Source organism: Caballeronia temeraria, assembly GCF_001544795.2.
GTDB classification, from domain to species: Bacteria; Pseudomonadota; Gammaproteobacteria; order Burkholderiales; family Burkholderiaceae; genus Caballeronia; species Caballeronia temeraria.
Map to the genome: position 1 here is coordinate 1 of NZ_FCOI02000043.1, position 52798 is coordinate 52798.

The 52798-nt window shown below is 56.0% G+C and carries 48 protein-coding genes and 2 pseudogenes; 43 read left to right on the forward strand and 7 right to left on the reverse strand.

All coding sequences use genetic code 11. From position 1 onward, the window contains the following. Positions 1–55 precede the first annotated feature (55 nt). From AWB76_RS34440 to tnpC, 4 genes are all read left to right on the forward strand, one after another. Entirely contained in the window at positions 56–715 is a 660-nt protein-coding gene (locus tag AWB76_RS34440; protein ID WP_157696273.1) for an SDR family oxidoreductase, read from the forward strand. Positions 716–1191: 476 nt separating this feature from the next. Further along, positions 1192–1617 carry an IS66-like element accessory protein TnpA gene (tnpA, locus tag AWB76_RS34445; protein WP_244173581.1) on the forward strand — a complete coding sequence of 142 codons (426 nt, stop codon included), beginning with the start codon at positions 1192–1194 and terminating at the stop codon, positions 1615–1617. Then, positions 1614–1958 (forward strand): IS66 family insertion sequence element accessory protein TnpB, encoded by a 345-nt coding sequence (tnpB, locus tag AWB76_RS34450; protein ID WP_061164571.1) that lies wholly within the window; start codon positions 1614–1616, stop codon positions 1956–1958. The genes tnpA and tnpB overlap by 4 nt, the downstream gene beginning before the upstream one ends. A gap of 30 nt (positions 1959–1988) precedes the next feature. Then, positions 1989–3575, forward strand: a complete 1587-nt coding sequence (tnpC, locus tag AWB76_RS34455) for an IS66 family transposase (protein ID WP_061164572.1) — start codon at positions 1989–1991, stop codon at positions 3573–3575. A gap of 126 nt (positions 3576–3701) precedes the next feature. Here tnpC and AWB76_RS34460 read toward each other — a convergent pair whose 3' ends face one another. Together AWB76_RS34460 and AWB76_RS34465 are read right to left on the reverse strand one after the other, a co-directional pair. Beyond that, positions 3702–4628, reverse strand: a complete 927-nt coding sequence (locus tag AWB76_RS34460; protein ID WP_063936420.1) for an MBL fold metallo-hydrolase — start codon at positions 4626–4628, stop codon at positions 3702–3704. A 338-nt stretch (positions 4629–4966) separates the two neighbouring features. Next, positions 4967–6010: a YncE family protein gene (locus AWB76_RS34465; RefSeq protein ID WP_157696274.1), complete on the reverse strand. Its 1044-nt coding sequence runs from the start codon at positions 6008–6010 to the stop codon at positions 4967–4969. A gap of 465 nt (positions 6011–6475) precedes the next feature. On the opposite strand from AWB76_RS34465, the gene AWB76_RS34470 reads away from it, so the two are divergent. Further along, a complete protein-coding gene (locus tag AWB76_RS34470; RefSeq protein ID WP_061164575.1) occupies positions 6476–7663 on the forward strand; it encodes an ABC transporter substrate-binding protein in 1188 nt (395 codons plus the stop codon). Positions 7664–7814: 151 nt separating this feature from the next. Here the strand turns inward: AWB76_RS34470 and AWB76_RS39745 are convergent, their stop codons facing one another. Next, positions 7815–8393, reverse strand: coding sequence for a DUF2889 domain-containing protein (locus AWB76_RS39745; RefSeq protein ID WP_074171473.1), 579 nt, complete (start codon positions 8391–8393; stop codon positions 7815–7817). An 813-nt stretch (positions 8394–9206) separates the two neighbouring features. Here AWB76_RS39745 and AWB76_RS34475 point away from each other — a divergent pair. The 36 genes from AWB76_RS34475 (at position 9207) to AWB76_RS34655 (ending at position 49509) form a co-directional block, all read left to right on the forward strand. Continuing rightward, positions 9207–10082 carry a branched-chain amino acid ABC transporter permease gene (locus AWB76_RS34475; RefSeq protein ID WP_061164576.1) on the forward strand — a complete coding sequence of 292 codons (876 nt, stop codon included), beginning with the start codon at positions 9207–9209 and terminating at the stop codon, positions 10080–10082. Further along, positions 10075–11055, forward strand: a complete 981-nt coding sequence (locus AWB76_RS34480) for a branched-chain amino acid ABC transporter permease (protein WP_061164577.1) — start codon at positions 10075–10077, stop codon at positions 11053–11055. Before AWB76_RS34475 ends, AWB76_RS34480 begins: the two co-directional genes overlap by 8 nt. Before the next feature lies 1 nt (position 11056). After that, positions 11057–11803 carry an ABC transporter ATP-binding protein gene (locus tag AWB76_RS34485; protein ID WP_061164578.1) on the forward strand — a complete coding sequence of 249 codons (747 nt, stop codon included), beginning with the start codon at positions 11057–11059 and terminating at the stop codon, positions 11801–11803. Next, positions 11793–12515: an ABC transporter ATP-binding protein gene (locus AWB76_RS34490; RefSeq protein WP_061164579.1), complete on the forward strand. Its 723-nt coding sequence runs from the start codon at positions 11793–11795 to the stop codon at positions 12513–12515. The genes AWB76_RS34485 and AWB76_RS34490 overlap by 11 nt, the downstream gene beginning before the upstream one ends. 18 nt (positions 12516–12533) lie before the next feature. Continuing rightward, entirely contained in the window at positions 12534–13283 is a 750-nt protein-coding gene (locus AWB76_RS34495; protein WP_061164580.1) for an SDR family NAD(P)-dependent oxidoreductase, read from the forward strand. A 6-nt stretch (positions 13284–13289) separates the two neighbouring features. After that, entirely contained in the window at positions 13290–14381 is a 1092-nt protein-coding gene (locus tag AWB76_RS34500; protein ID WP_208606648.1) for an alcohol dehydrogenase, read from the forward strand. Positions 14382–14429: 48 nt separating this feature from the next. Next, entirely contained in the window at positions 14430–15917 is a 1488-nt protein-coding gene (locus AWB76_RS34505) for an aldehyde dehydrogenase family protein (protein ID WP_061164582.1), read from the forward strand. Positions 15918–16007: 90 nt separating this feature from the next. Next, entirely contained in the window at positions 16008–17216 is a 1209-nt protein-coding gene (locus AWB76_RS34510) for an acyl-CoA dehydrogenase family protein (protein WP_244173583.1), read from the forward strand. Positions 17217–17250: 34 nt separating this feature from the next. Next, the gene (locus tag AWB76_RS34515) at positions 17251–18024 is read left to right on the forward strand and encodes an enoyl-CoA hydratase/isomerase family protein (RefSeq protein WP_061164584.1); all 774 of its coding nucleotides are present in this window, start codon (positions 17251–17253) and stop codon (positions 18022–18024) included. 1 nt (position 18025) lies between these two features. After that, positions 18026–19222 carry a CaiB/BaiF CoA transferase family protein gene (locus AWB76_RS34520; RefSeq protein WP_061164585.1) on the forward strand — a complete coding sequence of 399 codons (1197 nt, stop codon included), beginning with the start codon at positions 18026–18028 and terminating at the stop codon, positions 19220–19222. A gap of 39 nt (positions 19223–19261) precedes the next feature. Further along, entirely contained in the window at positions 19262–20194 is a 933-nt protein-coding gene (gene kce, locus AWB76_RS34525; protein ID WP_061164586.1) for a 3,5-dioxohexanoate:acetyl-CoA acetone transferase, read from the forward strand. Between the two features lie 97 nt (positions 20195–20291). Continuing rightward, positions 20292–21062, forward strand: coding sequence for an enoyl-CoA hydratase (locus AWB76_RS34530; protein ID WP_061164587.1), 771 nt, complete (start codon positions 20292–20294; stop codon positions 21060–21062). A gap of 10 nt (positions 21063–21072) precedes the next feature. Next, complete coding sequence (locus tag AWB76_RS34535) at positions 21073–21825, forward strand: electron transfer flavoprotein subunit beta/FixA family protein (protein WP_061164608.1); 753 nt, start codon at positions 21073–21075, stop codon at positions 21823–21825. Positions 21826–21835: 10 nt separating this feature from the next. Beyond that, on the forward strand, positions 21836–22768 hold the full coding sequence (locus tag AWB76_RS34540; RefSeq protein WP_061164588.1) for an electron transfer flavoprotein subunit alpha/FixB family protein: 933 nt from the start codon (positions 21836–21838) through the stop codon (positions 22766–22768). Positions 22769–22854: 86 nt separating this feature from the next. Continuing rightward, positions 22855–23595 (forward strand): FadR/GntR family transcriptional regulator, encoded by a 741-nt coding sequence (locus AWB76_RS34545; RefSeq protein ID WP_061164589.1) that lies wholly within the window; start codon positions 22855–22857, stop codon positions 23593–23595. 6 nt (positions 23596–23601) lie between these two features. After that, entirely contained in the window at positions 23602–24276 is a 675-nt protein-coding gene (gene acuR / locus AWB76_RS34550; RefSeq protein WP_082864599.1) for an acrylate utilization transcriptional regulator AcuR, read from the forward strand. A 43-nt stretch (positions 24277–24319) separates the two neighbouring features. Next, entirely contained in the window at positions 24320–25687 is a 1368-nt protein-coding gene (locus AWB76_RS34555; protein ID WP_061164590.1) for an MmgE/PrpD family protein, read from the forward strand. Positions 25688–25766: 79 nt separating this feature from the next. Further along, positions 25767–26765 (forward strand): oxidoreductase, encoded by a 999-nt coding sequence (locus AWB76_RS34560; protein WP_061164591.1) that lies wholly within the window; start codon positions 25767–25769, stop codon positions 26763–26765. A 54-nt stretch (positions 26766–26819) separates the two neighbouring features. After that, the gene (locus AWB76_RS34565) at positions 26820–28028 is read left to right on the forward strand and encodes an acetyl-CoA C-acyltransferase (RefSeq protein ID WP_061164592.1); all 1209 of its coding nucleotides are present in this window, start codon (positions 26820–26822) and stop codon (positions 28026–28028) included. Positions 28029–28049: 21 nt separating this feature from the next. Further along, positions 28050–28808 (forward strand): 3-hydroxyacyl-CoA dehydrogenase, encoded by a 759-nt coding sequence (locus AWB76_RS34570; RefSeq protein ID WP_061164593.1) that lies wholly within the window; start codon positions 28050–28052, stop codon positions 28806–28808. Positions 28809–28829: 21 nt separating this feature from the next. Continuing rightward, positions 28830–29690 (forward strand): MaoC family dehydratase, encoded by an 861-nt coding sequence (locus tag AWB76_RS34575; protein ID WP_061164594.1) that lies wholly within the window; start codon positions 28830–28832, stop codon positions 29688–29690. Between the two features lie 95 nt (positions 29691–29785). Next, the gene (locus tag AWB76_RS34580; protein ID WP_061164595.1) at positions 29786–30658 is read left to right on the forward strand and encodes an HpcH/HpaI aldolase/citrate lyase family protein; all 873 of its coding nucleotides are present in this window, start codon (positions 29786–29788) and stop codon (positions 30656–30658) included. Positions 30659–31018: 360 nt separating this feature from the next. Continuing rightward, complete coding sequence (locus tag AWB76_RS34585) at positions 31019–32206, forward strand: ABC transporter substrate-binding protein (protein WP_061164596.1); 1188 nt, start codon at positions 31019–31021, stop codon at positions 32204–32206. Positions 32207–33115: 909 nt separating this feature from the next. Further along, complete coding sequence (locus AWB76_RS34590) at positions 33116–33952, forward strand: SDR family NAD(P)-dependent oxidoreductase (protein ID WP_061164597.1); 837 nt, start codon at positions 33116–33118, stop codon at positions 33950–33952. Between the two features lie 115 nt (positions 33953–34067). After that, entirely contained in the window at positions 34068–35225 is a 1158-nt protein-coding gene (locus AWB76_RS34595; RefSeq protein ID WP_063936423.1) for an ABC transporter substrate-binding protein, read from the forward strand. A gap of 59 nt (positions 35226–35284) precedes the next feature. Beyond that, positions 35285–36196, forward strand: coding sequence for an NAD(P)-dependent oxidoreductase (locus AWB76_RS34600; protein ID WP_061164598.1), 912 nt, complete (start codon positions 35285–35287; stop codon positions 36194–36196). A gap of 361 nt (positions 36197–36557) precedes the next feature. Further along, the gene (locus AWB76_RS34605; RefSeq protein ID WP_061164599.1) at positions 36558–37703 is read left to right on the forward strand and encodes a Re/Si-specific NAD(P)(+) transhydrogenase subunit alpha; all 1146 of its coding nucleotides are present in this window, start codon (positions 36558–36560) and stop codon (positions 37701–37703) included. A 19-nt stretch (positions 37704–37722) separates the two neighbouring features. After that, positions 37723–38043, forward strand: a complete 321-nt coding sequence (locus AWB76_RS34610; RefSeq protein WP_061164611.1) for an NAD(P) transhydrogenase subunit alpha part 2 — start codon at positions 37723–37725, stop codon at positions 38041–38043. Next, a complete protein-coding gene (locus tag AWB76_RS34615) occupies positions 38043–39485 on the forward strand; it encodes an NAD(P)(+) transhydrogenase (Re/Si-specific) subunit beta (RefSeq protein WP_061164600.1) in 1443 nt (480 codons plus the stop codon). The genes AWB76_RS34610 and AWB76_RS34615 overlap by 1 nt, the downstream gene beginning before the upstream one ends. A gap of 902 nt (positions 39486–40387) precedes the next feature. After that, positions 40388–41488 carry an amidohydrolase family protein gene (locus AWB76_RS34625; RefSeq protein WP_061164602.1) on the forward strand — a complete coding sequence of 367 codons (1101 nt, stop codon included), beginning with the start codon at positions 40388–40390 and terminating at the stop codon, positions 41486–41488. Positions 41489–41810: 322 nt separating this feature from the next. Beyond that, complete coding sequence (locus AWB76_RS34630) at positions 41811–42611, forward strand: SDR family NAD(P)-dependent oxidoreductase (RefSeq protein ID WP_063936421.1); 801 nt, start codon at positions 41811–41813, stop codon at positions 42609–42611. 224 nt (positions 42612–42835) lie between these two features. Continuing rightward, entirely contained in the window at positions 42836–43183 is a 348-nt protein-coding gene (locus AWB76_RS34635) for a HopJ type III effector protein (RefSeq protein WP_061164604.1), read from the forward strand. Between the two features lie 395 nt (positions 43184–43578). Continuing rightward, positions 43579–44517: an NAD(P)-dependent oxidoreductase gene (locus AWB76_RS34640; protein WP_061164605.1), complete on the forward strand. Its 939-nt coding sequence runs from the start codon at positions 43579–43581 to the stop codon at positions 44515–44517. 752 nt (positions 44518–45269) lie between these two features. Then, positions 45270–46841, forward strand: coding sequence for an MFS transporter (locus AWB76_RS34645; RefSeq protein WP_244173587.1), 1572 nt, complete (start codon positions 45270–45272; stop codon positions 46839–46841). A gap of 776 nt (positions 46842–47617) precedes the next feature. Then, entirely contained in the window at positions 47618–48787 is a 1170-nt protein-coding gene (locus AWB76_RS34650; protein WP_374729972.1) for a porin, read from the forward strand. Positions 48788–49152: 365 nt separating this feature from the next. Next, positions 49153–49509: a BON domain-containing protein gene (locus tag AWB76_RS34655; RefSeq protein ID WP_061164606.1), complete on the forward strand. Its 357-nt coding sequence runs from the start codon at positions 49153–49155 to the stop codon at positions 49507–49509. 72 nt (positions 49510–49581) lie between these two features. Here the strand turns inward: AWB76_RS34655 and AWB76_RS43140 are convergent. Both AWB76_RS43140 and AWB76_RS34660 read right to left on the reverse strand, forming a co-directional pair. After that, positions 49582–49886 (reverse strand): annotated as a pseudogene (locus tag AWB76_RS43140) (transposase); the annotation flags it as partial. 98 nt (positions 49887–49984) lie between these two features. Further along, positions 49985–50638: pseudogene (locus AWB76_RS34660) on the reverse strand (reverse transcriptase domain-containing protein); the annotation flags it as partial. A gap of 352 nt (positions 50639–50990) precedes the next feature. On the opposite strand from AWB76_RS34660, the gene AWB76_RS42440 reads away from it, so the two are divergent. Together AWB76_RS42440 and AWB76_RS42785 are read left to right on the forward strand one after the other, a co-directional pair. Beyond that, positions 50991–51362 (forward strand): recombinase family protein, encoded by a 372-nt coding sequence (locus AWB76_RS42440; RefSeq protein WP_279616468.1) that lies wholly within the window; start codon positions 50991–50993, stop codon positions 51360–51362. Continuing rightward, positions 51359–51883: a recombinase family protein gene (locus AWB76_RS42785; protein WP_279616469.1), complete on the forward strand. Its 525-nt coding sequence runs from the start codon at positions 51359–51361 to the stop codon at positions 51881–51883. The genes AWB76_RS42440 and AWB76_RS42785 overlap by 4 nt, the downstream gene beginning before the upstream one ends. Here the strand turns inward: AWB76_RS42785 and AWB76_RS43145 are convergent. Together AWB76_RS43145 and AWB76_RS43150 are read right to left on the reverse strand one after the other, a co-directional pair. After that, entirely contained in the window at positions 51826–52155 is a 330-nt protein-coding gene (locus AWB76_RS43145; protein ID WP_374729973.1) for a type 2 periplasmic-binding domain-containing protein, read from the reverse strand. The two genes, AWB76_RS42785 and AWB76_RS43145, sit on opposite strands and share 58 nt — an antisense overlap. Continuing rightward, the gene (locus AWB76_RS43150) at positions 52049–52654 is read right to left on the reverse strand and encodes a LysR family transcriptional regulator (RefSeq protein ID WP_374729971.1); all 606 of its coding nucleotides are present in this window, start codon (positions 52652–52654) and stop codon (positions 52049–52051) included. Before AWB76_RS43150 ends, AWB76_RS43145 begins: the two co-directional genes overlap by 107 nt. Positions 52655–52798 lie beyond the last annotated feature (144 nt).

The window sequence follows — 52798 nt, forward strand, 5'->3', positions numbered from 1 at the left end:
CGAAAATGAAACCAGAAATTCGGCTCAAACCGCTCAAAAAGGACGTTGAATTGCATTGGGCTTGCACAATGCGAAAATCTTGCGGCGAAAGCCTTGTGATTGGAGCGAGGCCGCTTCAGCTCGAGTGTATTTCAGCGGCCTGCTAGGTCTGGGCGGAGCCACGCGCCTGGTAGAGGCCGGCGCCTTCGTGTACATCGTCGGACGGCGCCTGAGCATCCTGAAAGATGCCGCTTGTAACCTGGGCGCGAATGTACGCGCCGTCGCTGAAGACGTGTCAAAGAAGGAGGACATGATGCGTGTAGCATCGGTCATCCACGACGAACAAGGCAGTGTGGATATCGTGTTCCCGAACGCACGATATTACAAGGGATGCCCACTTGAGGAAGTCAGTGAGGAATTCCTCGACGCCATGCTCAACGTTAATCTCAAGGGGCAACTGTTCATGGTTCAAGCGATGCGGCTGATCATGAACAAAGGCGGCTCGATCATCTTGACCTCTTCCATGACTGCTTTCATCGGGTTGCCGCGCCATTGTCTGCACCACAGAACTGAAGTCTCGCAACATCCGGGTGGACGTGATCAGCCCCGATGCAATTTCGACCGAAGGCTGAAAGGTATGACCCCGGAGGAGGCGCATCTCGAATCCGGGCATGTCTACTATGTCGGCCCAGGAGGGGGCAGCAAACCGATGGTTTTCGCCGGCGCGATTGCCTGACAGTCAGAATGTCTATGTTGCCGAGTTTGGGGGTAAGCGACTCGTGAGGACCTGTCTTGACGGTCGAATTCGGTGGCGTGTAGTCTATGTTCGATCCACCCGACGCGGCGAAAATTCGACATCGACGAGACATCTAGTCGTATGTACCACGTCTCTCAGGGGCTTCACTTAAAGGTGAGAGTCCTCTACACACCCCGCAAGGGGAAGTGTTAGCCAGAGGCAAGGGTTTCAAGGCTGACTGCGAGTCTGAAGGAAGCCCGAGGCAAAACGCTGGCCTGACAAACAGGAAGCGGATATCGGCCTCGTTACTGTAGCGCTCGCCAAGCACATACCGGGCAGTTCCTGCGAGTCGACGCGCCCAACGCATCAAGTTGGAGGCCAGCGCGTAGGGCGTAAGCGTCTAGCCCCGGCCGTTCTGGCGTGCTGATTGAGGTTTTGGGTAGTTTGGTATCCACCAAATTATGGTGGATACCAAAGTGGACAAGACGTGGGGCAATCGCGCCGCAGATAGCGCATATAAGCGGCCGAACTTTCCGACCGAGTTCAAACGGCAACTGGTTGAACAATCTTTTGAGCCGTGCGCGTCGGTGGCGTTGATCGCGCGCGACAACGCCATCAATGCAAACCTGTTGTTCAAATGGCGACGGCATTATCTGGCAGGAGAGTACGGATTGCCAACGCTGCCTGAGGGCGCAACGGCGAAGCAGGCACCGGAGGTGCCGTCGCTGTTGCCTGTGGATCTTGTCGCTGAGGCGGCAGAACATACGCCACCGATGACAGTTGATGCGACACGGTCGCCAGAGAATCTTTGCGAGATCGAGTTCGACCGGGCACGCTTAAGGGTTTGCGGCAATGTGTCACCGGATATGCTGCGGCTGCTGATCCGGGAGCTATCCCGATGATCGGCTTGCCGGCAGGCACTCGCATCTGGATCGCCGCAGGCGTGACCGACATGCGTAGTGGTTTCCCGGCTCTTGCCGCGAAGGTGCAATCGGCACTCGAAGACAATCCGCTCGGCGGCGACGTGTTCATTTTTCGGGGACGTCGCGGCGATCTCGTAAAAATTCTCTGGGCAACAGATGACGGACTATGGCTTCTTGCGAAGCGGCTTTCGCATGGGCGGTTTATTTGGCCCCAGGCGGATGGCGGCAAGATCTTTCTGACGTCGGCACAGCTGTCGATGTTGCTGGAAGGCATCGATTGGCGACAGCCCCGTCGCACGGCCGCATTGTCGATGTTGTAAACCGCATCGAAGGCTCGTAAACTGCGGCGCATGCCCGATCATGTGCCGCTTCCGCAAACCGTTGCCGAGCTCCACGCCCTGGTGCTCGAGCAGCAGGCATCGATCGCAAAGATGCAGCAGGAGATCGCCGAACGCGACCGGGAGATTGTCGAACGGGACCAGCAAATCGAACGCCTGAAAGCGCAGATCGACAAGCTCAGGCGCATGCACTTCGGTCGTAAATCCGAGCAGTTGGAGCGGCAGATCGATCGGCTCGAAACCCAACTCGAGGATCTGGCAGCGGGCAGCGGCGTCGCCGATGTTCGCCGTGCACGCGCTCGTGCATCGAGCTCGGGCGTATCTGCAGCATCCCCGAAGGAAGCCTTGGCGCCCCATCTGCCACGCGAAGAGCACGAGCTCGAGCCCGATTCCATCTGCCCGAAGTGCAACAACGCCATGGAGTTGCTCGGCGAGGATGTGTCTGAGCAGCTCGCGCGCGTCACGGCGATGTTCAAGGTCATCCGCACTATCCGTCGCAAGCGGATCTGCACCGGTTGCGGCCATATCGCGCAACCTCCCATGCCGGGGCTGCCGATCGAGCGCAGCATCGCGCATCCGAGCTTGCTGGCCGAGATCATCGTTGCCAAGTATGCAAATCACACGCCGCTGTATCGGCAATCCGAGATCGCAGCGCGCGACGGCGTTCGTCTCGATCGGGCCACCATGGCACGCTGGGTCGGGCAATGCGAAGAACTCTGTCGGCTGCTGACTGAAGCCCTGCGTCGCTACACAATGGCGACTGCGAAGCTCCACGCGGACGACACGCCGATCCCGGTGCTCGCGCCTGGGAACAAAAAGACCAAGACCGGTCGATTGTGGGTCTACGTGCGCGATGATCGCCGCTCAGGTTCGCGCGACCCCGCTGCTGTCTGGTTCGCGTACTCGCCGGACCGCAAAGGCATTCACCCCCAGACCCATCTTGCCGGATTCGAAGGCATCCTTCAGGCGGACGGCTATGCCGGCTTCAACGAGTTGAACGAAGGCGGCAAAGTTCGTCTGGCATTTTGCTGGGATCATGCGCGCCGATACGTATTCAACGTGCATGAGACAGCCCCGTCGGACACCACGAAGCAATGGCTCGACATGATTGGCGAGTTTTACGGAATCGAGGCTGATATTCGCGGCAAACCGCCGGACGAGCGGCGACGCGTCAGGCAAGAAAGGAGCGCCCCATTGCTCGCGGCCCTCGAGACGTCGATGAGGGAGAAACTTGCGACGCTTTGGCCAAAGGCACCGTTGGTCGAAGCGATCAACTACTCTCTGAACCGCTGGGATGGGCTCACGCTGTTCTGTGATGACGGGCGCGTCGAAATCAGCAACGTACTCGCCGAAAATGCTTTGCGCTGCGTGGCCCTCGGCCGACGCAATTTCATGTTCGCTGGCTCTGATAGCGGCGGCGAGCGAGCCGCCGCAATGTATAGCTTGATCTGCTCGTGCAAATTGAACAACATCAACCCACGCGCCTACCTGGAATACGTTCTTACACACATTGCGGATCACCAGGCCAACCGCATCGACGAACTGTTGCCCTGGAACGTCGCGAAGCACTTGCTCCCATCTGCACCTTCATCGGGTTGATCCCTTCTGCCTGCGGCAGGCTTAGCCTGCCGTATTCCCCGACGCTTGTCCAAAGAATTCTCAACGGCCCTGGCGCGACGCATACCGTAGGGCGAACATATTTCTAAGCGTGCTCATGGCAACGAGTCAAGGCCACACGAGATGCGGGTCGTCTCTCCCAATCCTGTCGAGCATTTTGACCGGGCTCGGCAAGAAGCGGAAACGATCATCACCGTCCTGGACGAAATGCCCTAGGCCTGGCCAAGGGAAGTGGAAGACCAAGCACCAAACTCTTTCCACGGCCAATTTTCGCAATGTACGGACACGGGTTTCCGCCGCCTGTATCGGTTCTCCATCAAACGCGAACTCGCGACGACAGTCGGATTGCAAAACATGATGATGGATGAGATCTCCCAGAAATGCTAATTCCTGACCTGCCACTTGGATGAGAAAAATCATGTGGCCGGGCGCGTGACCTGGCGTAGACAACGCCGTAATTCCTGGAAGGAATTCCTCCCCGCCGTCGATTAGATGCAGCTTGTCTTGTACTGGCAATAGATTTCTTCTTGCAACATCTCTCTGCATCGCGTTCGGTTGGTCAACGCTAGTCCAAAAGTCGAATTCTGTCTTCGAGACATAGTAGACGGCGTTTGGAAAATTTAGACTTCCGTCCTCCGCTACTAAGCCACCGCAGTGATCGATGTGGCCGTGCGTCATCACAACTGCATCTATCTTGAATCGGTCGATTCCCGCCGCGGACAGATTGTGCAGCAGCTTCCCGCACGTGTCGCCGAAGTGAATCTCACCGTATCGATTCAGACATCCCATGCCTGTATCAAATAGCACTGTCTTACCATTGACTTCGGCAACAAGCACGTTTTGTTCAGCCAGGACCTCGCCCTCAGGAAGAAAGTTTGCTTCAAGTTCCTTCGCGATCACCCCGTAGTCGACATTCGGAAAAAGCTTCACTGCCTGACCGATTGGTAAAACGCCATCGGAAACAACTGTGGCGGGTGCCCCGCCAATCATGAATCGATAATAGTGAGGAGCTTGGTGAAACGGGATTGCTGCCATTGTTGTCTCCACTTTCGCTCATTCTAAGCCGCCGGAGCGGCGAGCGTGTTTCGAAGCGCAGGTCGGCGCCCTAAGGCGAGGCCGGCGCATACTTGAGATCCTCAGGGTGCGCGTGGACTCAGCGGCATAGGCACCAAAATTCCGACCCTTGTGCTCATCATACGACCGAATACGCACCGCTTTTGATTGGAACGGGACATGTAGATCGGCGCGGGAAGCGGACACGGCCGATCCCAGGAACTGCTCTTTGCGACCGGTAAATCTTATAGCTTCCTATGAGTTTACCTATCCGGGCGCCGCGAACTGAACTGGATCGAAGTCCTGAGCAGATATCATATCTATTTCGGCGCAGGCACAATTGCAACTCGGTTCGAGCCAACAGACAGGCCCAACCAAAGCTGGTCACCAACCGCTACCGCAACCGATGCGCCACCGACCCAGCCTGGCGTCTTGGCATAGTCTACAAGCGGGGTCACTCTAAGAGACTGCGGATTGATTTTGACCGCTACTGCGCCCGTCATGTCTTCATGCTGTCCGGCAACGACAAGCGAACCATCTGGTGCGAAGTGAACGTTGTCAACTCGAAATCCTAATGAGATGCTGTCGCGCTGTGACGTTTTCCCGTCTAGGCGTAGCCTGAAAAATGTCTGGCTTCCCCATTCAGCGACGTAGAACGTTTTGCCATCCTCGGAGGCCTCGACGCCGTTGGCTCCGGCCGATTCGCTATCCGCCACTTTGGACCACCCTTGGCTTGGATACCAGGTCCAGAGCTCGCCATTTTGCTCACCGGTTCTTAGCTTCTCAAGAGCGTCCGCGGGCCCATTGCGCGGCATGAAATTGGTCGCGACAAATCCTTCATTAGGCAAAGCAGCGACGGAGTTGAGCCCTATTGGATCCGGCGCGACGACACAACCAATCCAAGTCGCAGATGGCGGACTACGACTGGCGTCCAGGGCAAACACCTCGATCGACTCGCGATCGCCATGGTGAACGGCGTAGAGAGTGTAGATATCGCCTTTCCGTTTCCGGATAGCTAGGCCGTGCGTCACGAATTTCGCCTTGTCTGCATTGGTGAGTGGACCTGAGCAAGCTCCATAGGTATTTTTATCCCATTCGTCCACGCCTTCGGCTAGCGGGAAAATGGTTGTGAAATTTTTTTCTTTGACGTCGATGATCCGAATGCCGCCTTCTGCGCCGCGCCGTGCGTCTGCGAGCACCCAGTTCTTACCCGAGATATAAAGCATGTCCTCTACCCCCGCTGGACTGCACAGGAATGTCGCGTTGCCTTCTGAAGCACAAGCTCTAGAAGTTTGAGCCGTCGACAATTGAGGAAGAAGGGCGAGGGCCACAAGTGCGACCATGTAGCAAATGAATTTCAACACGGCTGTCTCTCGTTATAGGTGTCTATCAAGCGCTACGCGAGTGACGCCAAGCGCTCGAGAGCTGATGCCTGCGCCGCGCGGGAGAGCGGCCACCGTCTCGGGCGATTGGCCGACATGACATAGCAGGTTCAGGTTGTCGGACTTGTCTTGCTCGCAATCCGTACACGGTTCTTGCCCAGTGCTCTGATTCGGCTCACCAATTCTTGTATCGAAGGCTTTCACTCGCCGGTCGCATACCAGATGGCGGCTAACAGCCACGATAATCGCGCTCTACGTAAATGTCAACCAATGGAATTATTCGACCAATCCGCACTTTCGAGACGGCCAGGATGCGGGTCGGGATTCGGGAGTCCGTCCGTAGAAACGTTTATTGCGCGGACCTTTGCAATGGTAGACCATTGAGCTTGCACAAGCGTCACATGTGCTTCCACTTTGGAGCAATCGTTTAAAACAGGGAGACGACTTATGAACAATAACTTGCATGTGAGACGCTGGAGCGTCATTGGTTCGCTGGTGTTGAGCGCAGCGTCGGTCGCCGCCAACGCGGACGAAATGATCAAGGTCGGTTTGTCCGTTCCGCTGTCTGGATCGGGTGCGGTTTGGGGGCGAGGATCGGACTGGATGTGCAAGAAAGCCGCAAAAGAAATTAAAGACAGCGGCGGAGTTAAAGTGCGAGATACGACCTACAACTTCGATTGCATCTCTTACGACAATAAATATACGGCTGCGGACGGCTCTAAGGTGGCGCAGACTCTTCTGAACCGGGATGGCGTCAAATACATTTTTGGTATGGGAACAGCCGCGATTCTCGCAACTCAGGCAATGACTGAACGACAAGGTGTCTTGCTCTTCAGCACATCTTGGGGCACAAAAAGCAAAGGGCCGAAATTTCCTTTGACTGTGTCTGTTGTGAATTCTCCAGTCGAGATCATGCCCGCAATGGTCGCCTATGTTAAGAAATCATTTCCACAAGCGAAAACTGTCGCTATCTTGAATGTCAATGATGCGAGTGGCCGAGAGAGTGAAACTACGTCGCGACCGATTTGGGAAAAAGCTGGTTTAAAAATCGTGACGAACGATTTTTACGAGCGCGGCACCACGGAGTTCCAACCGATCGCCGCCCGCCTTGCTGCTGGCCAGCCAGATATCATTGACCTCGCGACCGCGCCACCTGCGGATGCAGGACAAATCTTCAAAGAATTGGACACTCTTGGGTTTAAGGGGTTGAAGATTTCAGATAACGGGACCGGCCGCGATGGGCTAGTGACGACCGGTGGAGCATCAGCGAATGGTGTGCTCATGGGCGCTGCGATCCCGATGGACGGCCCAAGTGCCACCGATCATCAGAAGAAAGTCAATAGCGAAGCGCGCGCTCAGCTCGGCGAGTCACTGGCTCTTCCCCCGATCGGCGCCTACGACGCGATTTACATGCTCAAGGCAGCGATTGAGAAAGCCGGAACTATTGATCCGAAGCAAGTAGCGTCTGTCCTTCCGCAGATTTCATACAAAACCTTTTATGGTGGTGAGACGCACCTGGCTGGACGTGAAAGCTACGGATCGGTCATCCAGCCTGTTTTGCCTGTCTACATCACGCAGATCGTCAACGGGGAGGTAGTCGAGAAAGCACGTCTCGATCCTCGTAAGGCTAACTGATTCAAGACGGGGGTCGACTGCCTGGGACGACGCGAAATGCGCCCCGGGCAGTGCTAGTTATCCAAACGGACTTTCTATGATGCGGTGAACGTCGAATCCACTCAATGAAAGGCGCTCTGGAGCAGACCGATTACTGGGTGCCTCTCGAATCTCAGGAGTTTTTCAATTGTGAATATTGTGGCCATCGACGGGCAACAATCTCGCCAGCGTCGGAATATGCAAAACAACTATTGATCTTCATCGGCCGGCCATGCTCATCGACCGGTTCCGGATCGTTGACGCGGAGGGCAATCATCGTTTGAATTGCCGTGGTCGCAAGAGGGATCAGCAGTTCTCTGAGATGCGCGCAGCTGCGAGCACCAACCAATCGACGTTTCACTTCGCCAGTCCAACCGCTTGCAATGCGCAAGCCTTCTAACGAACGAAAATTTTCGCCACCACCGACGCAAGTGTCGTAGGGAGCATCGGCGATGAAGGTATGCGCCTCGCGCACAGTCATCTCCGCGTCAAAAACGAGACAGACGCCCATGTTGTGCAGAGGCTGTCCCGGCGAGACGGTTTTTCCGCCGCTGGCTGGAGTGAAGTTATGTGATTTGCGATCAGTAAGAATCGCTTCGACCTCGAAGAGGCCATCGCTACGCCGATAGCCCCGCATGTCAATGCGGCGATGATGCAATTCGTCGCGCGTTATCAGTGGCGAGCGATTCCTGTTTTCGAAAGATGAGTTCAAAGCGACTACTCCAAAGAATTCCACGATCTCGGTCCCGGAGGCCAGCTGGACAAACGGCGGCTCGCTCAATTGACAGACTGGGTCAGCCCTTTCCCGGAGCGATCGGCGGTAGTCCCCTTGTAGCTAGACCCGCTCGAGGAAGCGACCATTCAGCGAGTGGGCCGCCGGATCGCCGTTCGAGCACTGCACAAAAGCGAAGATCGCTGCGCGTTGACCGCCGTGCCAGCCTTATCAGCTGAGCTTTCCAGAGGGCGAATTTAACTACGATCAATTTAATTTTAATGGTCGACCATTAGATGACATTATAAAATCCGCGTATACCCTACGCACAGCTACGATCTTATCTATTCAACAATCCAAATATTTCAATGGTTGACAGTTGGATGGTTGGCTGCTACCTTGGAACTACGATGGGCAGCGTCGCCTAACCGGTCTCAAGAACCGCGATCCCACCGATTCAGGTAGGCGAAAAAAGATCAGATCCCGTCAAGGGAGGAGACAATGGATTATCTAAAGACACGTCTTTCCGACGCTAGCGCGGCGGCTTTCGACCGCACGTATGCTGCTTGCCGGCACGCTTTCGAAGTAAGCGTGCGGACCCTCGTGATGTCAACGCGGCGCTATATCCGGCTCCTCCTTCTACCAGCCGCCGCGATAAAGGGATTTTCATACGAAGGTTCGCTTGTGGATCCGTGCCGCAGTCGCGAGGGCGCATTGCCGTACGCCTATCGACTGTCGCGAATCAGACTTTGATCAGGTCGCAAAAAATCTCAACTCTCACTCCAGCCATACCCTTCCCAAAGAGGCGTTATTGTGGAAACTGCACTGCAGCTGATATTTACGGCTCTGCAGATTGGGGCAGTCTATGTCCTTTTCTCGCTCGGGCTCACCCTCATTTTCGGCGTCATGCGCATTGTGAATTTCGCGCACGGCCATTTCTTTACTATTTCTGCATTGGTCGTTAGCTATCTCGTTCCTATCGTGATGGCCCGCGGTGTTTCTGTGCAAGTAGCTTATCTGGTGTCCGCGGCGGGCGGACTGGTCGTGTCGTTGGCTTTGGCAGTGATTGTTTATAAGTTTGGTTTGCGTTTCTTCCTGCGCGACATGGATGGAGCATTCATCCTCACAATGGGTATGGCGCTACTACTTGACGGCATTGTGCTCAGTACGTTTGGTGGCGCAGTGAGAGCCGTCCCGGAAATTATTAGCGGCACCGTCTCCATCTTCGGGGTGGCGGTTACACTGCAGCGCTTGGTGCTCTGCCTGGCTGCAGTCGTGATAACGGCGGCGCTGTATTGGTCAATGTCTGGAACACGGATTGGCAAGGCGCTCAGAGCTGTGGCCTCCGATCACGAAGCCGCGATGCTTCAAGGTGTTCCCTACAGCCGGCTCGCAATGTCGGGATTCATGATTGCAGCCGCCCTTGCAGCGGTCGCGGGCGCGCTCATCGCACCCGTCTCGGTTGTTTCGCCGGTAATGGGCTCTGACTACTTGATGAAAGGCTTTATCTCGGTGGTACTTGGGGGCTTGGGTAGCGTCCCGGGTGCCATTGTCGGAGCGCTGTTCATCGGACTTGTGGAGTCGGTTGGTGGTTTCTACTTCGACTCGTCATCGGCCTCCGTCGCGATCTTCGTGTTGGTGATTGTTGTTCTTCTTGTCAGGCCAAAGGGGCTCCTTGGAAATGCGTAAATTTCATCTTTCTTCGTGGCTGGCTGGCACAGTCTTGGCGGTCGGAGCGAGCGCTTTCGCGACAAATGCCTACGCTATCAGCATCATTAACCTTGCGGCGATCGCGGCGCTAACCGCAGCGAGTATGCGCTTCGTTATGCTCATCGGCGAAGTTAGCTTTGCAACCGCGGCATTTGTTGGCATGGGCGCCTACGGCGCCGGGGTGGCTACGACGATCTTCGATTGGCCATTTCCAGTCGCCATGTTGCTCGGCCCGGTCTTGGTTGTCATCGTGAGTGTTCTTTTCGGTATTACTACACTCCGCGTGCGCGGCCCGTATTTCATGTTGATCGGGTTCGCCTTCGCCGAAGCGGTGCGCATTGCATTCTCAAAATCCGAGTTCATCGGAGGAACCTCAGGGATGACGGGGATTTTTCCGCCGAGATTCATGGATACCTGGATCCAGTCATTTGTGGTAGGCACTGTAGCGGTGACAATTTTCGCTCTCTACGTGGTTGAGAAAACCGATTTCGGGAAAGTGCTCGTCGCGATTCGCGATAACGAAAATATTGCCCGTTCGGTTGGAATCAATGTGCTGTTTTGCAAGGTGGCATGTTTCGCAATCGCATCCTTTTGTGCGGGCATTGCGGGAAGTCTTCATGCTTTTGTCAATAACGTCATTAGCCCGGGGGACTTCACCTTCTTGCTCGCCTCAATGGCGCTCGCTTATGTAAAGGTTGGCGGCGAGTCTTCCATCTTTGGGGCAGTTGCAGGCGCCATTATTTTGGTATTGCTCGGAAGCTTCGCGCTCGGGCTTGGTGCAGGTGAGCAATTGTTCTATGGTGCGGCGATCGTGCTCGCCGTGCTTTTGATGCCGAAGGGGCTGACGGGGCTGCTCGATAAGTTCGTGCGCAAGGTCCCTCGTGTGAAGCTCGCAGAGGATTCCAGTCTGGAACAAAAGTCGGCCAGCAAGCTGAGCCGAAACGGAGGCTGACATGCGTTACAACGGCTCAACGCTTCTTCGGACGACAGGCCTGACGCGACGGTACGGTGGTTTGGTCGCGGTTTCCAATCTGAATTTGGATATTCGCAAGGGAGAGATCCTAGGCCTTATTGGACCTAACGGAGCAGGTAAAAGCACGACCTTCAATCTCATCAGTGGTTTCGTCAAGCCGACGGCCGGGACGCTTGAAGTTTTTGGGCGAGACTGCACTGGCTGGAAGCCGACCAAGATCAGCCGGATGGGTTTGGTTCGGACATTCCAACACAGCAGCTATATGCGCTCGATGAAGGTGCGCGACAACGTCCTTTTAGGGACGATGCACAGCATGGCGAGCGCAGGACCTACTGAGCGCGCTCATCGAGTGGCCGAAACAGCAGAGATCCTAGGCCTCACGCCTTATCTTGACGAGCAGGCTGGCACTCTTCCCCACGGAATTCAGCGACTCGTGAGCATTGCGATCGCGTTCGCCGCAAGGCCAACACTACTCTGCCTGGACGAACCACTTACCGGTTTGAATCAAACGGAAGTGGGGGCCACGCTTGATGTGTTTCGTCAAATCCGCGACGAGTTCGACTGCACCATCCTCTTGGTTGAGCACAACATGAAAGCTGTGATGTCCGTTTGTGACCGCATTGTGGTACTCCATCATGGGCAGCAGCTCGCTACCGGTACGCCCGCTGAGATAAGGAAAGACGAAAACGTCATCGCAGCCTATCTGGGGAAACGTCATGACAAGTGAAGTATTGTCGCTCGAGGTCAAAGGTCTTTCGGCAGGATATGGCGGCGTCCCCGCGATCAGCAATGTCTCGTTGAAAGTCGAACGTGGCTCAGTGGTTACGATGATCGGCGCGAATGGGGCGGGCAAGTCCACAGTAATCAAGAGTGTTTGTGGGCTGGTCAAGCCAACCTCCGGCTCAGTTTCGCTTTTTGGTGAAGACGTGACAGGCAAATCGCCTGATCGTCTAGTGCCACGAGGTCTTGCGGTAGTACCGGAAGGGAGGCGTCTTTTCGGTGACATGACGTTTCGTGAGAACCTCGAACTCGGCGCATATACGAAGAAGGACCGCCACGTTGTCGAGCGGAACATGGAGCGAGTGCTGGAACTCTTTCCTGACCTGAAAGACCGTCTTGCGTCCATCGCGGGCACGTTCAGCGGCGGACAGCAGCAAATGGTCGCGGTCGCTCGAGCCTTGATGAGTGATCCGCAACTCATACTATTAGACGAACCGACGATTGGTCTGAGCCCGGCCATGGTGGAACGCATCGCGGAGCTCATCGTGAATGTCTCTAAAAGCGGCGTCGATATTCTCGTCATTGAACAGAACGCGGAGACAGCTCTCGAGGTTTCGGACAAAGCGTACATCCTGGAGGGTGGGCATGTGATCGCTGAGGGCGACGCAGCGACTCTTGCTGCGAGTGAAGAGGTCCAAAAGGCGTATCTCGGCAATTGACTTGACAGGAGAAGCCATATGGGAAGGCTGGAAGGAAAAGTCGCGTTTGTTACGGGGGCGGGTGGCGGGATTGGTCGGTCCATATGTGAGCGCTTCGTTGCGGAAGGAGCATACGTTGTGGCGGCTGATGTAGACCTCGAAATCGCGCAGACGTCTATTTCTCACGTGAATGAAGGGAAGACCTTAGCGCTCGCCTGCGATATCACCGATGATGAAGCGGTAGAGCGGGCAATCGGCGAGACCGTTTCAAAGTTCGGAAAACTGGACATCTTGTGCAACGTAGCGGGTGGCTCGAGCCTGCGTGACGGTAAAGTGACTGAGGTGCCAATTGACGAGTTTTGGCGAACTATAAAACTTGATCTTTATGGGACCTTCCTGTGCTGCCGGCACGGAATTCGTCAGATGCTGCGCTCAGGGAGCGGCTCGGTCATTAACTTGACCTCGATGGCTGCGGTGATGGCGTTGCCGGGTCGAGACGCTTACACCGCCGCCAAAGGCGGGGTGGCCTCGTTGACTCGCTCGATGGCGGCCGAATTTGGCTCTCACTGCATACGCGTGAACGCCATAGCGCCAAGTGTCACCTTGACGCCTCGGGTAGTGGCGCGCATGGAGGTCAATGATGCCGCGCAGAAGATGGCTTCGATGCACTTGCTCGGATTTCTTGAGCCCGTCCATGTCGCACATATGGCGGTCTATCTCGCTTCGGACGAGTCTGCGCGAACAACCGGTCAGGTCTTTTCGATCGACAGTGGCGCGACAATCGTTTGAAAAAGATTGAATCAACCTTTGAGGAAAACACAAATGAAACTTTGGGCGGTAGTGACCAATGGCGAGCCGTTGCAAGCTCTCAACGAGCCGGACCCGACCCCTCAAGGGGCTGAGGTACTTGTAGATGTATCCCATTGCGGTGTGTGCCACTCCGACGTGTATTTTTGGAAGGGTGAATACAACCTAGGCCACGGGAAAGTGCTTCGCCTCACGGACCGAGGCGTGAAGCTGCCTCGCGCGCCCGGGCACGAAGTGGTTGGCCGAGTCGTGGCGTTCGGCCCGGAGGCAACAGGAGTAAAGGTCGGCGATCGCCGGATTGTCTATCCGTGGATTGGATGTGGCGTGTGTGACCGATGCAAGGCGGGCGAAGACAACATGTGCGCGAAGCAAGCGAGTATCGGCGTTGTGCGCAATGGGGGGTTCAGTTCGCGCGTGCTCGTGCCGCATTCGCGCTACCTTGTCGACCCAGGTGAGATCGATCCCGCAGTCGCTGCCACGTACGCGTGCTCTGGCATCACCGTGCTCAACGCGATCCGTAAGCTCGGCACGATGGACCCGACTAGCCCGGTGCTTCTTATCGGCGCGGGTGGTCTCGGACTCGCCGCAATCGCCATGCTGACGTCGCTTGGACACCAAAACATTATTGCGGTTGATGTTGATGAGGCAAAGCGGCGTGCGGCGATAGATACGGGGGCAACCACAGTACTTGACGGAAACGCGGACGATCTGCAAGCGCAAATCGCCAAAGCAGCAGGCGGCACGTTGCTTTACGCGTTGGATTTTGTCAACTGCTCACCGACTGCGAAGGTCGCATTCGAAAGCCTCGGAAAGGGCGGCAAACTCGTACTTGTCGGTGCAACGGGTGGAGAGCTTGAAATATCACTTTTATCAATGATCCTCGTGCCTCGAACAATCACGGGGTCTCAGACTGGCACGCTGCAGGATCTTAAGGATGTCGTCGCCATGGCGCGCTCTGGAAAATTGAAGTCGATCCCTATCGATCACATGCCGTTCGATAAGGCAAACGAAGCGCTAGTGAAGCTCAATGAAGGCAAAGTGACCGGTCGCGTGGTACTGGAACGCCCCGAAGTAGGTTGACCCTACTCCCAACCCAATCGAGCACACTATCTCTAAACGGACTCCAACATGAACGATGTAATCACTGCACCGGCGGCCGCCTTTCTTGAGAATCCAGATAAAGATCTGTTCATCGACGGTAAGTGGCAAGCGCCACGCGAAGGGCAACGGATCGACAGCTTCAATCCAGCGACCGGTAAAGTACTGGTCAGACTCGCTCGTGGTGGAAAGCCAGACATCGACGCGGCCGTTGCATCTGCCCGTCGCGCTTTCGAGGGACCGTGGAGCCGATTCACACCACATCAGCGGCAGGCACTGCTGATGAAAGTTCACGACGTCATCGATGAAAACTTTGAGGAACTAGCTCTGCTGGAGTCCCTCGACATGGGCTCGCCGATCACGCGGACGCAGTCATTCAGGAAGTTTGTCTTGCAAGGAATTATGTACTTCGCAAGTCAAACCATGAATTGCATGGGGCAAACGATCCCAAACTCGCTGCCAGGTAGATTCACGACAATGACCCTGAAAGCACCGGTCGGGGTTGTAGGCGGAATCATTCCGTGGAACGGGCCGCTCATGAGCCAATGGTGGGTCATCGGCGCGGCGCTGGCTACTGGCTGCACGGCGGTTATTAAGCCGGCTGAAGACGCGTCGTTGACGGTACTGCGTACCGCAGAGCTTCTAATCCAAGCTGGCGTGCCGGAGGGAGTCGTCAATGTAGTGACCGGACTCGGTTCGGAAGCCGGCGCCGCGCTTGCAGCGCATCCTGGGGTGGACCGGATCGCGTTCACGGGGTCGACCGCCACCGGAAGGGAGATCATCAAGGCATCGGCAGTGAACATGAAACGCTTGCAACTAGAGCTCGGAGGTAAATCTCCTGATGTGATCTTTGCGGACGCCGATCTGGACAAAGCCGTGCCAGGCGCAGCGATGGCTGTATTTTCCAATACTGGTCAAGTGTGTTACGCCGGGACACGGCTTTTCGTGCAGCGCAGCATCCAAGAGGCCTTTGTTGAACGCCTCGTCGAGTTCGGGAAATCCCTGAAGGTGGGCGATCCGCTCGATCCGTCTACTCAGTTGGGACCGCTCATCTCGGAACGTCAGCTTGAGAGGGTGATGGGCTACGTCTCGATCGGCGGTAATGAGGGCGCCAGCCTGGCGGCGGGCGGGAATCGACTGCAAGGCGACCTTGCGGGTGGATACTTTATTGAGCCGACCATATTCTCCAATGTCTCCAATTCAATGACGATTGCCCGCGAGGAAATTTTTGGACCAGTCATTTCCGTAATTCCTTTCGACGATGCGGACGAGGCATTGCGCCTCGCGAACGATACCGAGTATGGCCTGGGCGGCGCGGTTTGGACGAGCAGCGTAAAGACGATGACGAAGATGATGCACGGCATCAAGGCCGGCACGGTTTGGGTGAATTGCTACGGGCTGGTCGACCCCGCGGTTGGTTTTGGGGGATACAAACACAGCGGCTACGGCTGGAAGGGCGGACCGCAGCATGTCGAAGGCTTCCTCTATCAAAAGAGTGTCTGCATTAATGAAGACTAAGTGCTCACTTAAACTTTAAAGATCAATGTTTGAATGGTTGATCTTTAAAAGTTGGCATGATAGTCTTGGATCAATACAAGGAGGAGCGACATGGATACTGCCACGATGGACGACACCCTCTCGGACAACTCTCGCACGCTTGGCGCATGGGAGTTGCCGGAGGAGTTGCGGATGCTTGAAGACACAGTCCGCAAGTTCATGGTTAATGAGGTCTTGCCGGCCGAAGACACATTGCCTCACGACGCTTATTCTCTTCCGAAAGACAAGCTTTCGGTGTTGCAGAATAAGGCGAAAGCCCTGGGATTGTGGTGCGTGCAGAGCCCAGCAGCCTATGGCGGTGCGGGACTGAACCTGCTCGCGCAATGCATCATCGCGGAAGAAGCCGCGAAGTGTCGCATGGGCGCGTATATCCCGGGCTGCGGCGCTTTTGGGTTTGATCCGCCCAGCATCATCTTCGGTGGAACCGAGGCGCAGATTCAGAAATATGCGGTGCCGAGCATCGAGCGGGGCGAAAAGGCGTTCTTTGCGATCAGCGAACCGAGCGGGGGATCCGATCCGGCGCGTGCTATCCAGACCAAAGCCGAACGCGCTGGCGATCGTTATGTGCTCAACGGCAGCAAGATGTGGATCACTGCAGCGGACGAATCGCGGTGGGGTGTGGCATTTGCGCGAACCGGTCCTTCGAAGAGCCGGGATGGCGTATCGGCGTTCATCATCGACATGGACCGCCCTGGCGTCACCGTCAAGAAGATCCCGGTGATTCGCTCCTATGCGCCGTACGAGATCCACTTCGACAATTACGAAGTGCCCGAAGAGAATCTCCTCGGTGTCGAAGGACGAGGTTTCGAACTGGTGGACAAACTGCTTGTTCATGGACGCGTGCCGTATGCGGCCGGTACGTTGGGCGTGGCCACCGCAGCGTTGCAGCTCGCCATCGATTGGGCCAAGCAGCGCAAGACCTTTGGCTCAATGTTGAGCGACCGGCAAGCGGTGCAATGGATGATCGCCGACTCGGAAATCGAGCTCCAAGCAGCGCGCTTGATGGTGTACAAGGCCGCGTGGAAAGCGGACTTGGGACAGGATATGAAAGTCGATGCGTCGATGGCCAAGGTCCTCGCAACAGAGACGGCTGGTCGCGTCGTCGATCGCTGCATTCAGATTCTTGGCGGCATGGGAGTCGCTCAAGAGATGCCGTTGGAGCGTTGGTACAGGGAAATGCGGATCAAGCGCATTGGCGAAGGTCCCTCGGAAGTTCAACGCATGGTTGTGGCGAGGCATCTGCTCGGCTCGCGTTCCTGACAAGTTTCGGCGTTTCGGCGACAAAGGAGAAAGAATGGCAATCGACTACGAGGTGAGCGACGGTGTCGCGGTGATCACCATAAACCGTCCGGAACGCCTCAACGCGATGGACCTCGAGCATTATCAAGGCCTGTCGGAGGCTTGGCGTCGAGTGCGGGACGATGCCGAGGTGAGAGTGGCGATCGTGACCGGGGCCGGAGAGCGGGCGTTCACCGCGGGTGCCGACATAAAAAGTTTCGTGTCGAAACCGACCGAAATGTCTGAAATGTGGCTCACCCAACGCGATCAACTGCTCAATCGCGGTCTTGAGGTTTGGAAGCCCGTGATCGCCGCAATCAACGGCCTCGCGATGGGCGGGGGCATGACCTTGATGTTCGCAACTGACATTCGCGTCGCGGCCGAACATGCTACGTTCAGCCTCGCTGAAGTGAAGCGAGGGATCATCGCGGGCAATGGAGGTACGCAGCGTGTTATGTCGCAAATCCCATACGCCTTGGCGATGGAGTTGACGCTGACGGGCGACACGATCGATGCCCAAACTGCATGGCGCTGGGGCCTCATTAATAAGGTGGTACCGAAAGAAGGGCTCATGGACGCCGCACTGGACTACGCCCGCCGTATCGCAGCTAACGCGCCGCTTGCGGTCCAAGCAGCAAAGGAGCTTGCCCTGCGCAGCCGAGATATGGACCTCAACACGGGATTGAGAATCGAGCAGCTTGTGCAGCGACTTCTGCAGACGACACAAGATGCAATTGAGGGGCCCTCTGCATTTGCGGAAAAGCGTCCCGCTCAGTTCAGGGGACAATGAGATGGCACGTGATCTTCCTCTTGCCGGCGTGACGGTCATTGATCTTGGGCAAGTATACAACGGTCCTTACGCGACCTTCCTAATGGCGATGGCCGGTGCGGAGGTAATCAAGATCGAACCACCGGGCGGCGAAAATTTGAGGCGCCGCAGCGTGGTGGGTGGTGCTGCCTTGCCATTCGCGATGCTCAATTCAAACAAAAAGTTTGTAACGCTCAATCTAAAGGATGAGCAGGGAAAGGAGTTGTTGCGTCGGCTGGTAGAAGGCGCTGATGTACTGCTCGAGAACTTTGCGCCCGGAGTAATGGATCGACTTGGCGTCGGCTACGACGCCCTGCAACGAATCAATCCGCGATTGATCTATGCGGCAGGGACCGGATACGGCTCTTGGGGTGGCTACAAAGATCTCCCCGCAATGGATCTCACGATTCAGGCGATGTCTGGAATCATGAGTATCACAGGCTATGAGGACTTGCCTCCGGTGAAATGCGGCCCGGCAATCTGTGATTTTTCGGGGGGCACTCACCTGTATGGCGCAGTAATGACAGCGCTTTTCGAACGGGAACGAACCGGTGTTGGCCGAAAAGTGGAAGTGGCTATGATTGAAGCCGTATACGCCACGCTCAGTTCCAGTCTCGGTCTATGGTACGGCTCTAAAGGTGACGCCCCTGCGCGCACTGGGAATCGCCACGGCGGCATGGCCGAGTCCCCGTACAACGTCTACGCTGCGTCGGACGGCTTCATTGCGGTTTTGTGTGTTGGAGAGACGCATTGGCAGTCGCTCTTGCAAGCCCTTAACCGCGCAGATCTAAAGGATGATCCGCGGTTCTCGACGCTCAAGGAGCGTGTCAACCGTATGGACGAGGTGGATGCACTTGTCCAAGGTTTCACAGAAACAAAGTCGCGTGGCGAGTTGGCAGCGATCTTCCGGCAGTACCGTGTGCCCTTTGCGCCGGTTCGGGATCTGACCGAGGTTACGTCGGATCCGGAATTGCATAGCAGCGGTTTTCTCAACCGTCTGCAACACCCAGAATACGGTGAGGTTGTGGTCTCGCGTTCGCCAATGCGATACGAAGACGCGCCGACGCAAGAGCTGGTGCCGAGCGGTCGACTGGGCTGCGATAACGATCGCGTCCTCTCGGAGCGCCTCGGACTGGACCAGGAAACCATTGATCTGCATAGATCGAATGGCGTGATCTGAGCTTAATTGTACTTACAAATATCTGTCGAGGAGTGAGACATGGCAAAGAAGAGAAAAGTGATCATCTCGTGTGCCTGTACTGGCGCCGTTCATACGCCCTCAATGTCGCCTTATCTGCCGGTTACCGCGGAAGAAATCGCTAACGATGCCATCAAGGCGGTCGAGAGCGGCGCGGCGATCGTGCACCTGCACGCGCGGAACCCGAAGGACGGCCGTCCGGATCAATCCCCCGAAGCATTTGCGCCGTTCTTAAAAGAGATCAAGGAAAAGACCGATGCAGTCGTCAATCTGACGACCGGCGGCAGCCCGTACATGAGTATCGAGGAGCGCGTCCGACCGACGGCAGTCTTCAAGCCCGAGCTCGCCTCGCTGAATATGGGCACGATGAATTTCGGTCTCTTTCACATGCTAGACCGATTCAAGGAGTTCAAATTCGATTGGGAGCGTGAGTATCTTGAACGCTCGCACGAGTTAATTGCACGGAATACTTTCAAGGATATCGAACATATTCTGACGCTCGGAACGTCCAACGGGACGAAGTTTGAATTCGAGTGCTACGACACGAGCCATCTGTACACGCTAAAGCATTTTTGCGACCGCGGACTCATGAAGGGCCCGCTGTTTATTCAAACGGTCTTTGGCATTATGGGTGGCATTGGCATTCATCCTGATGACGTCTCCCATATGAAACGTACGGCCGACCGACTCTTTGGCGACAATTACCATTGGTCTGTAATTGGAGCCGGCTCTCACCAAATGCGGATTGCATCGATGTCGCTCGCTATGGGAGGCCACGTGCGAGTCGGTCTCGAGGACTCTTTATGGGCTGGTCCAGGGGCGCTTGCACAAGGTAGCGCCGACCAGGTGAAGACAATCCGCGGAATTATCGAGGGACTCGGATTGGAGGTCGCAACACCTTCTGAGGCGCGCGATATCCTTCAGTTGAAAGGTGCGTCTGGCGTGGCCTTCTGACGGCATTGTTATAAATATTAGTGAACATGTCGCATTTATTTAGGGATGCGAGATTAAGCGAAGCACTGGGCGTACCAATTTCGCCGAGGAGTCAATTATGATCGATTGCGTCATTGATGAGCACGTTGCCCGAATTACCCTGAATCGGCCGCCGGCTAATGCCTTTACTTCGGAAGGTTTGGTAGAACTCAAGCGTCAAGTGTCAGTCCTGAACGAAAATCTTGACGTTCATGCAATCGTAATCACCGGCAATGGAGAAAAGTTCTTCAGCGCGGGCGCTGACCTCGGGACCTTTGCCGGTGGAGACAAAGCGGTCGCTCGGGCGATGGCCCAACGCTTTGGTGAAGCGTTCGAGGCGCTTCAGGAGGCACGCCCTGTGGTAATTGCGGCGATTAACGGCTATGCGATGGGTGGTGGACTCGAGTGTGCGCTCTCGTGCGATATCCGGATCGCAGAACGGCAAGCTGTCATGGCATTGCCGGAACCTGCGGTAGGTCTCTTGCCGGCGGGATGTGGCACCCAGACGTTGCCTTGGCTTGTCGGTGAGGGTTGGGCGAAGCGGATGATTCTTACCGGCGAGCGCGTGAACGCCGAGACAGCGTTGCGAATTGGACTTATCGAGGAGGTCGTGGAAAAGGGGGCGGCGCTGGAGGCGGCGCTCACCATGGCTAAGCGAGTTAGCACTCTCAGCCCAAGCGCCGTGGCGTCGTGCAAAACACTAATTCACAGCGCGCGTCAAGGCATTCCGCGTCGAGCAGCCCTCGCACTTGAAAGGGAGCGTTTCGTAGATCTCTTTGACGGTGAGAACCAGCGTGAGGGCGTTGCCGCCTTCCTGGAGAAGCGCGCTGCGGTCTGGGCGAATCGATGAAGGTATGGCGATGAGAGTTTTAGTGGCGGTAAAGCGTGTGGCTGACGCAAACGTGAAGGTACGGGTAAAGACTGACGGCAGCGGTGTCGATCTCGCGAACGTCAAAATGAGCATGAACCCGTTCGACGAGATTGCGCTTGAGCAGGCCGTTCGCCTTAAAGAGGCCGATATTGCGGACGAGGTGATCGCAGTGTCCTGCGGTCCAACCGCATGTCAGGAAACGCTGCGCACCGCCCTAGCGATGGGGGCGGATCGCTCCCTCTTGATTGAGTCCGGTGATGGAATCCAGCCGCTGGTCGTCGCGAAGCTTTTGAAGTTGGCCGTTGAGAGAGAGAAGCCGCAACTGGTTCTCTTGGGCAAGCAAGCAATTGATGACGATTCAAATCAGGTCGGTCAGATGCTGGCCGCTCTGTTGGACTGGCCTCAAGCGACCTTTGCTTCCAGCGTGCAAATTGCGGATGACACAGCGACCGTTACCCGGGAGGTGGATGGCGGTTTGGAGACTGTTGAGGTGGCCTTGCCGGCGGTTGTTACGGCGGACTTGCGTCTAAATGAACCGCGGTATGTCACGCTGCCCAACATCATGAAGGCTAAGAAGAAGCCGTTGGAGACAGTCACGCCAGCTTCGCTCGGACTAAGCGAGATGAAAATTCATGTACGAACTCTGAGCGTCAGGGAGCCGCAAGCCCGTTCCGCGGGAGTCCGAGTGGCGGATGTTGCTGAACTGCTGGATCGGTTGCGCAACGAGGCAAAAGTTATCTGAAGGAGTTGGCATGAGCGTTCTTATCATCGCGGAACACGACAATCAAACTGTGAAGGCTGCGACACTGCACACGATCTCAGCTGCCGTCGAACTAGATCAGGAAGTTTCCGTTCTCGTCGTCGGAACGGGTTGTGGCGCAGTTGCCAGGGCCGTAAGCCGTGTACAGGGCGTATCGAAAGTCCTCCTCGCCGACGCGCCCCTGCTCGGGGACGGGCTGGCTGAGTCCAGTGCACGGCAGATTCTCAGCGTTGCTCGCGAGTTCGATCACATATTTATACCTGAAACGGCCTTCGGTAGAAACGTTGCACCGCGTGTTGCAGCCAAGCTGGACGTCGGGCAAATTTCCGGTATCACCGCGGTGATCTCCGCAGACGTGTTTGAGCGTCCGATTTATGCAGGAAATGCAGTTGCAACGGTCCAAAGTGACGACTCCATCAAGGTGGTCACCGTGCGCTCGACGGCATTTCCTTTGGCGCTTATCGCAGGAAACGACGCGCCGATCGTATCCATTCCAATTGCCGAGGTGGATACACGGAGCCGGCTCGTCGAGCGGCAATTAACGCAACTCGAACGACCGGAACTGACCGCAGCACGTGTCATCGTATCTGGAGGACGGGGCCTCGGCAGTGGCGCCAATTACAAGCAGATTTTGGAGCCGCTGGCCGACAAGCTCGGTGCCGCCTTAGGTGCCTCTCGAGCCGCCGTTGATGCTGGATTTGTTCCAAGCGACTTCCAAGTTGGACAAACGGGCAAGATCGTTGCGCCAGAGTTGTACGTTGCGGTCGGCATATCGGGGGCAATTCAACACCTTGCGGGGATGAAGGAGTCGAAGGTAATTGTTGCGGTAAACAAGGATCCGGAGGCCCCGATTTTTTCTGTGGCAGATTACGGGCTGGTTGGCGACCTCTTCAAAGTAGTCCCTGAGTGGGTCAGCGCGGCCTGAGGGCGATGAAAAGCGGCTTGACCTCGGGCGGAAAAGGATATAATTAGTTCAATGGTAGATGTTTGATCTTTTTCTTGAGCCCACCAATGAACGACCGAACCGAACTGGGTCTGATCGATGTTCCGAAGTCTTGCGACATGCTCGCCGCTCGGCTACGCAACCAGATTCTTTCTGGAAACTTGATCGCTGGCCAGCAACTGCCGTCAGAGCGAGATCTGATGGAGCAAACCGGCATCAGTCGTAACGCGGTTCGCGAGGCGCTGCGGATTCTTGAAACCGAGGGCCTCGTAACAACGAAGCTCGGTCGTTATGGTGGATCGTTTGTGTGTCAGCCCACAGATGAAATGTTTGCGCGATACCTGACGATTTTTTCGCGATCTCACAGCATCCCTTTGAAGTCCCTTGTTCAGGCACGGCAGGCCCTGGAGCCGCAGGTAGCCCTGCTGGCGACAATCAATCGTACTGAAGAGGACCTCAGCGAGCTTTCAGCCGCGATTAAGCAGTTAGAGAAAACGGAAGATCCGGCCAGTTTCCTTGATATGAACATACGCTGCCATCTCCTAATCGCTAAGGCCAGCGGGAACCAATTGCTGCAAGTTTTTCTGTCATCTCTTTCTGGGCTTATTCGCGATGTCGCGGGAGAAATGGAAGATGTCATGGTGAGCAGCGTCCGAAAGGACGTCCTGCGATTTCATCAGCAGATTTTCGATGCAATCAAAAGGCAGGACACCGAGGCCGCCGTGCGGCGGATGACCCGTCACATCCAGGCATATGAGCAGAGGCTCGCAACGGTACTCACTGACGACAAGTCAAAAGTGAGCGCCTAAATGAGAATGACCTTATCGGATTTAGGTGATGTCGTGCAGGAAACGCTGGTCGACGCACCGCGATTGCCCCCTAAGCGTCGCTTGAAGCGCGGCGAGGCACGGGATGAGGTGATCTGGCAAGGCACGGCAATTTTGACCGAGCGAGGATTTCTCGCGACCGGAATCGACGAGATCCTCAAGCGCGCCGGCGTTCCTAAAGGATCGTTTTATCATTACTTTAAGAGCAAGCAAGATTTCGGTGAGGCGGTACTTGACAATTATCTCCAGTTGCTTGGAAAGAAGCTGGACCGGACCCTTGGTGATCCTAGTCTTGCCCCGCTGGCGCGCTTGCAAGCATTCATAGACGACGCGAAACGAGGACTCAAAAAGTATGAGTTTCGCCGCGGATGCCTGGTAGGGAACCTCGGCCAAGAATTAGGTGGTGTAGATGAGGTTTTTCGCGCGCGTCTCGAGGCTGCGTTTCGCGTATGGGAAGGGCGGTTCGAGACGTGCCTTCATGAGGCGGTTAGGGCAGGAGACTTGCCGGTAAGTGCCGATCCACGGCGTCTAGCACGTTTTTTCTGGATCGGCTGGGAAGGGGCGATCTTGCGTTCGAAGCTGATGCGTTCCGCCGAACCGCTTGACCATTTTGCGGAAATGTATTTCGAGACGGTCCTCGGGATCCCGACTAGCAAAACGTAGCGACCGGTTATTTTCGAGTCGACCGGTCTACTAAGGAGGTGGAATGCCGCAGTCACAGCTTGATGATTCTGAAGGTGTTAGCCAAGCCGTTGCTCGATATGTGCGCGATACTCATTGGAGCGACCTCCCGGAAGTGGTGCGTCATGAAGCGGTACGTGCATTTATCAACTGGGTTGGTTGTGCGTACGGCGGGGCTAGGCATGAGGCCACTCTCGGCGCGCTAGCGGGATTGAAGGAGTTGTCTACCTCCGGCCCTTGCAGCGTCCTCGGCCACTCGATTCAGATTGATCCGACAAGCGCGGCGCTTGTCAACGGTCTCGCCGCGAGCGCCAATGCTTGGGACGACACGCATTTGTCGACGATCGCCCACCCGACCGCCCCGACGGCCGCTGCACTGCTTGCGCAGGCCCAAGTGCGTCGGGTATCTGGCCAGGATTTCCTTCTTGCGTTGGTGCTCTCCAATGAACTCCAGGCGCGGCTTAGTTGTGCGCTGGCGGTTGCTCCCGCCAAAGTCGATATCGGCTTCTATATGACGGGGCTGACCGGCGCACCGGGTGTGGCAGCAGGCGTTGCAAAGCTAATGGGCCTATCTACGCAGCAGATCGCGTACGCGATAGGTATCGGTGCGACTCAAGGCGCAGGCTTCCGCGCTACTCACGGGACAATGTGCGGCGGTTTTGTACCGGCCAATGCCGGTCGAAACGGATTGCTCGCAGCGCATTTCGCCGCCATCGGATTTACATGCCACGAAGATACCCTCGGAGGAGCTAACGGGTTTCTGCAGGTGTTTGGACATCCGGCGAATCCCGCCGCGCTTACGGAAAAATTGGGTGAGCACTTCGAGTGCATGAACGTGGCAGCCAAGCCGTTCCCTGCTGGTTGCTTGATCCACCCGGCGATCGAAGTATGCCTGCAACTGCGCACTACCTCCGACGTCTCATCGCGGGACGTCGAGAGAGTCGAACTTCAAGTAAGCCCACTAGGTCTGGGTTTGACCGGGAAATCGAAGCCCCGTCATGCTTACGACGCGCAAGTAAGCGTCTACCACTGGGCTGCAGCCGTGATGCACCATGGTCGCGCCGGGTTGTATGAAGCAAGCGATTCGTGTGTTCAAGACCCCTCAGTGATAGCGATGCGTAACAGGATTTTTGTGCAGGTCGCCGAGGATCTTAGTGCCGACGCTGCTCGGGGCTTGCTCATTTTGCGAAACGGACAGCAGATTGAAGCCTCGATCGATGCATGCCTAGGTTCAGCACAGCGTCCGATGAGTGACGAACAAATTGAGGCAAAGACTCTTTCGCAGGTCGAGCCGCTTCTCGGTTCTGCCCGCGCCCAAGAACTGGTCGATCTTTGCTGGAATCTCCCAGCAGTTCAAGACGTTGGCAACGCGGCGCCGGGATTTTGGCGCTAACGAGCCGCGATGACGACAAGCGATTTTCGATAGTTCATTTTGTAGACGACCGGTCTACTACGATCTAAGGAGTGTGACGATGATTGAGGCACCTTTTATTGCTTTTGTAATCAACAAGTCGGACGACGGAGTCCAAGGTCAGCTGCAGGAAATGAGCCCAGATCTGCTCGACGCAGGTGAAGTCACGATTCGCGTCCATTATTCCAGCGTCAACTACAAAGACGCATTGGCTGCAACCGGTGCGGGTAAGATCATTCGGAGGTTTCCGTGCGTCGGAGGAATCGATCTCGCGGGAGAAGTCGTGAGCAGCGACGACAGTCGGTTTCGTCCGGGCGATATGGTAATCGCAACGAGTTACGAAGTAGGGGTTGCGCATCATGGGGGATACGCGCAGTACGCCCGCTTGCCGGCGAAATGGGTAGTCCCGATGCCGGCAGGGCTGTCGGCGCTCGACGCAATGGCATTGGGCACGGCTGGTTTTACAGCGGCCCTCGGTCTGGTACGCATGGAGCAGAATGGTCTCGCTCCCGAAAATGGACCCGTTATCGTCACGGGCGCGACGGGGGGAGTGGGTGGGCTTTCGATCGACATGCTCGCTCAACTCGGTTACGAAGTCGTCGCATTGACAAGTAAGGAATCCGAGGCCGACTACCTTCGCATGCTGGGTGCGGCAGAGATCAAGCTCACATCGAGCATCGATCATGAAAAGGTACGTCCTCTCGAAAGCGCGAGATGGGCAGGAGCCGTTGATAACGTTGGGGGCGCCATCCTGCATTGGGTGCTTGCTGGCATGAAGCAGGCCGGCACGGTTGCATCCATTGGCAACGCGGCCAGCTCAAACCTCGAAACGACTTTATTCCCGTTTATGCTTCGCGGCGTAAGCCTTCTCGGCGTCGACTCGGGGTATATCGGCTTCCCGACGCGTCAGCAAGTATGGGAGCGCCTTGCAAACGACCTCAAGCCGCGCCACCTCGCGTCGATGACGAAAGTCATTGGACTGAGCGACCTTCCGAATGCCTTTGATGACTTCCTCAAAGGGAAGATCAAAGGGCGTACCGTTGTCAAGGTTCTCGGTTAACTTAAACCGCGCGCGCAGTAGATTCGATCTCAACGTTAAATCGGATACCTAATCATGGTCGAACACGACAACATTCCGCGCCCTTCTGACTCTATCGTCATCGTCGGTGCTGCACGCACTCCGATGGGTGCGTTTCACGGCGACTTCCATTCCCTCTCAGCGCATGACCTAGGGAGCGTAGCAATCAGGGGTGCGGTGGAGCGATCTGGAATCTCAGGCGATGCAATCGGCGAAGTACTTTTCGGCAATTGCTTGATGGCGGGCCAAGGCCAGGCTCCTGCTCGGCAAGCGCTTTTGAAGGCAGGGCTACCGAAGGCCACCGGAGCAGTCACCCTTTCGAAGATGTGCGGGTCCGGCATGAAAGCGGCCATGCTCGCACACGACATGCTATTGGCAGGAACTCATGAGGTCATGGTAGCGGGGGGTATGGAGAGCATGACCAATGCGCCTTATCTCCTTCAGAAGGGGCGAGGCGGCTATCGCATGGGCCACGATCGAATTTTCGATCACATGATGCTCGATGGCCTGGAGGACGCCTACCAGCCCGGACGGTCGATGGGCACATTCGGTGAGGATTGTGCTGAGAAGTACAGCTTTAGTCGCGAAGAGCAGGACAATTTTGCGATCACATCTGTCTCGCGAGCACGGAACGCGATCGAAACCGGGGCATTTTCCGAGGAGATTGTGCCTGTTGCTGTAAGGGAGCGCGCTGGTGAACGCATTGTGACTGTCGACGAAGGGCCCGGCAAAGTAAAACTCGACAAGATCACGCAGCTTAAACCGGCCTTCAAAAAGGACGGGACTATCACGCCAGCTTCGAGTTCGTCGATTAATGACGGCGCCGCAGCGCTAGTGCTTATGAAACATAGCACCGCGATGCGGCTTGGTGTACAGCCGCTCGCCCGCATCGTTGGACACAGTACGCATGCTCAGGAGCCCGAGTGGTTCAGTACCGCCCCAGTTGGCGCGACGCAGAAGTTACTCGGAAAGATTGGGTGGAGCGTCGGTGACGTGGATCTTTGGGAGATCAACGAGGCGTTCGCAGTCGTTCCAATGGCGCTGATGAAAGAACTTGATATTCCTCACGAGTCCGTAAACGTCAATGGCGGTGCGTGCGCGCTGGGGCATCCGATCGGTGCATCCGGTGCTCGAATCATGGTGACGTTGCTTTACGCACTCAGAGCACGTCAGGCCCGACGGGGCATCGCAACACTGTGCATCGGCGGCGGAGAAGCTACGGCCGTCGCGCTTGAATTGATGTAAGGCAAACGGACAGAGGGCGCAGTGAATTTAGAGAACAAAGTAGTTGTCGTCACCGGCGGTGCATCGGGCCTTGGAGAGGGCGCGGCGCGGATGCTCGCAAGCCTTGGAGCGTTCGTTGTGATCGCGGACATGCAGGACGATCGAGGCAAACATGTCGCAGAGCAGATCCATGGTGAGTTCGTCCATTGCGACGTCTCAAACGAGGAACAAGCCCGCAATGTGTTTCAGTTGGCCCGAAAGCGTGGCAAGGTGGTCGGTCTCGTCAATTGCGCGGGCGTTGCACCGGCTGAACGAATTGTCGGCAAGCAGGGTGCTCACTCGCTTGATAGTTTCGCGCGCACGGTAAATATCAATCTGCTCGGAACTTTCAACATGCTCCGGCTAGGTGCCGAGGCAATGTCAGAGAACGAACCGGAGTCGACAGGTGAGCGAGGTTGTCTGATCTCGACGGCATCGATTGCGGCATATGACGGGCAGATCGGGCAGGCGGCCTATAGTGCATCCAAAGGGGGCGTCATTGCGATGACGCTACCAATCGCGCGAGATCTTGCGCGACACGGAATTCGCAATATGACCATCGCGCCGGGAATCTTCGGCACGCCAATGATCTTCGGCATGCCGACCACTGTGCAAGATGCACTGGCAGCTAGTGTTCCGTTCCCTTCACGCCTTGGAACTCCACAGGATTTCGCGAAACTGGTCGCTCACATTTTCGAGAACGAGATGCTCAACGGAGAAGTAATCCGGCTTGATGGGGCGATTCGACTCGCACCGAAATAATGGATCGATAGGGGGCTTGCAATGACGATCGACTATGAGAAGCTCATGCATTGGCGCGTCGAGCCACGTGAAACGACGTACGACGCAAGGGAGACTATCCTGTACGCGTTAAGCGTAGGGTTGGGCGCTAATCCGCTGGACGGAATGCAATTGCCTTTCGTTTATGGGCCAGTGTTGAAAGCACTTCCTTCGATGGCCCTTACCCTTTCGTATCCTGGTTTCTGGCTCGGCGACCCTTTGACTGGCGTGGACTATAGCCGCACGCTGCACGGCGAACAAAGCATCGAATTCCATGCTCCGTTGCCGACTGCAGCAACGGTTGTCGATCGAGTTTGGGTAGAAGAAGTAGTCGACAAAGGTCCCGGCAAAGGAGCACTTGTCTACACCCGATCGTCTATCAGCGATAAGTCCACGGGGATAGTCCTGGCATCGCTAGCGGCCACGATGTTTTGTCGTGCGGATGGTGGCTTCGGCGGTACCGCACGGTACGCGCGCGAAGTTTATCCAACACCGGAGCGTATGCCCGATTTCCATGTCGACCTCCCGACCGTGTCGCAGGCCGCGCTCCTCTATCGCTTGACTGGCGACACTAACCCTCTACATGCAGACCCAAGGATTGCGCGCGAAGCGGGCTTCGACCGTCCAATCTTGCACGGACTGTGCACCCTTGGCATCGCGGCACACGCGTTGTTGAAGACGTTATGTGGGTACGAACCTACCCGAATGCGCCGTATCGATGTCCGCTTCAGCGCACCCGTTTTTCCCGGCGAAACTATCCGGACTGAGATCTGGCGTGAGAGTGATACGACGGCAATTTTCCGCAGTATTGCGGTGGAGAGAGGCGTGGTCGTGCTCAACAACGGGCGTTTCTCATTCACCTGATCAATTTAACCTGCCCCATTTTAACTTAAAGGTCGACCATTGCAATGGTAGCGAGAACGTGATTTAATGACATAACCGTTAAATAGGAGACAACGATGAGGACACGTTCCCTGCTGTTCGTGCCGGGCGATAGCGAACGAAAGCTTAGTAAGGCGCTTCAGACCAACGCGGATGCACTGATTCTGGACCTTGAAGACTCAGTGTCAGGCGAACGCGCAGAGCTCGCCCGAAGAAATATTCGGACCTGTCTTGATCAGGTGCCCGCCAACAGCAGGAAGCAACAACTGTGGGTGCGAGTGAATGCATTGACACACCCCGAGGCAATGGCGGATATCGTCGCTGTCGCGGGCGGGCAGCCGGACGTGATTTTGCTACCGAAGACCCGCAACGGAAGCGACGTCGCTTTGCTTGATCATTATCTGAATGCGCTCGAGGCGCGCGACGGCATTGATATCGGTTCAATTGGCATCGTTCCCGTCGTCACGGAGACTCCTGAATCGGTATTGGCAATCAACAGCTATCTTGGCTGCAGCAATCGTCTCTTCGGAATGACGTGGGGCGCGGAAGACCTATCGACCGCCGTTCAAGCGAGCACCAACCGGTTGCCTGATGGTTCTTGGGAACACACCTATTGGATGGCGCGCTCAACTTGCCTCTTGGCCGCGCGAGCCGCGGGTGTCGAGCCGATCGACACTCTGTTTGGCGATTACAAGGACCCTTCGGGTCTTTTGGAAGCTGCGCGTGCGTCGCGGCGCGCCGGATTTTCCGGGAAAGTTGCAATTCACCCGGATCAGGTAGACGTAATCAACGACGCGTTTAGCCCGAGTGAAGAGGAAGTTCAATATGCCCGTCAGATCGTCGAGGCCTTCGGAGTCCAGGGCGTAGGTACTGTAGGCCTTAACGGGAAAATGCTTGACATGCCGCATCTTAAGCAAGCCCAGATGGTACTCGCGCAAGCGGGTGCTTAGCCTTCAAAGAAACGCGATTCGACAGAGAGATTTCAGTGTTTGAGCAAGCCGTTAAGCTGAGATCTGGAGAGAAGACGATGGCTACCGCTGCTAGGTCGTTGAGAACGATAGTTGAGACATGGCTTTCACCGAAACCGGAAACGCCTGTTCGAATAACGGAGTTCAAAAAGGGACGGTCCGGTGGCGGTTGCTACGTGCGTGTCGAGACGACCAGAGATTCAAATAAGGTCTCCATGATCTTCTTTCGGCATCGGAACGGCCTCTGGTGCGTGTTTCCAGCACGGAAAGAGCACCCAACTATGAGGCTAGAACGATGTTAGCCACCGCATGAAACATTGAATAAAATAATTGGAGACAAACATGCCCGCAGGCAAAGGCTTCCGGATTGCCGTCGCGCTTTCGGTAGTGTGGACCGCTGGAGTGCAATCGTCGGCATGTGCTGACGAGATCGTCAAATTAGGACTTTCTGTTCCCCTGTCGGGCTCCGCTGCAGTCTGGGGCCGAGGCGGGGAATGGGCATGCAACAAAGCCGCTACAGAAATCAGAGATGCGGGCGGCGTCAAAGTCAAAAATAAAGTATATAACTTCGAATGCATCGCGTACGACAGCAAGTTCAATGCCGCCGACGGTGCCAAAGTCGCGCAAACACTGTTAAACCGCGATGGTGTGAAATTTATCGATGGCGTTATCGGGACTGCGCCATCCGAAGCGATGCAATCGCTAAGCGAGCGTCAGGGGGTCCTGCTCTTCACGGGTGCTTGGGGTGCGAAATACAAGGGTCCGAAGTATCCGCTAACGTTCACGCAGATCAACACCCCCCATGAGATGTTGCCGACGCTGATCAAGTACGTCACCGGCACACATCCAAACGCTAAGACAATCGTTTTGCTTAATGCGAACGATGCCACAGGTCGTGAGACCGAGGCGATCTCTCGCCCGCTTTGGGAGCGAGCCGGTGTAAAGGTTCTCGCCAGTGATTTTTCTGAACGCGGGACGACTGAATTTCAACCTATCGCGACGCGAATTGCGGCATTGAAACCGGACATAGTCGATTTGGGCACGCTTCCGCCCGCGGATGCCGGCCGGGTGTTTTCAGAGCTGAAGGTGCTCGGCTTTACTGGGGTCAAGGTGCTGGAGGCAGGCACGGGTGCAGACGGACTGAAAGCCACGGGAGGCGCCTCCATCGAGGCCGTATACATGGGTGCCGCGATCCCGTTTGATGGTCCAGCGGTTAGCGCCCATCAACGAAAGCTAAACGACGAAGCCCGTGCTTACCTCGGAGAGTCCCTAAACGCTCCTGAAGTTAGCTTTTACGACGCAACATATGCAATAAAAGCTGCAATGGAGCAAGCGCAGAGTATCGACCCCAAAGAGGTCGCCCGAGTCATGCCAGCCGTGAAATTCAAAACGTTCTACGGAGGCGAAACGGGCTTTGGCGGTAAGGGGATCTATGGATCGGATCAGCAGATGGCGCTCCCGGTCATCGTCACGCAAGTCGAAAACGGCAAGCTCGTCGAGCGTGCGCGTTTCACCGGAAATCACGACTGAGACAGTCCCGGGGTCGCGGATAACCCTGAGGATAATCGCGCGGGGTATCTATGAACTGGGAAAGCTTAACGCTGTGCTATCAACCTGAGCGGGATCGTGCTGCCAATGAAGCGAACGCGGACGATGCTGCGTTGTGGCGATGGTTCTGCGAATTGTTCGAAGAGGGACGTCTTCGCTGGTGTCGGTCAGCAAATGGATGGCTGGTAAGCGTCGATCATAAGCACTTGTCGACGGAAGACAATTTTTACGATGCTATCAGGGTTGCTAGATCACGCGGCAAGGGCGGCCCCGCATCGCATCTCGGGAAGGATGAACATGAGATGTGACTCTGACGTTGTTCAACGGTCACGACATACAGAAGTTGCCGAAGGACACAGTACACTGAGTTTTGAGCGTGGAAGTGGCAGCCTACGCTTCGCACGGAACCGTAGACTTGTCGTGCAGCTGGAGCCGCCTCACTCATGGACATATATCGCGTCCATCGCAAATAACCCAGATTGGGGAACGAGGCCATCGCAGGCCGACTTAGCTCTCGTTCTTTGCGCGTTGAATGAAAAGCACTCGTGTGTAAAGCCGGGCCATGATTTCGCGAACGCGGCATTGCCAGACAAATGCTTCTTTCTTGCTCCAGTGATTCGACAAGCGAAAGTCGCTTTGCAGATATTCGTTAGGGGGATTCGACGTGGACATTCTTCCTTTGCTCGACATATCTTGGGACGAGGATCGCGATGACCTGGACCGAGCGGTGGGATGGATTGGGATTTTCACCGCTCTTGCCTTGTTGATTGAAGTTTTGATCCTCAGCGCATTCCTAGTCTAGAAAAGATTAAGGAATTGCATATCCACCCCAACTTTTAGTGATGAGCTGCGCTTGCTGAGGTAAGCGATTCTTTTCGGAAGGAATTTAGAATGCCCATGAACGGGAGTAGCCAGAACAATGACTGGCTGGGTCTTGCCAATCGAGTTTGCGTGGTGACCGGGGCTGCAAGTGGTATCGGAGCGGAGACAGCGCGTCAACTCTCGTTGGCGGGTGCATACGTCGCCTTATTGGACAGGAATTTCCATGGATGCGCCGCAATCGCTGATGAGATCGTCGAACGCGGCGGTCGCGCGATTGCCATCGCGGCAGACGTTACGCGTACATCAGATCTGCAAGGTGCAGCTACAAAGGTCGCAAATGAGCTCGGGCCTTGTGAGATCCTTGTTAATAACGTGGGCGTTCTTACCGCCGCAGCATTAGTTAGCATTGAAGTTGATAAGTGGGATCAAACAATTTCCACCAACCTTACCGGTTCTCTAATCTGTACCCAAACTTTCGTTAAACAGATGATCGAGAACGACGGTGGCGGAAGCATAGTTAATGTTTCTTCGATCGCCGCTGAACAACCATTTTCAAATGGTGGAGCCTATAGCGTAAGCAAAGCAGGCCTCTCGATGCTGACGAGAGTGCTGTCTGTAGAGCTTAAACAACATAGGATTAGGTGCAACGGCGTAGCACCCGCTTTCGTTCGCACGGCCCTGAGTGATTCTGTGTACCGCGACCCGGCAGTAGTCAAAAAGCGCGCCGAGATGGTGCCGGTGGGCCGCATCGGAACGCCTTTCGATATCGCTAACGTAATAGCCTTTCTCGCGAGCGATCGGTCGAGTTACATAAACGGACAGCAAATTCTCGTGGATGGTGGCTTGACCCAGGCACTGATGGACACTGTCCCCCGACCCGGATTCGACAGTCGGGCCGACGAATAAGGCACCTCTATCGCGTCAAATACCTTTCTCGCGGGCAAGCCGGGCGGCATATTCACCGCGGCGCAAAATGAGAAAAAGAGATGGTGCTACGGAGGAGTACATGAGGTTCAATAAAATGCGTCGCCTCGCAGCCTTAGCGTTGGTGTACCCGGCAGTTAGCTCTTACGCAGCTAACGTAATCCAAGTAGGTCTATCAGTTCCACTTTCGGGCTCCGGAGCGGTTTGGGGAAGAGGAGCTCAATGGATGTGTAACCGAGCAGCTGCAGAGATTCGCGTTGCTGGAGGTGTGAGCGTCAAGGGCCAGACGTACAACTTCGAGTGCATTGCTTACGATAACAAGTACAGCGCCGCCGAGGCAACACGAGTCGCGCAAACGCTTCTGAATCGTGATGGAGTGAAATTCGTCACGGCTATCGGAACCGCTGCAGCCCTTGCAACGCAGCCGCTGACCGAGCGTCAAGGGGCACTCTTCCTGACGGAGTCATGGGACCGATCGAAGAAAGGGCCAAAGTTTCCCTTGACGTTCACGATCGTGAACACGTTGTTCGAAATTATGCCAGTGATGATCGGATACTTGCGAAGCACATATCCGAACGCAAGAACGATTGCGCTTCTTAATGCGAATGACGCAAGTGGTCGTGCGAGCGAGGCCAGTACCCGTCCGATGTGGGAAAAGGCAGGATTTAAGATCATTTCGAGCGATTTCTACGAACGAGGGACCACTGAGTTTCAACCGCTCGCTATCCGACTTGCAGCCTTCAAGCCGGACGTGATAGATCTTGCTTCTGCTCCTCCCTCGGACGCAGGACAGGTATTCAAAGAGCTTGATCTGCAGGGTTTTAAGGGGATCAAAGTGACGGACAATGGTACAGGTGCAGATGCGATTGTGACCTCCGGCGGGGCATCGGTAAATCGCGTTTACATGGGCTCTTCCACGACGTTCTATGGTCCGAGTGCGAGTGAGCACCAAAAACAAGTTGCGGCGCTAGCAAAGGCGGCTCTCGGCGAGCCGCCAAGCCTCCCTTCGATTGGAGCGTACGATGCGCTGTATGCGTTAAAGGCGGGCGTAGAGAAGGCTCAAAGCGTAGACCCGAACGCGGTGGCGGCCGTATTGCCAACCGTTAAATTCAAGACATTTTACGGCGGCGAAGCAGAATTCGGAGGTAGGGAACTTTATGGGTCGCCGCAGCAGGCGCTTCTTCCCGTCTATGTAACTCAAATTGAGAACGGAAAGCTGGCAGAGCGCGCTCGAGTCGATCCTAGAAAGGAGTAGGAGCCGGTTTTAGTCGGTCCTGGAACTGGGTTGGTAAGAATTTTTCATTCGGAGGATATATGGCCATCGGATACGTTGGTATCGGGAGCATGGGTGGGGCCTTGGCACGGCGACTTCTTCTGAAGGAGCCTCTCCTTGTGTACGACGCAAACGAAGCGGCAGTTTCGAAATTCGTGGAACTTGGCGCGACGCCCGCTGCGGACTTGAGCGAAGTTGCTGCGAAGTGCGAGATTATCTTTTTGTGTTTGCCGACGTCTGAACATGTCGAGAAGGCCATCTTCGGAGTGGAAGGGCGTGCGGGTTTGCTGCAGTCGGCAAAGCATGGCGCCCTCATTGTCGATCAAACGACGGGCGATCCGACGGCCACGCGCGCGATGGCGCAAAGGCTTGCTGAAAAAGGCATCAACTTGGTCGACGCGCCAGTCAGTGGTGGTCCACAAGGTGCAGACGCTGGCACGATTGCCATAATGGTGGGCGCTTCGCCGACCCTATATGACCGAATTGCACCGGTCCTTCATCGTATCAGCCCAAACGTCTTTCATGCGGGCGGAGTCGGGACCGGACACGTGGCGAAGCTAGCGAACAACCTTCTCTCTGCAGGCCAGCGTCTCGCCAGCCTTGAGGCCATCGCGCTCGCAGTGAAGAATGGCATTGAGCCGCAAAAGGCGGTAGACATCATCAACGCCGGCTCGGGACGCAACTTTTTCGTCGAGAAGTTCATGAGCTCTCATATCATCTCGGGAAAGCTCAATTCCGGCTTCACGGTTGGTCTCTCACATAAGGATGTTCGGCTCGCCTGCAAGCTTGGCGTTGACTCTGGCGTAACGATGTTTTTTGGAAATATCGCCAGAGAATTTCAACAAATGACGATCAATGAAATGGGAGCCGACGCGCAAGTGAATTCCGTAGCGTTGATGATGGATCGACTCGCCGGAACTCATGTCGTCCCGGAAGACTACAGCCTGGATTGAAGCAGAGACATTTGATACTGACCTTTCCTTGAACGGGACAATGATTGTCGTGCTTTGCTTGCACCAAGCATCCGCGTCCGTTCTTCCTTGAGACTTCAAAATCAGGCGTCCGCCCGTCTTTAATGACGGCCTCACACCACAATTTGCGAGTGCGCCTCGAGGTTCGTTTTGTCGCATTGAACATTCGAAAACGTTTCAGTCAAGTACGCGCCGACACGGCGTTTTTGAAAAGCAATGAGTGGCGGCATATATTTGCATTCGTGTTAGTAAAGCGTTCGCGACGGTGTCAGTTAGGATGGCCAGCCCCTTGTTATTTGCACACTATTGATTCGCCAATAGTAGCGATATTTGAGAATTTGGAATGTTGATCGGAATTCCTACTGAGACACGGGCGAACGAGACGCGCGTCGCCGCCACACCAGAAACGGTCAAGAAGCTCGTCACGCAAGGACATCGCGTTTCTGTCCAGAGCGGCGCGGGCTTGCCGGCAAGCTATATCGACGATGCCTTCGCGCAAGCGGGCGCGGATCTCGTCGATGCCGCCACGGCCTTTTCCGCCGAGATCGTCCTCAAGGTGCAGTCGCCGAGCGAAAGCGAACTGGCGATGCTCAAGCCGGGCGCCGTGCTCATCGGCATGCTCGATCCATTCAATACGGAGAACACCGCGCGGCTCGCAGCCGCGAACGTCACCGCGTTCGCGCTCGAAGCCGCGCCGCGCACCTCGCGCGCACAGAGTCTCGACGTGCTCTCGTCGCAGGCGAACATCGCCGGGTACAAGGCGGTGCTGATGGCCTGCCAGTATTACCAGCGCTTCATGCCGATGCTGATGACCGCCGCCGGCACCGTGAAAGCGGCGCGCGTGCTCGTGCTCGGCGCGGGTGTCGCGGGCCTGCAGGCGATCGCCACCGCCAAGCGTCTCGGCGCGGTCGTCGAAGCATCCGATGTGCGTCCGGCCGTGCGAGAGCAGATCGAATCGCTCGGCGGGAAATTCGTCGACGTGCCCTTCGAAACCGATGAAGAACGCGAGGCTGCGGTCGGCGTCGGCGGTTATGCGCGTCCGATGCCGCCAAGCTGGCTCGCGCGGCAGGCAGCCCAGGTGCACGAACGTGCGAAGGCGGCGGATATCGTCATCTCGACGGCGCTGATTCCCGGCCGTCCTGCACCGACGCTCATCTCCATCGAAACGGTCAAGCACATGAAGCCGGGTTCCGTGATCGTCGATCTCGCCGCGGGTCGCGGACCCGAGTTCGAGGGACGGAAAGGCGGCAACTGCCCGCTCACCGAAGTCGATCAGGTGGTGATGAAGCACGGCGTGCATATTGTCGGCCACACGAATCTCGCTTCGATGGTCGGCGCCGATGCCTCCGCGCTCTACGCCCGTAATCTTCTGGACTTCCTGAAGCTCATCATCACCAAGGAAGGCACGCTCAACATCGACCTCGCGGACGACATCGTCGCGGCCACGCTCCAGTGCCGCGATGGGCAAGTCACGCGTGCGGCCGCTTAACGCCGATACGGAGACGCACATGGATGTCATCAATCACACGGTGATCAACCTCATCATCTTCGTGCTGGCCATTTACGTCGGCTATCACGTCGTGTGGAACGTCACGCCTGCGCTGCATACGCCGCTGATGGCCGTGACCAACGCGATTTCGGCGATCGTCATCGTCGGCGCGATGCTCGCGGTCGGCCTCACGGTCGGTGTGGCGGGCAAGTTCTTCGGCACGCTCGCCGTGCTGCTCGCGGCAGTGAACGTGTTCGGCGGCTTTCTCGTCACACGGCGAATGCTCGAGATGTTCAAGAAGAAAGAGCCGAAGAAGATCGCCAGCAAGGAGGGCGTGTAATGAGCCTTAATGTCGTCACACTCCTCTACCTCGTCGCCTCGGTGTGTTTCATCCAGGCGCTCAAGGGCTTGTCCAATCCGAAGACCGCGCGCATCGGCAACACATTCGGCATGACGGGCATGGCGATCGCCATTCTCACCACGCTCGCGCTGATCGTGAAGCAGGCCGCATATCTCGAAGCGAATCTGGCGCTCGGGCTGTCGCTGCTGTTCGTCGCGCTGATCGTCGGCGGCGGCGCGGGCGCGTATATCGCGGCGAAGGTCGAGATGACCAAGATGCCCGAGCTCGTCGCGGCCATGCACTCGCTGATCGGTCTCGCGGCGGTGTGCATCGCGTACGGCGTGGTCGCCGAACCTGCCGCGTTCGGACTCGCGCCGCCCGGCGATCCGATTCCGTATGGCAATCGCGTCGAGTTGTTCATCGGCACGTTCGTCGGCGCGATCACGTTCTCGGGTTCGGTCATCGCGTTCGGCAAGCTGTCGGGCAAGTACAAGTTCCGGCTGTTTCAGGGCGCGCCGGTTACGTATTCGGGCCAGCATCTGATCAACCTGCTGCTGGCCATCGCGATGATCGGCTTCGGCGTGATCTTCATGCTCACCCAGTCGTGGCTGCCGTTCATCATCATGACGATCATCGCGTTCGGGCTGGGCGTGCTGATCATCATTCCGATCGGCGGCGCGGACATGCCGGTGGTCGTGTCGATGCTCAACTCGTACTCGGGCTGGGCGGCGGCGGGCATCGGCTTCTCGCTGAACAATCCGATGCTGATCATCGCGGGTTCGCTGGTCGGTTCATCGGGTGCGATTCTGTCGTACATCATGTGCAAGGCGATGAACCGCTCGTTCTTCAACGTGATTCTCGGCGGCTTCGGCGGCGAGGCGGGCGGCGCGACGGCGGGCGGATCGGCGGAGCAACGGCCGGTGAAATCCGGCTCCGCCGATGATGCCGCGTTCATGCTCGGCAATGCGGAAAGCGTGGTGATCGTGCCGGGTTATGGTCTGGCCGTGGCGCGCGCGCAGCATGCGCTGAAGGAGCTGACGGACAAGCTCGTCGAGAAAGGCATCGATGTGCGGTACGCGATTCACCCGGTCGCGGGACGCATGCCGGGGCACATGAACGTGCTGCTGGCGGAAGCCGAAGTGCCGTACGAGATGGTGCAGGAGATGGAGGACATCAACAGCGAGTTCGGCCAGACGGACGTGGTGCTCGTGCTCGGCGCGAACGACGTGGTGAACCCCGCCGCGAAGACCGATCCGAAATCGCCGATCGCCGGCATGCCGATTCTCGAAGCGTACAAGGCGCGCACGATCATCGTGAACAAGCGCTCGATGGCGGCGGGCTACGCCGGCCTCGACAACGAACTGTTCTATATGGACAAGACGATGATGGTGTTCGGCGACGCGAAGAAGGTGGTCGAAGACATGATGAAGGCCACTGAATAGTTTGTTTAACACCCTTTTTACCTTTTTGGCGCACTTTATGGAAAACCAAACCGGAAAGCCGGGTCAGCAGGCGATGGATGAGACGGGCCTATGGAAATGTGGTCCATTGAACATTGAGGTTCCCACGACCATGGCCGTCGCCACGCCTTCGACCCTTGGGTCCTGGCCATGGTCCGGCTCATACCGTCCGTGGGATTGGATGGATCACTACATGCTCGACGACGTTCCCATCGCTGAATAAGGAGGAGTCCTTGCTAACTGTCAGCGTGGGCAGTTCGCAATCCCCACAACGTGTAGCTACGGCGGGGTGACGCAATCAGAAAAGGCGCCAATCAACGCCCCATCTCGTCACATATCGGAGGAGGTTTTTTCTGTCCGTTCCTACGTTTACTGCGCTGGGCCGCCATGTTCTCCGCTCAGGCTCGCAACCCGCGTTGGTGTTGCGGTCCCGCGAGCGAAGGTTTCCAGCGAGCGGGAGGCTGCGAGCTTAACGGCTCTAAGCACGATTCGAGGCGCGTTCGCCAGACGATTTTCGCCGCCGGATGCGGCCACGTTCCCTCCGGCATTTGTAGAGTTGCCCCATTTGAGGGACTAGGGTAAAAACCGACCATTGTAATGGTTGACCGTTAGAAACGCCAATGCTAGATTGAAGTGGTTGGAAAGACAGCCCATCACGCGAGGGGAACGGGACCTAAGAGGAACCCTTCTGGAGGGCGTCTTGAACATCATCGGTGGGGGCGCCGGTAGTCGCCAACTCACTGATCAAGGCGATTCTTCGAACAGCCACCAGTTCATCGCCAGGCTCGACGTGAGGCATAATTCTTAAAAAATTCAATCAGTCAATCAAGCACGTTAAGAGTCATCGCTTGAGAACCTGGTTAAACATCAGAAGGCCGGATTAAATGAACGCAAACCAGCAGCAGCAGTTCATTGGCAATCGCGTACGCGAAACGCTTTTATTGGACGCGTGGCATTCGTCAGCTACTCGAGAGGAAATTGTCGACCCCGGTATGCCCATCGTCGACGCACACCATCACCTGTATGGGGAGTCATCAGATCCGCACTTCTACCAGCTAACCGACCTGACGCGTGATTTGACCAGCGGTCATAAGGTAATTGCAACGGTCTACGTTGAAGCCTACTTCTCCGGATGGCGTGAGACTGGACCCGAGTCGATGAGACCGGTCGGGGAAGTCGAGAAGATTGTTGGTCTGACACGATCGCCGATAGAGACGAAAAGCGGTAAATGTCAGGCTGCGGCAGGAATTGTCTCTCATGCTGACTTGACTCTCGGCGCCGACGTCGTCCAGGTCTTGGAAGCGCAATTGGCCGTAGGAGACGGTAGATTGCGAGGTGTGCGCCATATGTCTGTCTACGCCGAGGGCGCCCTCGGAAAGACGATTCATAAAATGCCAAAGAAGTACCTTCTGGCCGATAAACGCTTTCGCGAAGGGATTGCTCAGCTTGAGCGCTTTGACCTGAGTTTTGACGCATGGGGATATTACTATCAGATTGGCGAGCTGGCTGCCCTCGCGGATGCATTTCCAAACGTAACGATGGTTGTCGATCACATCGGCGGAGTTATTGGGGTCGAGGAGTTTAGGGAGAAAAGTGAGACCATCCGCTCGCAGTGGGCGAAAGACATGCGTGATCTCGCGCGTCGACCGAACGTCAACGTTAAGATCGGTGGGCTAGGTATGCCGATGTTGGGATTTGGCTTTGAGGATGGGGCAAAGCCTGCTTCGTCTGCCGACGCCTTAGTTGCTTGGCGCCCATACATTGAAACTTGTGTCGATACCTTTGGGCCCGACAGATGCCTGTTCGAAAGCAACTTCCCGGTGGATAGGCAGTCGTGCGGATACGTGCAACTTTGGAACGCCTTTAAGCTTGCAACTCGATCAATGTCTGAAGAGGAGCGACGCGCGCTTTTTTACCGAACCGCATGCCGTGTCTATAGATTGCCGGAAATACGGAAGCTCGGCGACGCATGCGCCTCGACTTGACCAGCCTATTCGGTCATACTTTATTGCTGTAGGTGATGCAGAGGCATTCGCCCAGTAGTTCTCGCGGATGCCTTTTCGCCATCGACGCGAGAAACATTCAGCTTTTCCTCCTTTCGAGATGAGACGTTAGATTCTTTATGCACGTTGTAAGCCAAGGTTCGCAGTGCTGAGGAAGATTCATCGCAGGGAACATTTTGAAGCGGTGGACGCTTCCCTCGGTTCAACCCCTCTTCGCATATGCGTGCAATAACCTGGTGGCGAGCAAGTTCGGAACACACGCGTAGTTATTCAGAGGTGGGATGACCGTGTTAATTGAGAGGATGTGACATTCCCGGACCTGGCAGGAAAGGTCTGCGTGATCACCGGGGCTGGTAGCGGTATTGGAGCTGAAACGGCAAAGCAATTCGCTCGAGCGGGATCCCATGTTGGAGTGATCGACCGAAACGAACAGCGTGCCGCTGAAGTCGTTCGTGATATCACTGATGCCGGTGGCAGCGCGATCGCGCTTCCCGCCGACATCTCGTCGGAGGCAGATGTACGGAACACGGTGACACAAATAACCAGTCGTTTTGGTGCGTGCGATGTGCTGGTCAACAATGCTGCTGTCTCGTCAGGAGCGAGTCTGCTCAAAGTCGGGCTGGAAGATTGGAATCGCTTGTTCGCTGTCAATTTAACTGGAGCGTTGATTTGTACGCAGGCCTTCGGCGTTCAGATGGCGAAAGAGAATCGAGGTGGGTGCATCATAAACGTGGGCTCCATTACAGGGCTCCATCCGATGCCGTGCAGCGGCGGTTACAGTATCAGTAAGGCAGCTTTGTCGATGTTCTCGCGGGTACTAATGTTGGAATTGGCGTCTAACGGTGTTCGCGTTAATACGGTGATTCCCGGTTTGATACGCACGCCTGCGACTGAGGGCGCCTACGCGGACCCTTCGATTGCGCAGGCACGCAGACGTCTAATCCCGGTAGGGATGGAAGGTCGCCCCGAAGAGGTTGCGGAAGTCATTGTGATGTTAGCGAGCGACCGTACAAAATACATTTCTGGGCAGGAAATCGTCGTGGACGGTGGTCTAAGTCAAACTCTGATGAGTTTGATGCCACGAGTTCGAGTTCGTCGGGATTGACCACGCACGTGGGAAAAGCCAAAACATTGTCTTGCTAACTGTGGCGTCGCGGAGGTAACACCGAAAATCCCGGACCGGACTAGCCATGGCTCGTTGGCTGACTTTTTCGTCTAGTCAACAAGAATATTGACAGACCGTCTGAATCTTGTTCGATCACCGCGAGCGACTTTGAACGTGCGATGCGAAGGCAAAGCATGCTATCGATAAAATGGGAGCATAGAACTATGCAGTTAAACGAACTTCTGGAGCAAATCAAGAATAGGCCTGAGACGATTACGATCGAAGAGGTGTTGAAGGTTATTGCGGAAAACTATGATTTTACTCCCGTCAGTTTTACCAACGGCGAAGTACAGTATCACGCAGGGCAAAACGTAAAAACTTGTCAGCTCTTGGCATTCGCCAAACTGCACGCGCTAACCGAACCACAAACTCTCTCGTGCTACGGCACATTCTATCGGGTGGATGTGCTTGAAAACCCAGCCGGAAAAGATCATGAACCAATTCGGAACTTTATGCAGCACGGTTGGAAAGGGGTTAGGTTCGCTTCCGAAGCGCTAAAGCGTAAAAATTGATTGCCGAAAATAACGCCTGGAAAAGGTCCATTAAGGTCGCTACGGTCTTGCATCGGCTGCCCGGAATTGTGGTGCCACTCTTCGCGCGGGGCCGTAACGTTGGGCCGCGGCAATCCCTTGGGCACGCGAACCATCTCTCGCAATCATTTCAATGGTTGACTATTGAAGCAAAGCGGCCTATCGTTCATCGGGTGGGGCAGCTCGCCGAGAGGGCATGAAGTGGGGCGTCCATGCAAGAAAAACGCAGAAGTCATTTGGACGGTCTTTGGCCGTCCCTAGCCCTTTTGCTGACGCTCCCCGGTTTTAAGAGTAGAGCTATATGGCCCATATTTATTCCATTTTTTCGCATTGCCTCATCGTAGGTTTTTTGGAACTTCAATCGAGGGGGGAGGAGAGTGATTAAGTCCGTCGGGGTCATTGGCGTGGGATCTATCGGCGCACCCATCGCGAAACGAATTCATGGCTCGGGCTATGAACTGACAGTTTGCGACGTGAACGGTGAAGCACTCAAGCCGTTCGCTGCGGCTGGCGTAAAAGTGACGACTCATCCGCGCGATCTTGCGGGAGTAGACCTTGTATTGGTTTTAGTCGCCTCAGCGAAGCAAGTTGAGGCAGTCGTATGCGGCGCTGACGGTATTGTTGCGCCACTTGGCGGGTCCCCGGGACCGGTCATTGCAATTATGAGTACGGTCGGCCCAACGTCGATCAAAGCGATCGAACAATGGGCAATCGCAAGAAACGTCCGGGTCATTGATGCCCCGGTGAGTGGTGGTGTGAGACGTGCGGAACTTGGGACGTTGTCGGTTCTGATCGCAGGGAGCGAGGCGAATGTCGCGTTCGCAACGCCTGTTTTTCAATGTCTAGGGAAACAGCTTTTTTATTTCGACGCCATTGGTAAGGCGCAAGTGGTGAAGGTTGCCAATAATATGATTGCTTGCGCCAATCTTCTGGCAAGCGCCGAAGCGTTTCGGATGGCCATCGATTACGGCATCGACTTGGACGCTTTCACCGATGTAGCCGAGGCCAGCTCCGGGCGAAGCAGTCTCTCCGCCACTAGAGGAGACGCACAGGTCGCCTTCGCTAGTTGGACCGAAACCCGATCTACCTTCGACTCACTCCTTTCGATCTTGAAAAAGGATATGCGGTTAGCGCAAGAGTGCGCGTCGGATTGCTCCGGTTCCTTTCCTATGCTCGAGTTGCTCAACTCCGGTATGGAGCGGGCAGGCGGTGAAGCATTCAACGATTGGCGCGCAATTGCTTCATATAAGAATACAGAGGCTCGAGACGGTACAACAGAGGGCGCCGAGATTCGGGGCCCGGACTACTTTGAATAAGCGGAGGCATCGAGATTCTGAATGTTAGCCACCCTAACGGTGTAAATTTTCGATCTAGTTACTCTTGGCTCAGAGTACGCTGCATTCGACTCTCCGCTTCAGCGCTGACGACTAAGGTTTGATATGAAACGCACTAGAATTTATTGGCTATTAGGATTCTCCCGTGATATCCCTAGGCGAGCGGAAGAGTCATCTAAGTGGCTCGTGTCGGGTATCTGAAGAGCATCGCGTCTACCGACACGGACAAACCGTTTGCATGGGTGGAAAGGCTACGTTCCTTTTTTTCGTCGAATTTCCTCGGCGTGCTACAACGTCTACCAAATCGCAGGCGTCCTTCATTCAGATACGACCGGTTACGGTAAGGAACGGGTCAAGCCGCACTGCGATCCCAGGCGGCCTTACGGGCGCGAGCGAAGCTGCGCTGAAAACGCTAGCAGCCCTCTGAAGGGGGTCTTATGGTCGCGCAGATCCTTGGCCTTGGATACGGTGTATTACCGGTCCGGTGCACAAGGGCGATGTTCTATGGATTCAAAGGAGCCTCAGGAATTACGGTTGCGACTTGAGAGGCCTATTTGTCGGCGCCGTTGGACGTTTTGGCGTGACGACCTATGACACTGAATCTGTTCCCGACGGTGCGAGCGCCATCATCGAAGGCGGACAACTATTCGGACCGGTTTCCGCAAAGTTCGGGCGTGCAGTTTCCCTGGGGGCCTGCGTTTCCCGTTGTCGACGTTGCTCCATGCAGGTTGAAAATGATCGAAAACCTCATCGTTCTTCGAAAGACTACAGGGGTCAGGCAAGAGCTAACATTCAAACTCTCCTTTCCGAGCGCCACTGTTGGATGTGGTTATAAAGGCTTGTCGTATTTTTCGCGTCGAACGATAAGGCAGGTTGTTCATGCGACCTGCCAGAAGATTAATGGAAATTTTAGGAACATAGTGATGCAGAGTAACACTCAGTTTCGGAACAAAGACGTATCCGCCGAACCTAAAAGCGACCCTGTGACGGAAATTAATCGCAAGATAGCCTGGCGCTTGCTTCCGCTTTTGTTCGTTTGTTACATTGTCTCTTACCTTGATCGCATTAATATCAGCGTTGCGAAGTTGCAGATGATAGGCGACCTGCACTTCAACAACACCATTTATGCATTTGGAGCGAGCGTATTCTTCTGGGGCTATGTACTTTTCGAGGTACCTAGCAACCTCTTGCTTAGCAGGTTGGGCGCCCGAGTTTGGATTGCGCGGATCATGATAACATGGGGACTTTTTTCTGCAGCGGTAGCATTTATTGAACCAATCGCAGGATTTTTCGCACTCTCATCCGCCACGGTATTTTTTATTGTGCGTTGTCTTCTCGGCGCTTGTGAAGCAGGCTTTTTCCCCGGCGTCATTCTGTATTTAAGTTACTGGTACGCACCACGCGGGCAGAGCCGCGTTTTGTCAGGCTTCCTCCTTGCTCTTCCTGTCGCCACGATTGTCGGTGCGCCACTTTCCGGGTGGGTTCTCGAGTCAATGAACGGCGTCATGAAATTCAGTGGGTGGCAATGGATGTTCGTCATCGAGGGGCTACCTGCTGTGGCACTCGGTCTCGTTGTCCTCGCATTTCTGCCTGACCGTCCGGGCAACGTTCGTTGGCTGACCAGCGATGAAAAGATTCGGGTGGTCGAGGAACGAGCAAATCGACAGGCTGAACGCAATCACCGATTCTCTCACGCGCTAAAAGATGTACGAGTGTGGATTCTATGCCTGATTTACGTCTTGTACGGAACAGGCTTTTATGGTCTTGCATTCTGGCTGCCAACGATCATTCAGTCTGCGGGTGTGAAAAATACTTTCCATGTTGGATTGTTTACGGCGGTGCCTTGGGCTGTTTCGGCGGTCTATATGGTTTGGCACGCAGCCCACGCACGTAAATCAATGGAACGGCGATGGCATACCGCGCTTCCGATCTTATTCAGTGGGTTTGGCTTGATCATGAGCGCATATACTTCGGACAATCTCGTTCTATCAATGCTTTTCATGTCAATCGCCCTTTCTGGATTGATGGGCGTGATGACCGTCTTCTGGACGCTTCCTGCTGGATTTTTGTCGGGCACCGCAGCGGCGGCGGGCATTGCAATCATTTCTTCGATTGGGAGTCTCTCGGGCATCCTGGGGTCGTTCGTTTCAAGCGTCGCGCTTGATTTGACAGGAACCATGCGTAGTGGAACCTACATCCTTGGAGCTTGCGTGCTCCTCTCGGGACTTGTGGCGTTGGCGGCACCGCGCAGCTTGTACCGCTTGGCGGGTGCAGCGGGCCCCCAAGAAAGTAGGATCACGACTTGAAAACTCAGTGTCGTTCGGCTTTGCCGCTAGCTGCTGAAAACGATGCTTGACCGCGCCGTTCTGTTGGACGAAGGCGCCGCCCCAGTGTCCCGACTGGCGAGAACTTATTGCCCGGGTTCGGTTCTGGACAGCTCCGGTCGAGGGCCTTTCTGGTGGACTACGGCAATCATGTGGCCAGGTATAGCGGAAAACTCCGGTTGGTGGTGAGGAGTTAAATGCGGTGCAGCCGCCGAAGCTGACGAATCACCAAAAGCGCCGAGTCGACGGGGTTCTCACCCCACCGCGTAGAAGCCGCGCTGAGCTTTGGCGCCCACCTCCTTGAGGTTGGCGACTGACGTTGGAATATCCCGGAGGCCTCTCGCTCTGCTGCTTGGCGACATCTAGCATAACTTGCGATATCTAGGGTATACATCAACCGTTGCAATGGTTGAGTATTGATAATCTTGGACGTAGAATGCTCCGAGACGGATTGGAGGCGGGTGTAGCGTAGTTTTCGAATATGTTTGTTCATGGCGAGACAAGTGCGCACGTTCGTAGCGCCTTTGTATCGGCTTGTCGATTCGTCATCCTAAATGCAGACGGGTATGTTTTCTGGGCTATCGCGTGTCGTAGTAAGCCAGCAATTCTTCGTTAAAAAGCACTCCTGCGCTTATTTCCTATGGGACGTTTAAATTGGTAGACCAACCCAGCTCGGCTTACGATCGTTCAAGAAGAAATTGAAAGCACCGAAAGCAACATTCCACTTAGATGACATGGGAGACGAAGGGATGAAGTCAATGAAGAGTACGCAGGTCTTAATCGGCGCAGTCATTGCGACCTTTGGCGCTGCAGCTCACGCGCAGAGTACGGTGACGCTTTACGGCATACTCGATAACGGAGTTATGTACCAAAGTAATGTCGCAGGGGGTAAGCGTGTCTCCATGGATTCGCTCGGTGGTATTAACGGAAGTCGTTGGGGCATGACCGGAGCCGAGGATCTGGGTGGCGGACTTAAAGCCATCTTCACACTAGAATCAGGTATCAATCTGAATTCGGGGTCCCTCGCGCAAGGTGGAACGGCGTTCGGGCGGCAGGCATTCGTCGGTGCGACTAGCGCCAGCTTAGGAAGCTTAACGTTCGGCCGGCAATACGACATGATCTTTTATTTTCCCGAGCCGATTACGGTCTCAGGAATGGTGGGCTCTATACTCTTCGCGCATCCGGGCGATCTAGACAATACGGCAAATAGCGTTCGCGTCAACAATGCAGTTCGGTACATGAGCCCGAGCTACCGCGGGTTCAGCTTCGGCGCTGAATACAGCGTGGGCGGGGTGGCGGGAAACACAACGGCCAACAGCGGATACTCAATCGGCGCATCGTATATTGGCGGGGCCGCCTCGATCGGTGCTGCCTTCGAATACTTCAAGAATCCTACGTCCTCCACGCCAGGCCAAGGATTCTTCACCAACAATGCGAACGGATCTTCGGTGCTAGCGGGGGTTCTCAACAAGGGTTATGCGAGCGCTTCGGCATATCAGGCAGCGGTAATAGCAGCAAATTACACGGTCGGCCCCGTTACCGTTGCAATCTCCGGCTCGAACATCCAGTACGCTAACCTTGGTGGAACGTTGGCGGGACAAACTGCCCGTTTCAACAATGCGGAGGCCGGCATAAAATATGCATACTCGCCTTTTCTGTTTTTCAATCTCGGTTACGACTACTTGATTGGCAAAGGTGTTAGCACCACGGCGGGTGGCACGATTGGAAATCAACACTTTCATCAGGTATCTTTTTTGGCGGACTACTTTCTATCGAAGCGAACGGACGTTTATGCGGCCGTTGGTTGGCAAAAGGCATCCGGAACTTCATCGACCGGTACACCAGCGGTCGCAAACTTTACCAATCAGGGCGACTCGTCAAGCAATCGTCAGTTCGTTGCACGGTTAGATTTTCGCCATAAGTTCTGACTGCCAACAGTGTCGGGTGGAAACTTGTCTGTCTTCTGAGATTTGATCCCAAACGAACCTCTACTGGGAGGCGACTGGACCACACGCGGAGATGGTCCGGCGCAGCGTTGCCATATATCGACGGTACGCGCGGTCTGCAAGCACGGTTGGTGGCGGGCGTATCAAAGGGTAGAAGGCTTACCGGAATAACGCGGACTGAACCCGGGCAGCAGCTGGGAATGGTCTGTAGCGCGTGCGGGGTGCGGTGCCCGCCACCTAATCGGAAAATTTCGGCGCGGGAAAGTCGGTGGCGGCACAAGGTGGAGAAATGGATAAGGGCAAGGCTGAAGCAGAGCTTTGGAAATCATTCACACAGGAGAGAAGGAATGAAACTGGTGACAGCAATCAAGACTGTATGCGCTGCGCTCATCGTACTAGCGACATTTAGTTCACAGGCTCAAAATGGGGATGCGAGCACTGCAAGCCACGCTAGTGACAAGCAGGCCGCGAAGGCCGCAAAATCGCTTGATCGAGCCCTGGCGAAAAAAGTGAGAACCGCATTGGCACGGACGAAGGGAATCAGTGTCATCAATATTTCGGTGCGAGCGAGGGAGGGAGCCGTAATGTTGCAGGGCTCGGTTCCAGAGCAGTCTCAGATCGATCGGGCAACGCAAGTGGCACAAGGCGTGGATGGTGTGAAGTCCGTGCAGAACGCCTTGACGATTCGCCCTCTCGGTCAGTAATTGTCGCCAATCAAAGAGACCGCGAGATACGGGTAAGCCTGGTGTATGAGCGGTTGGTGAACGGCGACGTCTGGCGGCGAGTTTCTGCTGACCGGGTTGATCGTCTTGCACCGGTTCGCCGTTCTTGAAGGCAGTGCCTTCCAGCAACAGCGTGATCTGTTCGGAGCCGTTGATACGGCGCCATGTATCTCGGCTTCCTCGATCACCTTGAATGCCAGACCGAGGAAGGCCGGTCGCGGCCCGCAGTTGCGCGTGCGCGTAGCGCGGTGGCGCACGGTTGCGAACGTCGACTCAATCGTGTTTGTTGTTCCTAGATGCTGCCAGTGGTCGGCCGGGAAGTAATAGAAAGCAAGCAGGCTCGCGCGATCCTTCTTCAATGGGCGGCCTCCGAGTAGGCGAGGAGGTCGCCCCCTCACCCCTCACAGATCCGGACGAGCGCAATTAAGGCATCCGGTTCCTCATCATGCAGATTCGCTCACGGTTTGGCGTAACGATGGACAATCCGAGGCTGCGGTAACGGGAATAGGGTAAGTATCCTCGTGAAGGCAACCCATGGCATAGAGCGTTCGTTCGACCTTCGCGACAACCACTTACGCCAGATGCGGGCGACGTGATTCTGTAGAGTCGCCAGGCGCTCGAAGTTCCCGCTGATGCCAAAGTAGGCATAGTGCGCCTTAAGCATTCGACTCAGACGCTGGTGCTGATCGCGAGGCGGCCGGGTCCGCATACCACGGCAGACACGGCTGACTGCTTTGAGCGTACGCGCGACGCGGTCTTTGGCGGTCAATTGCCGCACCATCGCCCGGCCCTTCTCCGAGGTCACCCACACGTGAGTGAAGCCGAGGAAGTTGAAGGTCGTGGCCAGCGGCTCTTGGGGATCATCGTGCCCGGATTGGGGTTTGAAGCGGAAATCAATCATCTGGGTTTTGTCCGGATGTAAGTCGAGTCCGTACTTGCCCAATCGCTTGCCGAGCACCCGCAAGACGCGCTCCGCATCGTCTTTGTACGCGAGTATCACGACAAAGTCATCCGCGAAACGAACCAAGGTGCTCGGACCACGAAGGCGCGGTTGCACCTCAGCGGCAAACCATTCATCCAGAACATAATGCAAGAACACGTTGGCCAAGCAGGGCGAAAGAGCCCCGGCAACAACATAGCAAACTCACGAGTATTATGGGGCCTGCGCATTTCAAGGGAGTGTCTGGCGCCGTGGTCCAGAGGATGTCCTGACGTCGATGCGGTGCTCGTCCTTGAGGCCGTTGCTCCCGCCGACCGGGAGACACATCAATGACACGAGGACGACGCAAGCACTGGCACGTGCGTCTCGCTTTTGAGCCGAACCGCTTTGCCGGCGAGCAGTTGCAGAAGGCGTACGAGCAGCTCAGCCCGATACACGCACGCACCACGTCGCCGGAGCCGGTTGTGAAGCAGGCGCCACCGAAGCGAACGGCTACCAGGCGGGGGAAACAATGAGCACCGCAATGATCGCGCTCTACGCGCGGGTATCTTCGGAACAGCAAAGCAAACGCGGCACCATTGACAGCCAGATCGCGGCATTGAAGGAGCGCATTTCGGCTGACGGCGCGCAGATCGTCGACGACATGTGTTTTATTGACGCCGGCGTGAGTGGCGCGACGCTGATTAGGCCTCAACTGGAGCGCCTCAGGGACTGCGCCGCGCTTGGAGCGGATCAGTTGTACATCCTGTCGCCAGACCGGCTGGCGCGCAAATATGCGCACCAGGCGCTGCTGATGGAAGAGTTCTCGGGCTGCGGCGTCCACGTGGTGTTCCTCAATCACGCGATCGGTATACGACGCCGGAAGAGTCTCTGCTATTGCAGATGCAGGGCATGATCGCGGAATACGAGCGGGCAAAGATCGCCGAGCGCCACCGCCGTGGCAAGCTTCATGGTGCAAAACGCGGCAGCGTCAATGTGCTGTCCGGGGCACCTTATGGCTACCGCTACATCCGCCGGCAGCTCGACGGAACGCCGGCCCGGTACGTTATCGAACTGCCCCAGGCTGCAACGGTGCGGGCGATCTTCCAGTGGGTGGGCATGGAACGCCTGAGTATAGGGGAGGTGGTACGCCGCCTTACCGAATCGGGTACTGTGACGGCGTCGGGCAAGCCGTACTGGGACCGCAGCGTGGTGTGGGGAATCTTGCGTAACCCGGCTTACATGGGACGGGCCGCGTTCGGCAAGACGCAGTCGCGCGAGCACCTGCAGGTGCGCGTGCGTGCCCAGCGTCACAGTGCCGACGTGCCCAAAAAGCCGCACTCAACAACGCGTACCGACCGGCAGGACTGGATCGAGATTCATAGTAAGCATATAGGCGGAGGTGGCTCGCCACATGCTCGGTCAGGATGGGAATGAGCCGTCCGGCGCGGATGAGCGCGGCGGCTGATAGCGAAGACACTTGCCCAATTACCTGACCAGTGAGTGTTGCCTGAATTTCTAGCTCTATGTCGTTCGTAGCTACAGGGAGGAAATTCGCGCGTCTGGATTGCGCCACCGACGTCGACGTACCACGGGAAGATTTTACCTGTCCCGGGATGACGAAAAACGCTGCATCGATGCAGAGCGAGATCGTCCAGCGACCGCGGAGTGCCGTAGCGGCTCAGATACTCTGGCGACGCGCAGATGATTAGTTGCGGTGCGAAAAGTGGGCGCGCAATCAAACGGTGGTCGACGAGTACTGCTGGCAGTACCCGAAGGTGCAGCCGGAAGTACAGCTTGACGACAGCATTGGCGACTGGGTACTTGACCGCGTCGACGTAGGCTTTCGTTTTGGCTCACCGCCAGCGGAAACACCGGCCACAGTACCGGTGCGAACCAGGAACGTGGTCCCACGATCCGCAAGGGACCGGCTATTTCGTCCTTTGAAAGACGCGCCTGAGCCAATGCGCGTTCGAATGCCACTAATGCGGGCTGAGTCGCGTCCAGTAACTGTTGCCCCTCTTCTGTTAGTGACAAGCTGCGTGTGGTGCGATGCAGCAAGCGTACCCCCAGAGATTCCTCGAGCTGCGCCACCGTCTGGCTAACAGCCTGTGCGGTGACATTTTGAGATGCCGCGGCTCGACGAAGGCTGCCAAGTTCTACGGCTGTGGCTAGTATTTCGATGGCCCGGATATCCTTACTCAGCATCACCTCTCTCCTTGGCGGTCGGCGGCAGTACCTACCAATGTCAAGCGCAGCTTACAACTGCATCAAGGATTTGGTGTCTATTCGATTGATAGTGAGCGGCCTATAGTTTCCTCCATGCCCCGCCATCAACCGGGACCCAAGGAG

Excerpts from the sequence above, each read along its gene's own strand:
- AWB76_RS42440 (WP_279616468.1), top strand. The coding sequence starts at position 50,991 with ATGATCGCGCTCTACGCGCGGGTATCTTCGGAACAGCAAAGCAAACGC.
- AWB76_RS34580 (WP_061164595.1), top strand. The coding sequence starts at position 29,786 with ATGAGGACACGTTCCCTGCTGTTCGTGCCGGGCGATAGCGAACGAAAG.
- AWB76_RS34530 (WP_061164587.1), top strand. The coding sequence starts at position 20,292 with ATGATCGATTGCGTCATTGATGAGCACGTTGCCCGAATTACCCTGAAT.
- AWB76_RS34635 (WP_061164604.1), top strand. The coding sequence starts at position 42,836 with ATGCAGTTAAACGAACTTCTGGAGCAAATCAAGAATAGGCCTGAGACG.
- AWB76_RS34560 (WP_061164591.1), top strand. The coding sequence starts at position 25,767 with ATGATTGAGGCACCTTTTATTGCTTTTGTAATCAACAAGTCGGACGAC.
- acuR (WP_082864599.1), top strand. The coding sequence starts at position 23,602 with ATGACCTTATCGGATTTAGGTGATGTCGTGCAGGAAACGCTGGTCGAC.
- AWB76_RS34540 (WP_061164588.1), top strand. The coding sequence starts at position 21,836 with ATGAGCGTTCTTATCATCGCGGAACACGACAATCAAACTGTGAAGGCT.
- AWB76_RS34645 (WP_244173587.1), top strand. The coding sequence starts at position 45,270 with ATGATCGAAAACCTCATCGTTCTTCGAAAGACTACAGGGGTCAGGCAA.
- AWB76_RS34590 (WP_061164597.1), top strand. The coding sequence starts at position 33,116 with ATGCCCATGAACGGGAGTAGCCAGAACAATGACTGGCTGGGTCTTGCC.
- AWB76_RS34505 (WP_061164582.1), top strand. The coding sequence starts at position 14,430 with ATGAACGATGTAATCACTGCACCGGCGGCCGCCTTTCTTGAGAATCCA.
- AWB76_RS34565 (WP_061164592.1), top strand. The coding sequence starts at position 26,820 with ATGGTCGAACACGACAACATTCCGCGCCCTTCTGACTCTATCGTCATC.
- AWB76_RS34600 (WP_061164598.1), top strand. The coding sequence starts at position 35,285 with ATGGCCATCGGATACGTTGGTATCGGGAGCATGGGTGGGGCCTTGGCA.
- AWB76_RS34490 (WP_061164579.1), top strand. The coding sequence starts at position 11,793 with ATGACAAGTGAAGTATTGTCGCTCGAGGTCAAAGGTCTTTCGGCAGGA.
- AWB76_RS34595 (WP_063936423.1), top strand. The coding sequence starts at position 34,068 with ATGCGTCGCCTCGCAGCCTTAGCGTTGGTGTACCCGGCAGTTAGCTCT.
- AWB76_RS34545 (WP_061164589.1), top strand. The coding sequence starts at position 22,855 with ATGAACGACCGAACCGAACTGGGTCTGATCGATGTTCCGAAGTCTTGC.
- AWB76_RS42785 (WP_279616469.1), top strand. The coding sequence starts at position 51,359 with ATGATCGCGGAATACGAGCGGGCAAAGATCGCCGAGCGCCACCGCCGT.
- AWB76_RS34655 (WP_061164606.1), top strand. The coding sequence starts at position 49,153 with ATGAAACTGGTGACAGCAATCAAGACTGTATGCGCTGCGCTCATCGTA.
- AWB76_RS43150 (WP_374729971.1), bottom strand. The coding sequence starts at position 52,654 with ATGCTGAGTAAGGATATCCGGGCCATCGAAATACTAGCCACAGCCGTA.
- tnpC (WP_061164572.1), top strand. The coding sequence starts at position 1,989 with ATGCCCGATCATGTGCCGCTTCCGCAAACCGTTGCCGAGCTCCACGCC.
- AWB76_RS34585 (WP_061164596.1), top strand. The coding sequence starts at position 31,019 with ATGCCCGCAGGCAAAGGCTTCCGGATTGCCGTCGCGCTTTCGGTAGTG.
- AWB76_RS34485 (WP_061164578.1), top strand. The coding sequence starts at position 11,057 with ATGCGTTACAACGGCTCAACGCTTCTTCGGACGACAGGCCTGACGCGA.
- AWB76_RS34615 (WP_061164600.1), top strand. The coding sequence starts at position 38,043 with ATGAGCCTTAATGTCGTCACACTCCTCTACCTCGTCGCCTCGGTGTGT.
- kce (WP_061164586.1), top strand. The coding sequence starts at position 19,262 with ATGGCAAAGAAGAGAAAAGTGATCATCTCGTGTGCCTGTACTGGCGCC.
- AWB76_RS34575 (WP_061164594.1), top strand. The coding sequence starts at position 28,830 with ATGACGATCGACTATGAGAAGCTCATGCATTGGCGCGTCGAGCCACGT.
- AWB76_RS34555 (WP_061164590.1), top strand. The coding sequence starts at position 24,320 with ATGCCGCAGTCACAGCTTGATGATTCTGAAGGTGTTAGCCAAGCCGTT.
- AWB76_RS34650 (WP_374729972.1), top strand. The coding sequence starts at position 47,618 with ATGAAGAGTACGCAGGTCTTAATCGGCGCAGTCATTGCGACCTTTGGC.
- AWB76_RS34495 (WP_061164580.1), top strand. The coding sequence starts at position 12,534 with ATGGGAAGGCTGGAAGGAAAAGTCGCGTTTGTTACGGGGGCGGGTGGC.
- AWB76_RS34605 (WP_061164599.1), top strand. The coding sequence starts at position 36,558 with ATGTTGATCGGAATTCCTACTGAGACACGGGCGAACGAGACGCGCGTC.
- AWB76_RS34510 (WP_244173583.1), top strand. The coding sequence starts at position 16,008 with ATGGATACTGCCACGATGGACGACACCCTCTCGGACAACTCTCGCACG.
- AWB76_RS34470 (WP_061164575.1), top strand. The coding sequence starts at position 6,476 with ATGAACAATAACTTGCATGTGAGACGCTGGAGCGTCATTGGTTCGCTG.
- AWB76_RS34625 (WP_061164602.1), top strand. The coding sequence starts at position 40,388 with ATGAACGCAAACCAGCAGCAGCAGTTCATTGGCAATCGCGTACGCGAA.
- AWB76_RS34535 (WP_061164608.1), top strand. The coding sequence starts at position 21,073 with ATGAGAGTTTTAGTGGCGGTAAAGCGTGTGGCTGACGCAAACGTGAAG.
- tnpB (WP_061164571.1), top strand. The coding sequence starts at position 1,614 with ATGATCGGCTTGCCGGCAGGCACTCGCATCTGGATCGCCGCAGGCGTG.
- AWB76_RS34515 (WP_061164584.1), top strand. The coding sequence starts at position 17,251 with ATGGCAATCGACTACGAGGTGAGCGACGGTGTCGCGGTGATCACCATA.
- AWB76_RS34520 (WP_061164585.1), top strand. The coding sequence starts at position 18,026 with ATGGCACGTGATCTTCCTCTTGCCGGCGTGACGGTCATTGATCTTGGG.
- AWB76_RS34460 (WP_063936420.1), bottom strand. The coding sequence starts at position 4,628 with ATGGCAGCAATCCCGTTTCACCAAGCTCCTCACTATTATCGATTCATG.
- AWB76_RS34610 (WP_061164611.1), top strand. The coding sequence starts at position 37,723 with ATGGATGTCATCAATCACACGGTGATCAACCTCATCATCTTCGTGCTG.
- AWB76_RS34480 (WP_061164577.1), top strand. The coding sequence starts at position 10,075 with ATGCGTAAATTTCATCTTTCTTCGTGGCTGGCTGGCACAGTCTTGGCG.